49 protein-coding genes, 1 tRNA gene, 1 other RNA gene and 2 riboswitches are annotated in these 48,421 nt (G+C 73.1%); of the genes, 20 read left to right on the forward strand and 31 right to left on the reverse strand.

Features of this window, described 5'->3' with window-relative positions:
• Positions 1–171: 171 nt before the first annotated feature.
• The 6 genes from ACFYE1_RS15140 to ACFYE1_RS15165 all read right to left on the reverse strand — a co-directional run bounded on the left by ACFYE1_RS15140 (position 172) and on the right by ACFYE1_RS15165 (position 6,801).
• The gene (locus ACFYE1_RS15140) at positions 172–894 is read right to left on the reverse strand and encodes a 2Fe-2S iron-sulfur cluster-binding protein (RefSeq protein WP_387744589.1); all 723 of its coding nucleotides are present in this window, start codon (positions 892–894) and stop codon (positions 172–174) included.
• Positions 895–973: 79 nt separating this feature from the next.
• Complete coding sequence (locus tag ACFYE1_RS15145; protein ID WP_387744592.1) at positions 974–1,732, reverse strand: succinate dehydrogenase; 759 nt, start codon at positions 1,730–1,732, stop codon at positions 974–976.
• Between the two features lie 56 nt (positions 1,733–1,788).
• Positions 1,789–3,915: an AMP-binding protein gene (locus ACFYE1_RS15150; protein WP_449274642.1), complete on the reverse strand. Its 2,127-nt coding sequence runs from the start codon at positions 3,913–3,915 to the stop codon at positions 1,789–1,791.
• Positions 3,916–4,016: 101 nt separating this feature from the next.
• Positions 4,017–4,760, reverse strand: a complete 744-nt coding sequence (locus ACFYE1_RS15155) for an ABC transporter permease (RefSeq protein ID WP_387744719.1) — start codon at positions 4,758–4,760, stop codon at positions 4,017–4,019.
• Positions 4,761–4,843: 83 nt separating this feature from the next.
• Positions 4,844–5,887 carry an aliphatic sulfonate ABC transporter substrate-binding protein gene (locus ACFYE1_RS15160; RefSeq protein ID WP_387744598.1) on the reverse strand — a complete coding sequence of 348 codons (1,044 nt, stop codon included), beginning with the start codon at positions 5,885–5,887 and terminating at the stop codon, positions 4,844–4,846.
• 89 nt (positions 5,888–5,976) lie between these two features.
• Positions 5,977–6,801, reverse strand: a complete 825-nt coding sequence (locus ACFYE1_RS15165) for an ABC transporter ATP-binding protein (protein ID WP_387744601.1) — start codon at positions 6,799–6,801, stop codon at positions 5,977–5,979.
• A gap of 5 nt (positions 6,802–6,806) precedes the next feature.
• Positions 6,807–6,911, reverse strand: a riboswitch (SAM riboswitch).
• Positions 6,912–7,017: 106 nt separating this feature from the next.
• Here ACFYE1_RS15165 and ACFYE1_RS15170 point away from each other — a divergent pair.
• From ACFYE1_RS15170 to ACFYE1_RS15180, 3 genes are all read left to right on the forward strand, one after another.
• On the forward strand, positions 7,018–7,695 hold the full coding sequence (locus ACFYE1_RS15170; protein ID WP_387744604.1) for a maleylpyruvate isomerase N-terminal domain-containing protein: 678 nt from the start codon (positions 7,018–7,020) through the stop codon (positions 7,693–7,695).
• A gap of 90 nt (positions 7,696–7,785) precedes the next feature.
• Positions 7,786–8,250 carry a CoA-binding protein gene (locus ACFYE1_RS15175; RefSeq protein WP_387744607.1) on the forward strand — a complete coding sequence of 155 codons (465 nt, stop codon included), beginning with the start codon at positions 7,786–7,788 and terminating at the stop codon, positions 8,248–8,250.
• A gap of 82 nt (positions 8,251–8,332) precedes the next feature.
• Positions 8,333–8,447: riboswitch (SAM riboswitch) on the forward strand.
• Positions 8,448–8,524: 77 nt separating this feature from the next.
• The gene (locus ACFYE1_RS15180) at positions 8,525–9,943 is read left to right on the forward strand and encodes an LLM class flavin-dependent oxidoreductase (RefSeq protein WP_387744609.1); all 1,419 of its coding nucleotides are present in this window, start codon (positions 8,525–8,527) and stop codon (positions 9,941–9,943) included.
• Positions 9,944–10,067: 124 nt separating this feature from the next.
• Here ACFYE1_RS15180 and ACFYE1_RS15185 read toward each other — a convergent pair whose 3' ends face one another.
• Complete coding sequence (locus ACFYE1_RS15185) at positions 10,068–11,198, reverse strand: baeRF2 domain-containing protein (RefSeq protein WP_387744612.1); 1,131 nt, start codon at positions 11,196–11,198, stop codon at positions 10,068–10,070.
• Positions 11,199–11,359: 161 nt separating this feature from the next.
• Between ACFYE1_RS15185 and ACFYE1_RS15190 the strand changes: the two genes are divergently transcribed.
• The gene (locus ACFYE1_RS15190; protein WP_387744615.1) at positions 11,360–11,578 is read left to right on the forward strand and encodes a hypothetical protein; all 219 of its coding nucleotides are present in this window, start codon (positions 11,360–11,362) and stop codon (positions 11,576–11,578) included.
• Between the two features lie 39 nt (positions 11,579–11,617).
• Here the strand turns inward: ACFYE1_RS15190 and ACFYE1_RS15195 are convergent, their stop codons facing one another.
• Entirely contained in the window at positions 11,618–12,364 is a 747-nt protein-coding gene (locus ACFYE1_RS15195) for an SDR family NAD(P)-dependent oxidoreductase (protein WP_387744618.1), read from the reverse strand.
• Between the two features lie 213 nt (positions 12,365–12,577).
• Between ACFYE1_RS15195 and ACFYE1_RS15200 the strand changes: the two genes are divergently transcribed.
• From ACFYE1_RS15200 to ACFYE1_RS15215, 4 genes are all read left to right on the forward strand, one after another.
• Positions 12,578–13,396 (forward strand): DUF4397 domain-containing protein, encoded by an 819-nt coding sequence (locus ACFYE1_RS15200; protein ID WP_387744621.1) that lies wholly within the window; start codon positions 12,578–12,580, stop codon positions 13,394–13,396.
• Between the two features lie 101 nt (positions 13,397–13,497).
• A complete protein-coding gene (locus ACFYE1_RS15205) occupies positions 13,498–14,184 on the forward strand; it encodes a class F sortase (RefSeq protein WP_387744624.1) in 687 nt (228 codons plus the stop codon).
• Positions 14,185–14,313: 129 nt separating this feature from the next.
• Positions 14,314–14,877 (forward strand): RNA polymerase sigma factor, encoded by a 564-nt coding sequence (locus ACFYE1_RS15210; RefSeq protein WP_387744627.1) that lies wholly within the window; start codon positions 14,314–14,316, stop codon positions 14,875–14,877.
• The gene (locus ACFYE1_RS15215; protein ID WP_387744630.1) at positions 14,861–15,667 is read left to right on the forward strand and encodes an anti-sigma factor; all 807 of its coding nucleotides are present in this window, start codon (positions 14,861–14,863) and stop codon (positions 15,665–15,667) included. The genes ACFYE1_RS15210 and ACFYE1_RS15215 overlap by 17 nt, the downstream gene beginning before the upstream one ends.
• A gap of 16 nt (positions 15,668–15,683) precedes the next feature.
• Here ACFYE1_RS15215 and cls read toward each other — a convergent pair whose 3' ends face one another.
• From cls to purS, 5 genes are all read right to left on the reverse strand, one after another.
• A complete protein-coding gene (gene cls, locus ACFYE1_RS15220) occupies positions 15,684–17,177 on the reverse strand; it encodes a cardiolipin synthase (RefSeq protein ID WP_387744633.1) in 1,494 nt (497 codons plus the stop codon).
• Between the two features lie 31 nt (positions 17,178–17,208).
• Complete coding sequence (locus ACFYE1_RS15225; RefSeq protein WP_387744635.1) at positions 17,209–17,727, reverse strand: GNAT family N-acetyltransferase; 519 nt, start codon at positions 17,725–17,727, stop codon at positions 17,209–17,211.
• Between the two features lie 85 nt (positions 17,728–17,812).
• Complete coding sequence (purL, locus tag ACFYE1_RS15230) at positions 17,813–20,110, reverse strand: phosphoribosylformylglycinamidine synthase subunit PurL (protein ID WP_387744638.1); 2,298 nt, start codon at positions 20,108–20,110, stop codon at positions 17,813–17,815.
• A gap of 17 nt (positions 20,111–20,127) precedes the next feature.
• Positions 20,128–20,922 carry a phosphoribosylformylglycinamidine synthase subunit PurQ gene (gene purQ / locus ACFYE1_RS15235; RefSeq protein WP_387744641.1) on the reverse strand — a complete coding sequence of 265 codons (795 nt, stop codon included), beginning with the start codon at positions 20,920–20,922 and terminating at the stop codon, positions 20,128–20,130.
• A 2-nt stretch (positions 20,923–20,924) separates the two neighbouring features.
• Positions 20,925–21,188 (reverse strand): phosphoribosylformylglycinamidine synthase subunit PurS, encoded by a 264-nt coding sequence (gene purS / locus ACFYE1_RS15240; RefSeq protein WP_387744644.1) that lies wholly within the window; start codon positions 21,186–21,188, stop codon positions 20,925–20,927.
• A 169-nt stretch (positions 21,189–21,357) separates the two neighbouring features.
• On the opposite strand from purS, the gene ACFYE1_RS15245 reads away from it, so the two are divergent.
• The 3 genes from ACFYE1_RS15245 to ACFYE1_RS15255 all read left to right on the forward strand — a co-directional run bounded on the left by ACFYE1_RS15245 (position 21,358) and on the right by ACFYE1_RS15255 (position 23,686).
• Positions 21,358–21,849 carry a hypothetical protein gene (locus ACFYE1_RS15245; protein ID WP_387744647.1) on the forward strand — a complete coding sequence of 164 codons (492 nt, stop codon included), beginning with the start codon at positions 21,358–21,360 and terminating at the stop codon, positions 21,847–21,849.
• 215 nt (positions 21,850–22,064) lie between these two features.
• On the forward strand, positions 22,065–22,904 hold the full coding sequence (locus ACFYE1_RS15250) for an SDR family oxidoreductase (RefSeq protein ID WP_387744650.1): 840 nt from the start codon (positions 22,065–22,067) through the stop codon (positions 22,902–22,904).
• 167 nt (positions 22,905–23,071) lie between these two features.
• Positions 23,072–23,686, forward strand: coding sequence for a helix-turn-helix domain-containing protein (locus ACFYE1_RS15255; RefSeq protein WP_387744653.1), 615 nt, complete (start codon positions 23,072–23,074; stop codon positions 23,684–23,686).
• A 7-nt stretch (positions 23,687–23,693) separates the two neighbouring features.
• Here ACFYE1_RS15255 and ACFYE1_RS15260 read toward each other — a convergent pair whose 3' ends face one another.
• The 6 genes from ACFYE1_RS15260 to ffs form a co-directional block, all read right to left on the reverse strand.
• Positions 23,694–24,068 carry a Rieske 2Fe-2S domain-containing protein gene (locus ACFYE1_RS15260; protein ID WP_387744656.1) on the reverse strand — a complete coding sequence of 125 codons (375 nt, stop codon included), beginning with the start codon at positions 24,066–24,068 and terminating at the stop codon, positions 23,694–23,696.
• A complete protein-coding gene (locus ACFYE1_RS15265; RefSeq protein ID WP_387744659.1) occupies positions 24,065–25,000 on the reverse strand; it encodes a 3-methyladenine DNA glycosylase in 936 nt (311 codons plus the stop codon). The genes ACFYE1_RS15260 and ACFYE1_RS15265 overlap by 4 nt, the downstream gene beginning before the upstream one ends.
• A 46-nt stretch (positions 25,001–25,046) precedes the next feature.
• Entirely contained in the window at positions 25,047–26,333 is a 1,287-nt protein-coding gene (locus ACFYE1_RS15270) for an aspartate kinase (RefSeq protein ID WP_387744662.1), read from the reverse strand.
• Positions 26,334–26,434: 101 nt separating this feature from the next.
• Entirely contained in the window at positions 26,435–27,031 is a 597-nt protein-coding gene (gene recR / locus ACFYE1_RS15275) for a recombination mediator RecR (RefSeq protein WP_387744665.1), read from the reverse strand.
• Between the two features lie 90 nt (positions 27,032–27,121).
• The gene (locus ACFYE1_RS15280; protein ID WP_387744668.1) at positions 27,122–30,223 is read right to left on the reverse strand and encodes a DNA polymerase III subunit gamma and tau; all 3,102 of its coding nucleotides are present in this window, start codon (positions 30,221–30,223) and stop codon (positions 27,122–27,124) included.
• Positions 30,224–30,298: 75 nt separating this feature from the next.
• Positions 30,299–30,395: signal recognition particle sRNA small type (gene ffs / locus ACFYE1_RS15285), an RNA gene on the reverse strand.
• Positions 30,396–30,527: 132 nt separating this feature from the next.
• Between ffs and ACFYE1_RS15290 the strand changes: the two genes are divergently transcribed.
• Positions 30,528–30,612 (forward strand) — tRNA-Ser (locus ACFYE1_RS15290).
• A gap of 121 nt (positions 30,613–30,733) precedes the next feature.
• Here ACFYE1_RS15290 and ACFYE1_RS15295 read toward each other — a convergent pair.
• Complete coding sequence (locus ACFYE1_RS15295; RefSeq protein ID WP_387744670.1) at positions 30,734–31,435, reverse strand: hypothetical protein; 702 nt, start codon at positions 31,433–31,435, stop codon at positions 30,734–30,736.
• 180 nt (positions 31,436–31,615) lie between these two features.
• On the opposite strand from ACFYE1_RS15295, the gene ACFYE1_RS15300 reads away from it, so the two are divergent.
• The gene (locus ACFYE1_RS15300; RefSeq protein WP_387744673.1) at positions 31,616–32,989 is read left to right on the forward strand and encodes a hypothetical protein; all 1,374 of its coding nucleotides are present in this window, start codon (positions 31,616–31,618) and stop codon (positions 32,987–32,989) included.
• Between the two features lie 64 nt (positions 32,990–33,053).
• Positions 33,054–33,401, forward strand: coding sequence for a type II toxin-antitoxin system VapB family antitoxin (locus tag ACFYE1_RS15305; protein ID WP_387744676.1), 348 nt, complete (start codon positions 33,054–33,056; stop codon positions 33,399–33,401).
• On the opposite strand, the gene ACFYE1_RS15310 is transcribed toward ACFYE1_RS15305, so the two are convergent.
• A complete protein-coding gene (locus ACFYE1_RS15310; protein WP_387744679.1) occupies positions 33,385–34,053 on the reverse strand; it encodes a TetR/AcrR family transcriptional regulator in 669 nt (222 codons plus the stop codon). The two genes, ACFYE1_RS15305 and ACFYE1_RS15310, sit on opposite strands and share 17 nt — an antisense overlap.
• 205 nt (positions 34,054–34,258) lie before the next feature.
• Entirely contained in the window at positions 34,259–35,116 is an 858-nt protein-coding gene (locus ACFYE1_RS15315) for a hydroxymethylpyrimidine/phosphomethylpyrimidine kinase (protein ID WP_387744682.1), read from the reverse strand.
• Between the two features lie 228 nt (positions 35,117–35,344).
• Here ACFYE1_RS15315 and ACFYE1_RS15320 point away from each other — a divergent pair, with 228 nt between their 5' ends.
• Complete coding sequence (locus ACFYE1_RS15320) at positions 35,345–36,058, forward strand: queuosine precursor transporter (RefSeq protein WP_387744685.1); 714 nt, start codon at positions 35,345–35,347, stop codon at positions 36,056–36,058.
• 161 nt (positions 36,059–36,219) lie between these two features.
• Here ACFYE1_RS15320 and ACFYE1_RS15325 read toward each other — a convergent pair whose 3' ends face one another.
• Together ACFYE1_RS15325 and ACFYE1_RS15330 are read right to left on the reverse strand one after the other, a co-directional pair.
• Positions 36,220–37,023 carry an MBL fold metallo-hydrolase gene (locus ACFYE1_RS15325; RefSeq protein ID WP_387744688.1) on the reverse strand — a complete coding sequence of 268 codons (804 nt, stop codon included), beginning with the start codon at positions 37,021–37,023 and terminating at the stop codon, positions 36,220–36,222.
• A 43-nt stretch (positions 37,024–37,066) separates the two neighbouring features.
• On the reverse strand, positions 37,067–37,540 hold the full coding sequence (locus ACFYE1_RS15330) for an SRPBCC family protein (protein WP_387744690.1): 474 nt from the start codon (positions 37,538–37,540) through the stop codon (positions 37,067–37,069).
• A 61-nt stretch (positions 37,541–37,601) separates the two neighbouring features.
• On the opposite strand from ACFYE1_RS15330, the gene ACFYE1_RS15335 reads away from it, so the two are divergent.
• Positions 37,602–38,324, forward strand: a complete 723-nt coding sequence (locus tag ACFYE1_RS15335; RefSeq protein WP_387744693.1) for a TVP38/TMEM64 family protein — start codon at positions 37,602–37,604, stop codon at positions 38,322–38,324.
• Between the two features lie 101 nt (positions 38,325–38,425).
• Here ACFYE1_RS15335 and ACFYE1_RS15340 read toward each other — a convergent pair whose 3' ends face one another.
• Positions 38,426–39,979 carry an alanine/glycine:cation symporter family protein gene (locus ACFYE1_RS15340; protein WP_387744696.1) on the reverse strand — a complete coding sequence of 518 codons (1,554 nt, stop codon included), beginning with the start codon at positions 39,977–39,979 and terminating at the stop codon, positions 38,426–38,428.
• 205 nt (positions 39,980–40,184) lie between these two features.
• Positions 40,185–40,376, reverse strand: coding sequence for a hypothetical protein (locus ACFYE1_RS15345; RefSeq protein WP_387744699.1), 192 nt, complete (start codon positions 40,374–40,376; stop codon positions 40,185–40,187).
• Between the two features lie 167 nt (positions 40,377–40,543).
• Here ACFYE1_RS15345 and ACFYE1_RS15350 point away from each other — a divergent pair, with 167 nt between their 5' ends.
• The 3 genes from ACFYE1_RS15350 to ACFYE1_RS15360 all read left to right on the forward strand — a co-directional run bounded on the left by ACFYE1_RS15350 (position 40,544) and on the right by ACFYE1_RS15360 (position 42,123).
• Positions 40,544–40,963, forward strand: a complete 420-nt coding sequence (locus ACFYE1_RS15350) for an Lrp/AsnC family transcriptional regulator (protein WP_387744722.1) — start codon at positions 40,544–40,546, stop codon at positions 40,961–40,963.
• Between the two features lie 67 nt (positions 40,964–41,030).
• Positions 41,031–41,522 (forward strand): universal stress protein, encoded by a 492-nt coding sequence (locus ACFYE1_RS15355; RefSeq protein WP_387744702.1) that lies wholly within the window; start codon positions 41,031–41,033, stop codon positions 41,520–41,522.
• Between the two features lie 133 nt (positions 41,523–41,655).
• Positions 41,656–42,123 carry a universal stress protein gene (locus tag ACFYE1_RS15360; protein ID WP_387744704.1) on the forward strand — a complete coding sequence of 156 codons (468 nt, stop codon included), beginning with the start codon at positions 41,656–41,658 and terminating at the stop codon, positions 42,121–42,123.
• Here the strand turns inward: ACFYE1_RS15360 and tgt are convergent.
• The 5 genes from tgt to ACFYE1_RS15385 form a co-directional block, all read right to left on the reverse strand.
• Positions 42,105–43,406, reverse strand: a complete 1,302-nt coding sequence (gene tgt / locus ACFYE1_RS15365) for a tRNA guanosine(34) transglycosylase Tgt (protein ID WP_387744707.1) — start codon at positions 43,404–43,406, stop codon at positions 42,105–42,107. The genes ACFYE1_RS15360 and tgt overlap by 19 nt on opposite strands.
• A gap of 109 nt (positions 43,407–43,515) precedes the next feature.
• The gene (locus tag ACFYE1_RS15370) at positions 43,516–44,058 is read right to left on the reverse strand and encodes an NUDIX hydrolase family protein (protein WP_368809148.1); all 543 of its coding nucleotides are present in this window, start codon (positions 44,056–44,058) and stop codon (positions 43,516–43,518) included.
• A 97-nt stretch (positions 44,059–44,155) separates the two neighbouring features.
• Positions 44,156–45,436 carry a glycoside hydrolase family 76 protein gene (locus tag ACFYE1_RS15375; RefSeq protein WP_387744709.1) on the reverse strand — a complete coding sequence of 427 codons (1,281 nt, stop codon included), beginning with the start codon at positions 45,434–45,436 and terminating at the stop codon, positions 44,156–44,158.
• A gap of 41 nt (positions 45,437–45,477) precedes the next feature.
• Positions 45,478–46,737, reverse strand: a complete 1,260-nt coding sequence (locus ACFYE1_RS15380; RefSeq protein ID WP_387744712.1) for a DUF418 domain-containing protein — start codon at positions 46,735–46,737, stop codon at positions 45,478–45,480.
• Positions 46,734–47,675 (reverse strand): pseudouridine synthase, encoded by a 942-nt coding sequence (locus ACFYE1_RS15385; RefSeq protein ID WP_387744714.1) that lies wholly within the window; start codon positions 47,673–47,675, stop codon positions 46,734–46,736. Before ACFYE1_RS15385 ends, ACFYE1_RS15380 begins: the two co-directional genes overlap by 4 nt.
• A gap of 122 nt (positions 47,676–47,797) precedes the next feature.
• Here ACFYE1_RS15385 and idi point away from each other — a divergent pair, with 122 nt between their 5' ends.
• Entirely contained in the window at positions 47,798–48,349 is a 552-nt protein-coding gene (gene idi, locus ACFYE1_RS15390) for an isopentenyl-diphosphate Delta-isomerase (RefSeq protein ID WP_387744716.1), read from the forward strand.
• Positions 48,350–48,421: the final 72 nt, after the last annotated feature.

Here is a 48,421-nt window from a genome sequence, read left to right on the forward strand (position 1 = left end):
GTCCTCCCCGGAGAACGGTCAGGCCCAGCCTCCTCCGCCGCCTGATCGTACTGGCCCTGCTCGGGGACGATCTTTCCGGAGCGCTCGCTCATGTGATCCACCTCACGATTCTCGGGACGTGCCCGAAAGGTAGCAGTCGCACCCCCGGGCGGCAAGGCACGCCACGCGGAATCACCCGGGGTTCGGCGTGTCCCGGCTCCTGCGCGGGAAACGGTTGCGCAGGAACTCCTGCGCCACCGCGGAGAGGTTCTCGATCGGCAGCCCGGCCGGGCAGACCTCCACGCAGTCGCCGAGCAGGGAGCACGGCCCGAACTGCTCCTCGGACGCGTCGATCACCTTGGCGGAGCGCTCCCGGCGCTCGGCGTCGTCCTTCGCCAGGGGCGGCAGCTCCCGCAGCATCGTGCCCACGAACAGCTGGCCGGACCCGTTCGGGCAGGACGCGACGCACGCCCCGCAGCTGATGCAGCCGCCGTTGGCCAGGGCCTTCATCGCCACCGGGAACTTGCCCGCCTTCGCCACCAGGCGCAGCGCCTTCTTGTCCACGGAGAGGTCCTGCTTCACCGGGAAGGACGACGCCCGCAGCGGCTCGATGCGCACGCGGTCCCCGTCCCGGTACGCCCCCAGGTGCTGCATGCAGCTCGCGGCGTTGCGCTCCGGGCCGTGCGCCACGCCGTCGACCGTCACCCCGCACTTGCCGCAGATCCCCTCGCGGCAGCCGTCGTCGAAGACCACCGGGTCCTCGCCGGCGGCCTCCAGCTGCGCGTTGATCCGGTCGAGCAGCTCGAGCACGGTCATGTCCGGGCTCGCGTCCGGGACGTCGTAGGCCGTGAAGTCCCCCGGCTCCTCCGGGGAGGGCTGGCGCCACACGTCCACGGTCAGGGAGAAGGTGCTCACTCGCTCGGGTCCTTGTCGTCTCGAAGGAGGTGGTCTCGAAGAAGGTCGTCCCGCCGGTGGGGAAGGGCGGTCACGGGGCTCAGCGGACCGCGCGGGCCAGCACGGCCACCGGGATCGTGGTGTTGCCGGCGGCCACCGCGGCGCCGAAGGCGTTCGCGGCGATCCGCAGCCGCCGCTGGGCCTGCCGGTCACCGGTCACGCCGACGTCGTTGGCGATCTCCGGGATGCCGTGCACCAGGTGGGCGGCCAGTGCCGCCATGGACAGGGCGTAGGCGGCGGCCACCGGCGGGCGGGAGAGGCTGGCCACGAGGTTGGCGTGGGCGCTGCCGTGCTCGAAGCCCCTGACCGCGGCGGGCCGGGCGCCCAGGGTCAGGTCGAGGACGTGGAAGACCGTGAACAGCCCGAGCACGCCGCCCGTGCTGCGCATCGAACGCTTCGCCACCGCCCACGGGGTGCGACGGCGACCCCGCGGGCGCCGGCCGGTGCGCGGCAGCAGCGTCCCGTTCGCCGCCCAGGACCGCGCGGTCAGCACCGCGGCGCCGCCCGCGTGGACGACGAGGCCCGCGGCGAGCACGGCGCGGGCCGCCCAGAGCACAGTGCCGCGCGGCAGCACGGGAGCACCGGCCGTGCGGAGGAACTCGGCGTAGGCGTTGTACTTCTCCTCGCCCTGGTAGATCTTCAGGTTGCCCAGCATGTGCACCAGCACGTAGCCCGAGAACAGGGCGCCGGAGGCGGCCATCGCGAGCTTGAGGTCGGCGTTCGGCACCGCGGGCAGCAGCCCGTCCGGCACGGAGCGGGTGGTGCCTGCGGGGCGGGGGGAGTCGTTCACGGCATTCATCCTAGGGGCGGTGCGGGCTGAGGAGTCACAAGTCTCAACGTCCTTGCGGAGGGGGCCTACTGCCGTTCGGCCAGGACACCTGCGATGCGATCGAGCGCCTCCTCATTCTGCAGCGAGGACCGGTCGCCCAGCGGGGCTCCCTCCCACAGCTGCGCGAGCAGTCGCCGGGTGATCTTCCCGGACCGGGTCTTCGGCAGGTCCGGGACCGCCACGACCGCCCGTGGCTTGGCGATCGGCCCGATCTCGTGCGCCACGTGCTCGCGCAGCACCGCGGTCAGTTCGTCAGCGGGGACTCGCCCGGCCTCGGGCGTCAGCACCACGTAGGCGAGCACGGCGTGCCCGGTCAGATCGTCGCGCACCGGCGCGGCGCCGGCCTCGACCACCCACGGGTGGGTGACGAGTGCCGACTCGATCTCGATGGTGGACAGCCGGTGCCCGGAGACGTTGATGACGTCGTCGACCCGCCCGAGGATGTAGATGTCCCCCTCCTCGTCGTAGCGGGCGCCGTCCCCGGCGAGGAACCACCCCTGCTCCGCGTAGGCCTCCCAGTAGGAGGACAGGTAGCGCTGCGGGTCGCCCCACACGGTGCGGGCCATCGACGGACCGGTCCGGTCCACCACCACGAAGCCCTGCACCCCGGGCGGGACGGCCTCCCCGGTCTCGTCGACCACGCGGGTCGAGATCCCGGGGACCGCACGGGTCGCGCAACCGGGCTTGAGCGCGGTGCGTGGCGCCCCGTCGTCGAACGTCCCCGGGGGCGCGAACTGCGGGTCGTGCGGGCGGGGGGACATCACGGCGGCGCCGGTCTCGGACTGCCACCACGTGTCCACGAACGGCACCTCGTCCCGGCCCAGCTGCGCCCGCAGCCAGCGCCAGGCCTCGGGGTTGATCGACTCCCCCACGGAGCCGAGCAGCCGGATCGAGTTGAGGTTGTAGAGCGGCGGGACGCCCCTCGGGAACGCGCCCATGAGCGAGCGGACCAGCGTGGGCGCCGTGTAGTAGGTGGTGACGCCGTAGCGCTCGATCACCTCGAAGTGCCGCCCCCAGTGCGGGGTGCTCGGGGTGCCCTCGTAGATCACCTCGGACACGCCGTTGACCAGGGGACCGTAGATCTCGTAGGTGTGCGCGGTGACCCAGGCGAGGTCGGCGGTGCACCAGTGCACGGCGGCGTCGACCTTCGCGGGGTCGTTGACCGTGGCCAGCTCGTCCGGGCGCAGGTGCCCCTCGTCGTCGGGCACGTCCGGGAGCAGGTCGAAGAGCAGGGCGTGCGTGTACGCGGCCTGGACGAGGTAGCCGCCCATGGTGTGCACCAGGCCCTTGGGCCGCCCGGTGGTCCCCGACGTGTAGATGATGAACAGCGGCGTCTCGGCGTCGAAGGCCTCGGGCACGTGCACGGCGGACTGCTCGGCGATCAGCTCGTGCCACCACACGTCCCGTCCGCGCGTCCACGGGACGGCGTCCTCCTCCTTGGAGTGCGTGCCCCGGGTGCCGCGCGGCAGGTCCGTGCGGCCCGGCCGCGAGGTGCGGCGCACGACGACGACGTGCTCGATCGCGTTGTCGCCGCCGGCGGCCTCGTCGGCGACGGCCTTCACGGGCACCACGGCCCCGCGCCGGTGCTGTCCGTCCGTGGTCACCAGGACCTTGGCGCCGGTGTCCTCGACGCGGAAGCGCAGCGCCTCGGCGGAGAACCCGCCGAAGTCCAGGGAGTGCACCGCGCCGATGCGGGCGCAGGCCAGCGTGATGATGACGGTCTCCGGGATGACGGGGAGGTAGATCACCACGCGGTCGCCCTGCTCCACGCCCAGCGCGAGCAGGGCGTTGGCGGCGCGGGAGACCTCCCGCTGCAGGTCGGCGTAGGTGTAGACCAGCCGGTCCCCGGGCTCGCCCTCGAAGTACAGGGCCACGTGGGCCCCGCGGCCGGCCTCGACGTGGCGGTCCACGCAGTTGTGGGCCACGTTGAGCCTCCCGCCCTCGAACCACGCGATCTCCGGGACCGACCACGCGGGGCGGCCCTGCTCGTCCGTCCCGATGCGCTCGGGACGCACGAACCGGTGGGCGGTGCTCCACGGCTCGGCCCAGTCCAGCCGGGACGCCTGGTCCACCCAGAACGCGATCCGGGCCTCGTCGGATCCGAGCGCGGGGTTCGGGGTGGGGGAGGAGGGGTTGCTCCAGCTCTGGCTCACGGTGCTGCGGTCCTTTCCTGCCTGCGCAGGTCCTGTCCGTCCAGGACCTGTCCGCGCAGGTCGTGCTCGCACGGACGGGTCCACTGTGCCAGGCGCACGTGTCAGGCCCATTTCTTGACGGCCCACTTCTCGAACACGCCCAGCAGCGCGTCCGAGGCCTTGCCGAGCACCGCGAGCAGGACGATCGCCAGCAGCAGGCGGTCGGTCCGGCCGTTGTTCTGCGAGTCGGTGAGCAACCAGCCCAGGCCCATGGACGCCCCCAGCAGCTCGGCGGCCACGAGGAACAGCCACGCCTGGGCCAGGGCGAGGCGCAGCCCCGAGATGACCGACGGCATGACGGCCGGCAGCTGCACCGTGGTGAGCAGGCGCAGCCCGTGGATCCCGAAGGCCCGCGCCGCCTCGATGAGGTTGCGGTCCACGTGCTGCAGGGCGGCGGAGACGGTGGTGTAGACGGGGAAGAACGCGCCGATGGCCACCAGCGTGACCTTGGAGTCCTCGCCGAGGCCGATCCACAGCAGCAGCAGCGGCACCCACGCCAGGGACGGCACCGCGCGGAAGGCCCCGATCGTGGGGCCGACCAGCGTGGACCCCCACCGGGAGAGGCCGATGAAGGACCCGGCCACGAGTCCCAGCCCGGCGCCGATCAGGAAGCCGATCAGCACGCGCTGGGTCGAGATGCCCACGTGGGTCCAGAGGTCCCCGCCGGACAGGAGGCCGATCCCGGCCTCGAGCACCGCGAGCGGTGCCGGCAGCTGCACGGCGCTGAAGACCCCGGCGGTGGACAGGACGTGCCACAGCACCAGCAGCGCCGCGGGCAGCAGCAGGCCCAGTCCGGTGCGCAGCAGCGGCCGCCGCCGGGAAGCCGCCGCCGCGGGGGCGGGTGAGTCGTCGATGTGCTCCGTGTCCTCGGCAGATGGCAGCGACTGCGTCACTCCTGGCCCCCGACCAGCTCCGCCGCGCGGGAGGCGTCGGCGTTCTCTGCGTAGGAGCTCTCCACGATGCTCCCGAGCGCCTCGTCGATCTGCTCCTGGTCGGCCACGTCGTCGGACTCGACGAAGATCGGCCCGACCTTCTCGAGGACCGCCAGCTGCTCGCCGCCGGGCACGTGGTCGATGTCCAGGTTCGTGCGCTCGAGCACCTTCTCGGCCACGGACAGCTCGATCCCGGCCGCCTCGGCGAGCAGCTGCGCGGTCTCCGCGGTGTTCTCCTGCGCCCACTCCCGGGCGTAGGCGTAGACGTCCACCACGGTCTGGGCGGCCTCGGGCTGCTCCTCGAGGAAGGTCTCGTGGGCGTTGAGGAAGCCGTACGTGTTGAAGTCGACGTTGCGGTAGAACAGCTCCGCGCCGTTCTCCTCCGCGGCGGCCATGATCGGGTCGAGCCCGGACCAGGCGTCCACCTGGCCGTTCTCCAGGGCGGCGCGGCCGTCGGCGTGCTGCAGGTTCTGGATCGTGACGTCGCCGGCGTCCACCCCGGCCTCGTCGAGGGCCTGGAGCAGGAAGAAGTACGGATCGGTGCCCTTGGTCGCGGCCACGGTACGGCCCTCGAGGTCCGCGACCTCCTCGATCCCGCTTCCTGCGGTGGTGACCAGGGCGGACCACTCCGGCTGCGAGTAGAGGTCGATCACCTGGATCGGGGTGCCGTTGCTGCGGGCCAGCAGCGCCGCGGAGCCCGCCGTGGAGCCGATGTCCACCGCCTCCGCCCGCAGCGCCTCGTTGGCCTTGTTCGACCCGGCGGACTGCACCCACTCCACCTCGATGCCCTCCTCGGCGAACGCGGTCTCGAGCCAGCCCTTCTCCTTGATCACCACGGACAGCGGGTTGTAGGTGGCCCAGTCCACGCGGACGGTGCCGTTCCCGGCCGCCTCCGACGGCGCCTCGCCGGAGCCCTCACCGGCCATGCACCCGGTCAGGCCCAGGGCCAGGGCGGCGGCGAGCGCGGGGATCGTGCGGACGGAACGCTGGGGCAGGGGCATGGCGGAGCCTTTCGGAGGAGGTGGACGGTGCCGGGCGGCGCGGGTGGGCGCCGGGGCCGGCCCGGGGCGGAGAGACGGAGCGGGCCGCGTCAGCGGGTCGCGGAGTGGTGGGTGTCGACGCCGAGGTGGCCGAGGAGCTGCACGCGCAGCTCCGCCAGGACCTCGGAGGCCCGGTCCCGGGGACGCTCCCCGGGGACGGTGAGGATCGTGCTGATCGAGGCGGGAGCGGTGGGCCCGGTCCGGCCCAGGACCACGATCCGGTCCGCGAGCTGCAGCGCCTCGTCGACGTCGTGGGTGACGAGCAGGACGGTGGTGGGCTGGGCGGCGTGGATCGTGAGCAGGAGGTCCTGCATCTTCAGCCGGGTCAGGGCGTCGAGCGCGCCGAAGGGCTCGTCGAGCAGCAGGACCCCGGGGTTGCGGGCCAGGGCCCGGGCCAGGGACGCGCGCTGGGCCATGCCGCCGGAGATCGCGCGGGGACGGTGACCCGCGTGCGCGGTGAGGCCGACCAGGCGCAGCAGGTCGTCGACGACGGCGTCCCCCTCGCCCCGGGGGAGCCCGCGGGGCAGGCCCAGGCGGACGTTCTCGCGCACGGAGCGCCACGGCAGCAGGCGCGGCTCCTGGAAGGCGACCGCGCAGCGCGGGTCGATCCCGGACACGGGGGTGCCGTCGATGAGCACCCGGCCCGCCGAGGCGGTGTCGAGTCCCGCCGCCGCACGCAGCAGGGTGGACTTGCCGCACCCCGAGGGTCCGAGGATCGCCAGGACCTCGCCGGGCAGGGCCGTCACGTCGACGTCCCGCAGGACGTGGTGCGTCTCGCCGCCGGACGGGAACGCCTTGCCGACGTGCTCGAACACCACGGAGAAGGCGCGCTTCGAGGTGGTGGACGGCACAGGGCTCCGCAGAGAAGTGCTCATGATCAACTCCATCGGTCCTGGCATTAGCACCTCGCACGGAGGATCAGACGGATCCGTGCCGGTTGCTGCGACGTCGACGAGCCAGGTCTCTCAGCCGCTCCGGATGGTTACGGGCCCATTGAACGTCCTCGGCGCGTCCCCTGGCAAATCCGGCGCATCCGTGGTCGCCGTGACAGATCGCTGGCACAGGAGCCCTGCGTGCCCCACCATGGACCCATGACGAGCCGCAGAACCCCGGCCCGGGCGGACCTGGTGCGCGACGCCTGCGTGGCGTTCGGCGCGGTCCTCGACGGGCTCGGCGACGACGACTCCTGGGCCGCCACGGGGTGCACGGGGTGGTCGGTCCGGGACCTCACCCACCACTGCGCGATGGACGCGCTGCGGGGGCTGGTCGCCCTGCACACGCCCACGACCGCCCGCCCCGACCGGGACGCCGCGACCTACTGGACCGACCGGGACGGCGACCCCGCGGGGGCCGCCGAGGACCGGCGCCGCACCCGCGTGGCCGCTTCCATGGTCCTGGACTGGGATCCGGTGCGAGAGCTCCACCGAGAGACCGCCCGGGCGCTCGTGCACGCGGCGGAGCACTGCGGCGGCGGCGCGGTCCGCACCCAAGGGCACGTGCTGCGCGTCGAGGACCTGCTGAGCACCCTCGCGGTGGAGGCCACGGTGCACCACCTGGACCTGATCCAGCACCTGGACGGCTCCCCGGGCCCCGCCGTGGACGGGCTCGCCGAGGTCCGGCGCATCCTCACCGACCTGTGGGAGCGGGAACCGCTCGAGCACTGGAGCGACGAGCACTTCGCCCGCGTGGGCACCGGCCGTGCGGAGCTGACCGCCCAGGAGCGCGCGGAGCTGGGCGCGCACGCGGACCTCCTGCCGCTCTTCTCCTGACCCCTCCCGCCTTCCGTGCGGTGACCGTCACGGTGCCACCGCGCGGAAGAGGGCAGGGGGCGGGTGCGGGTTCCGTGCCAGGCTGGTGCCATGACCCGCAACGACCCCGCCGTCATCGACCGCCTCATGACCCGGCCCGGCCGGTGGGCCGTGGTGGGACTCACCGGCAACACGGCCCGCCCGGCCCACTCGGTCGCCCGGCAGATCCGCGACGACCTCGGCATGACGATCGTCCCGGTGAACCCGAAGGGCGAGCCGGTGCACGGCGAGCCCGGCTACCGCACGCTCGCCGAGGTGCCCCGGCCGATCGACGTGGTGGACTGCTTCGTCAACTCCCGCCGCGTCGGCGCGGTCGTGGACCAGGCCATCGCCGCGGGTGCCGCGGCGGTGTGGCTGCAGCTGGGCGTCGTCGACGAGTCCGCGGCCGCCCGGGCGGAGCGGGCCGGTCTGGACGTGGTCATGGACACCTGCCCCCTGATCGAGCTCCGCTCCATGCTCCGGCGGGGCTGGACCGTGGACCCGGACCGGACCCCGCCGCTCGCCCCACCCGCCTGAGCGGACACCGTCCCGGTGCGGCCGGGGCCGCACGGGGGTTGCACGGGGTCCGGAGCGACCCGCTAAACTGACCTGCGACGACGATGACGAGTCCCGACGCGAAGCTCTGGCTGGTCGGGCGGCAACCCTCTCCCGTAGCGGGGTGCCCCAGATGAACATCGGGCCGCGGTGCACGTGCTCCGTGGCAAGTACGGCGCCCACCAGTGCGTCGGACCCGCGGGCAGGTCTCCACGACGCACGGGCGCGGGTCGGCATCGACCCGGGAGGACCACCCTTGAGCAAGCGCATCGCCCTGAACGCCTTCGACATGACCTGTGTGGGCCACCAGGCCCCCGGCCTGTGGAAGCACCCCCGCTCCCGGGCGGACGAGTACAACACGATCGAGTACTGGACGGACGTCGCCCAGGTCCTGGAGAAGGGGCTCTTCGACGCGCTGTTCCTCGCGGACGTCGTCGGGTACTACGACGTCTATCAGAACTCCGCGGCCCCGGTGATCCGGGACGCCACCCAGATCCCGGTCAACGACCCCTTCATGCAGATCTCCGCGATGGCGGCGGTGACGAAGCACCTCGGTTTCGGCGTGACCAGCGCGATCACCTATGAGCAGCCGTATCCGCTCGCCCGGAAGTTCGCGACCCTCGACCACCTGACGAAGGGCCGGATGGGCTTCAACGTGGTGACGTCCTACCTGAGGTCCGCCGCCGAGAACCACGGGCTGACCGAGCAGATCTCCCACGACGAGCGCTACGAGATCGCCGAGGAGTTCATGGAGGTCTGCTACAAGCTCTGGGAGGGCTCCTGGGAGGACGGCGCGGTCAAACGCGACCGGGCCGGCGGGGTCTTCGCCGACCCGGCGCTCGTCCACCCCATCCAGCACCACGGCAAGTACTTCGACGTCCCCGGCATCGGGCTGACCGAGCCGTCCCCGCAGCGCACGCCGCTGATCTTCCAGGCCGGTGCCTCGTCCCGGGGGCGCGCGTTCGCCGGCCGCCACGCGGAGGCGGTGTTCGTGGGCGGCATCCGCCCGGACCTGACCCGCGTGGTCACCGACAAGCTGCGCGACGAGGCGCAGGCCCAGGGCCGGGACCGGGACGACCTCAAGATCTTCGCGATGCTGCACGTGATCGTCGACGAGACCGACGCGAAGGCCGAGCAGAAGCGCCGCGACTACGAGCGGTACGCGGACGCCGACGGCGCGCTGGGCCTCGTGGGCGGCTGGTCCGGCGTGGACCTGGGCCGGTACGACGAGAACGACGTCCTGGAGTACATCAAGACCGACTCGATCCAGTCCTTCCTGACCCCGTTCACCACGGCCGACCCCCACAAGAAGTGGACGGTCAAGGAGGTCGCGAAGCACATCTCGATGGGCGGCATGGGCGTGCCCGTCGTCGGCTCCCCGCAGACCGTGGCGGACGAGCTGGAGCGGTGGATCGACGACGGCGGGCTGGACGGCATCAACCTGGCCTACCACGTGTCCCCGGGCTCGTTCGAGGACTTCGTGGAGTGGGTCGTGCCGGAGCTGCAGAAGCGCGGCCGCTACCGGACCGGGTACGAGGGCACCACGCTGCGGGAGAACCTCTACGGCGCGGGCCGGGCCAAGGTGCTCGGCACCCACCCCGCCGCCGCGTACCGGGGTGCCTACGAGGGGCGGCCGTCCGCCGCGGACACCCCCGCCCGCGAACCGGTCCTCTGACGCCCGTTCCCTGATCCCGGCGCCTGATCCCCCGGCGCCGCCGGAGGCCCGGGCACCGGCGCGATGGTCCCCGGGCAGGGACCGGAGGAGGCCCCCGCAACGGGGGGGCCTCCTCCGGTCCCGGTCAGGACGCCGGTGCGGCGCTCCAGCGCAGCAGGGCAGCCACGTCCGTGCCGTGGGGCAGCGCCCCCGGTGGCACGAAGACGGGGCGGCCGTCGGTCAGCACCGCGGCGCGCACCAGCGCGGCGTCGGCGGAGACCCGGCCGAGCACGCCGGCGCCCACGGCCTCCGACTCCTGGACGGCGATCCACGGCTCGGCGTCCAGGGCGATGAGCTCCTGCTCCGTGTCGAGGTGGGTGTCGTCGATGAGCAGCGTCTCCGCCTGGGCCTGCTGCAGGGCCGAGACGACAGGCTCCATCCCCGAGACGGCGGTCGGGTCGGCCCGCCCCTGCTGCTCGGCGAGCCGCTCGAGCAGATCCTGCTGACGGTGGGCCACGACCTCCGCCACGCGCTCCTCGACCTGGTGGTCGAAGTCGGCGGACTGGCTGCCCTCCGCGCGGGTGTTGGCGTCGACGACGCTCAGCATCGCCCGGGACGCCTTGGACAGCTGCTCCTCGACCAGGCTGCGGGCCCGCAGGTCCCCGGCCAGGACCACGAGCTGCGCCCCGCTCTCAGCGACGACCTTGTCGATCTGCTCGGCCACCTGCTCGGTGTTGCGCCGCCACACGTCCTCGGTGTGCCGCTGCCAGCGTGCCTGCGACCAGCCGCCCCCGGGGAACTTCTTCAGGTGCTCGGTCTCGCCCTCGATCTGCTGCTCGTCCACGGACCGGACGCTGCTGGCGCGCTGCAGGCAGATCTCGCCCCCGTCCCGGCCCACCTCGGCGACCACGTAGGGGAAGTCGTCCGGCCGGTGCCGGAACAGGGGAGTGAGGTCGGGGACGTCCTCCACCTGGACGACACCGCGGCCGGCCCGGGGACCGGGGAGGACCTCGTCGATCTCCACGGTGCCGCCGCGCACCAGCAGGTAGCGGCACACCGGGTCCGGCACGCCCTCGGCCGGGCGCACGGCGGCCTCCACAGCGGCCAGATCGGCCTTGCTCGCGCCCTGCTGCTCCAGCTCTCGGCAGATGTTCTCGGGAAGGACGTCGATGGCGTGCAGCGAGTCGACGGTGCCGGTGCTGATGTCCGTGTAGACGGTGCACCAGGGGCCGGCGCTCTTGAACAGTTCGGCGTAGCGGTGGAATCGGCTCGTCATGATCGACAACTCCTGCTGTTGAGCGGTGCTTCCTGTGGTGCAGACCACGTTATCCGACCACCAGAGGGGTGGGAACCGACGCCCGGACGAGTAGGGTCGGAGGCACACGACCGGTCGCACGACCGGCCATCCCGCTGGTCCCCACGACGCAGGAGGCATCCATGAGCGACGTACCCGAGTACGACGAGGCCGACCGGCTCGAGCAGTCGATCGACGCCGAGCCGCCGGAGCTGGACGACCAGGACGACGAGGCTCCGGTGCACACGCCCGACCGCTCGGAGGCGTCCTCCCTCGAGGCCAATCCCGACGACCTCGTGGAGCAGGACCAGGAGGTCGTCCTCGACGAGCCGCAGGAGACCTCCACGCTCGAGGAGGAGTGAGCCGCGGGCCGTGCGAGGGCACGAACCCTCGCACGGCCGTCACACGGCGGACCAGCCGCCGTCCGAGGGCATGATCACGCCGTTGACGTTGGAGGCGTCGTCGCTCGCGAGGAAGACGATGACGGCGGCGACCTGTTCGGGCGCGGCCGTGTAGGGGATGTTCTGCAGGAACCCCGCCATCCGCCCGGGGAAGAGGTCGGAGCCCATGGGCGCCCGGTCGCCCGTGTCCGTGGCGCCGGGGGCGACCGCGTTGGTGCGGATGCCGTCCGCCGCGTGCATGAGAGCGGTGCTCTTCGTCAGCCCGGCCAGCGCGTGCTGGGAGGCGGTGTAGGCCGCGCCCGCGGCGGAGCCGCGCAGGGACGCCTCGGACGTCACGTTGACGACCGCTCCTCGTCCGGAGACCCGCAGCAGCGGGATGGCCGCGCGGGTCAGCCGCATGACGGAGCCGACGTTGACGGCGAAGACCCGGTCCCACGTCGCGTCGTCGACCTCCGCGACGGACTCGAAGCGGTCCATGATCCCGCCGTTGTTGACCAGCACGTCGAGCCGGCCCTCGGTGGCCGCCAGCACGCGGCCCGCCGCGTCCTCGTCCGTGAGGTCCGCGAGCACGGGGAAGAGCGGCAGGCGCGGCTCGTCCGCCACCAGGGCCTCCAGCCGGCGCGCCGACCGGTCGACCACCACCACGGTGGCCCCTTCGGCGGCCAGCCGCAGCGCTGTGGCGCGCCCGATGCCCGAACCCGCCCCGGTGACGACGGCGGTCCTGCCGGTGAAGCGGTGGGTGTCCACGGTTCCTCCTGGGAGTGCGATACGTGCTCGGGCGGGTGCTCCCGCGGGCCGCGCGAGCCCTGGCGCAGCCCTCTTCATTGTGGTGCGGAACGGGCGCGGAAAAGTTCTCGGAAAAAATGTGACCTGCTGCATCCACGGAGGGGTCCACGGCAGTAGTACGGGTGCAAGGTCGATTCCGCTTCCGCCAGGGAGCCCGTTCAAGGAGCAGTTACCATGCGCAAGACTCTTTCCGCCGCAGCAGTCCTCGGCCTGGGTGCCGGTGCCCTCAGCATGAGCCCGGCGTTCGCCGCCGAGCACGCGGAGCTGTCCGTGCTCCACGGTGTGCCCGACACCGTCGTGGACGTCTACGTCAACGGGGAGCTCACCCTCGACGACTTCGCGCCGGGCACCCTGGCCGGCCCGCTCGAGCTGCCCGCCGGCAGCTACGACCTGGCCATCACGGCCCCCGACGCCGCCGACGCCTCGGAGCCGATCATCGGGCCCGTCACCGCGGACCTGCAGACCGGCATGAGCTACACGGCCGCGGCCCACCTCGACGCCGAGGGCAGCCCGACGGCCGCCCTGTTCACCAACGACATGTCCGAGATCGAGGCCGGGAAGTCGCACCTGACCGTCCGGCACGTGGCCGCCGCCCCGGCCGTGGACGTCCTCGCGGGCGACCAGGCGATCATCACCGGGCTCGAGAACCCGAACGAGGAGACCCTCCCGGTCGACGCGGGCACGGTCTCGGCGTCCGTGGCCGCCGCGGGCACCACCGAGCCGGTCATCGGCCCGGCCGATCTCCAGCTGGCCGAGGGCACCCACAACATCGTGTACGCGTGGGGCTCCCTCGAGGCCGGGAACCTGGCCCTCGCCGTCCAGACCCTGGAGGGCATGGAGCAGGCGCCCGAGGCGGTGCCCGGCGGCCAGTCCGGGCTCGCGGCCCAGGAGCAGCGCACGATGCTGACCGCGGGTCTCGCGGCCGCCGGTGCGCTCGGACTGATCGGCGCGGCCTTCGGGGCCCGCCGGGTGCTTGCGGGGAACCGCGGGTAGTGAGCCGTCCTGACAGGCACGGTCCGGGTGCGCGGCAGGCTGCGGCCCACCGTGCACCCGGACCGACAACTCCCGGCACCCGTCGTCGTCGTTTGGCGGCGGTGGGTGCCGGGGCGGTCGTCTCGGTGGCCCTGCTCGCGGCGGCGGCCGTCACCGCTCTTCCGGAGAGCGGGGGACCGCCGCCCGCGACCTCCCTGGCGGCGGGACCGTACCAGGGCGAGGACGCGGCGCCGGCGCTCGCCGGCCTCGGCCGTCCGGTCTCCGCGGAGGGCCCGGCGCAGTCCGCCGCGGCATCCGCGGAGATCCCGGTCGCCCCGGCCACCCAGGCGCCCGCCGAGAAGATCCCCGCCCCCGTGCGGGTGGTCGTGGACGGGTCCCCGATCGACATGCCGGTGGTCCCGGTGGGGGTCGAGGACAACGGGGCCATGACGATCCCGGACAACCACGTGGAGCTGGGCTGGTACCGGCACGGTCCGTCCCCCGGGGCGGAGGAGGGCGCCGCGGTCGTCGCCGGCCACGTCGACACCCTCACCGAGGTCACGCCGATGGCGCGGCTGCAGGACGTGCCGGTCGGGGCGGAGGTCCGGGTGGAGCGCGCGGACGGCAGCGTCCAGCGCTACCGCACCGAGTCCGTCGAGCACGTGCACAAGAAGTCCCTCGCGGAGGCGGACCTGTTCCGCCGCACCGGCGAGCCGGCGCTCCACCTCGTGACGTGCGGCGGGGAGTGGCTCGAGGAGATCGGGGACTACGAGGACAACGTGGTGCTGAGGGCCGTCCCGGTGCCCTGAGCGGCTGAGGGAGGCGAGGGGCGCATGACCGGATGGCCGGTGTCCACTAGGCTGGGCACGACGCGGACGCCGGGGCACCCACCGGTCGCCCGCCACCGTGACCTCCGGCCCACGAGGAGCCCTTCCACGATGCCGACGCCGCCCCCGGAATGGGGACCCGAGCTCGACACCGCGTTCGCCGCGGGGGACGAGCAGGCGCTGAGTGCCGCGTACCGGCACTGCGCCGGGGTCGTCCGGGGTCTCGCCGTCCGGGCCCTGCGCGACGACGCGGCGGCGGACGACGTGGTGCAGGAGGTCTTCATCCGGGCGTGGAAGTACCGCTCCGGCTACCGGCCCGAGCACTCCTCGGCCCCCGCCTGGCTCATCGGCATCGCGCGCAACTGCATCGCCGATGCCGCGAGGACCGCAGGCCGCGAGGCGGAGCGGCGCCGGGCGGACGCGGTGCGCACCGACCGGGAGCCGCGGCACGAGGAGTCGGACCTGCTGGTGGACCGGCTCGTGGTGCGGGCGGAGGTCGAGCGGCTCGGGCCGCCCCGGTCGACGATCCTGGCGCTGGCCTTCTACGAGGAACTCACGCACCAGCAGATCGCACGGCAGCTGGACCTGCCCCTTGGCACGGTCAAGAGCCACCTGAGGCGCGGCCTCACGAACCTACGGACACGATTGGGAGACGGTCATGGCACACCTGAGTGAGGAGACGCTGACGCTCCTGGCTCTGGGTGAGGCCGGAGACCCCCGGAGCCAGGAGCACGTCGCCGCCTGCCCCGACTGCGCGGCCGAGCTCGCGTCCCTGCAGCGGGTGGTGCGCGCCGGCCGAGCCGAGGCGCCCGTCCTGACGGCCCCCGGTCCCGGGGTCTGGGCCGCGATCCACGCCGAGCTGGGCCTCTCCGACGCGGTCGCGGCCGACCCGCTCGCCGGCGTCCGCGGCGACGCCGCGGACGCCGCACAGGACGCCACGGGTCCCGCGGACAGCACGACGGCGGGCGACGGCGCGGGGTCCGGCGGGGCGACCGTCGTCGAGCTCGACGCGCGCCGGCGCAGGCCCCGGCGCGGGGTGCCGTACCCGCTGGCCGCCGCGGCGGCCGCCGCGGCGCTGCTCGTGGGCGGGGTCTCGGTCTGGGGCGCGCAGCGGCTGGGCCTGGAGCCGGAGCCCACGGTGCTGGCCACCGCCGAGCTGGAGCCCCTGGCCGGCTACACCGCCCGCGGCTCGGCCGAGGTGGACGAGCGCCCGGACGGGTCCCGTCAGCTGGTGGTGCGGACCGATCCCGCCGACGTGGACGGGTTCAAGGAGGTCTGGCTGCTCGCCCCCGACGCGCAGCGGATGGTGAGCCTGGGCGTGATGGCCGGGGAGGAGGGCGTGTTCGTGCTGCCCGAGAACCTGGACGTCGGGGAGTTCCCGGTCGTGGACGTCTCGAACGAGCCGATCGACGGCGACCCGACGCACTCGGGGGACTCGATCGTGCGCGGGGTCCTGGAGGTCTGAGCGCGGGCCGGCGTCCTCAGAGCAGGGCCGAGGTCAGACGGGCCACGTTGTCGGCGTACTTGTGCCACAGCGGCCGCCGGTTCCAGGCGTCGAAGTCCAGCAGGGTGCTGGCCTCGTGGAACTCGGCGACCACGGCGTCCATCCGCCGCCGGAAGTCGCGGTCCGCGATGAAGACCGAGACCTCGAGGTCCAGGGCGAAGGAGCGTTCGTCCATGTTGGAGGAGCCGATCACGGACACGTAGTCGTCCACGAGCACGAACTTGGCGTGCAGCACGGTGGGGGCGCGGTACCGGTAGATCTTCACGCCGGCCTCGACGAGTTCCTGGTAGTACGAGTTCTGGGCGTGGTAGGCGAGGACGTGGTCCGAGGTCTCGCCCACGAACAGCTGCACGTCCACCCCGGAGTGGGCCTCGGTGGTCAGCGCGTGCATCAGCGACTCGTCCGGCACGAAGTACGGGCTGGCGATGACGATCTGCTCGTTGGCGTTGTAGATCAGGTGGTTGAACAGGCGGAGGTTGTTCTCCGTCTCGAACCCGGGACCGGAGGGCACGACCTGGGCGAAGACCGGTCCCTGGGTGACCGGAAGATCGCGGGCGGCCTCGTCGAGCAGGAGGTCGCCGGTCTCGGAGTACCAGTCGCTCGTGAACAGGGCGTTGAGCTCGGCGACCACGGGACCGGTGCACTCGAGCATCAGGTCCTTCCATTCGAGGCCCTTCCGGCGGTTCCGGCGCTTGTTGTAGGAGCGGTGGATGATGTTCTGCGAACCGGTCCACGCGGAGCTCCCGTCGACCACGAGGATCTTGCGGTGGTTGCGCAGGTCGGGCCGCTGCCACTCGCCCTTCCACGGCCGGACGGGCAGCATGCGCTGCCACGGCAGCCCGGCCTCGTCGAAGCGCCTGATCATCTGCCGGTACCCCGGGTAGCCCACGGAGCCCAGGTGGTCGATGAGCACCCGCACCCGCACTCCCCGCCGGTGGGCGCGCACGAGGGCCTCCAGCAGGGGGCGCGAGGCGTCGTCGATGGCCACGATGTAGAACTCGAAGTGGACGTAGTCCTGCGCCCGGTCCACCGCGTCCGCCATGCTCCGCATGGCCTCGTGGTTGTCGGTGTGGATCTCGAAGGAGTTGCCGCCGACCATGGGCAGGGCGCCGAGCTTGTAGTTCAGGGACGCGGTGGAGCTGACCCACTCGGGCAGCAGCTCGTCGGTGTTGCCCATGATGTGGAAGTCCGGGGTGTTCTCGCGGATGACGTCGTTCATCTTCGCCTGCATGGCCATCCGCTTCTTCGGCAGCTTGGCGGAGCCGATGGCCAGGAACAGCAGGATCCCCAGATACGGCAGCAGGAAGATCGCGAGCAGCCAGGCCAGGGCCACGGAGGGCCTCCGGTTGTGGGGGATCCAGCCCAGGGCCACCAGGTTGATCACCAGACCGAGCACCAGCACGACGAGCGTCGCGGCCTCCGGGAGGAAGTGCGCGGGGATGCCGCTGAAGGGGAACAGGGCCTGGGTCACCTCGCCAGTCTAGGTTCCGCGGTGGCGCGGGCTACGCGGGGCGCGGCAGGACGTAGTCGGTCTCCGGGCCGGTGGTCTCGCGGTGGACGAAGCCCGCGGCGATGAGCACCTGCTCGGCCGGGGCGTTGCCCCCGGGCACGCTGGCGCGCACCCCCGTGACGGCGGGGTCCACGAACGCCACACCCAGCAGCGCGGCCATGCCCTCCTGCGCGTAGCCCCGGTTCCGGCGGTTCGCGGACAGGGACCCCACGATCTCGAGCTCGTCGTCGATCGGGGGACCCACGAAGCCGGCCGTGCCGACGATCTCTCCGCTCGACTTCTCCACGATGGCCAGGCGCGCGTACGCGGACTCCGTGAAGAAGTAGCCCCCGGCCAGGAGGGACTCGCGGGCGAAGTCCATGTCCTCGGCGGTCGGGAAGCCGTGGGCGAAGTGGGCCGCGTGCTCGCCGGCCGCCACGGCGTCGAGCTCCTCGGCGGTGAAGGGCCGGAGCAGGAGGCGTTCCGTCTCCAGGACGGGTGCGGGGCGCTGGGCCTCGAGTTCCTCGGTCATGCTGGTGCTGCTTTCTGCGGGCGGGAGTGCCGACGGTAGAGGGATGGATCCGGGGGCGGGTGTCGGGGACCCGCCCCCGGGGGGATCAGCCGAAGTGCTTCGGCAGCGTGCCCTCGTGCGCGGTGCGCAGCTCGTCCAGGTCGATGCCGAACTCGCTCTGCACGTCGAGCGCGCGGTTCTCGGTGTCCACCACGCCGATCCGCGTGTGCGGATAGGCGCGCATGGTGCACATGTCCTTGAAGCGGACCTCCTCGCTGCGCGGCACGGCCACCACGGCCCGTCCCTGGGTCTCGGAGAAGAGCATGGTGAACAGATCCACGCCGTCCCGCTCGCACACCTCGCCCAGCCCGATCCGCGCACCGGTGTCGAAGCGCAGCGCCATCTCGGCAAGGGTGGCCGCGAGGCCGCCCTCGGCGACGTCGTGCGCGGCGTCGATCATGCCGTCCCGGGACATGTTGATCAGCAGGTCGCCGAGCAGCTTCTCCTGGGCGAGGTCCACGGCCGGGGGGAGCCCGCCGAGGTGCCCGCGCAGGTTCGCCCACTCGGAGCCGTCCAGCTCGTCCTGGGTGGTCCCGAGAAGGTAGATCGCCTGGCCGTCCTCGCGCCAGCCCGACGGCGTGCGCCGCCGGACGTCGTCGAGCACGCCCAGCATCGCCACCACGGGCGTCGGGTGGATCGCCACACCGCCGGTCTGGTTGTAGAGGGACACGTTGCCGCCCGTCACGGGCACCCCCAGCTGCCGGCAGCCGTCGGCGAGCCCGCGCACGGCCTCGGCGAACTGCCACATGGTCTCGGGGTCCTCGGGGGAGCCGAAGTTCAGGCAGTCGGAGACGGCCGCGGGGCGGGCGCCGGAGGTCGCCACGTTGCGGTAGGCCTCGGCCAGGGCCAGCTGCGCGCCGGCGTACGGGTCCAGGTAGGCGTAGCGGCCGTTGCAGTCGGTGGACAGGGCCACGCCGAGGCCGGTCTCCTCGTCCACGCGGACCACCCCGGCGTCGTCGGGCATGGCCATGGCGGTGTTGCCCTGCACGTAGCGGTCGTACTGGTCGGTGACCCAGTCCTTGGCGCACAGGTTGGGCGAGGCCATGAGCTCCAGGACGGCGTTGCGCAGCTCGGCGCCGGAGGGCCGGCCGGCATCGGCGGGCGAGCCGGAGAAGTGGTCCGCCTGCAGCCGGTCCTGGTCCGCGGGGCGGGTGTAGGGCCGGTCGTAGACGGGGCCCTCGTGGGCGACCGTGCGGGGGTCGACGTCGACGATGACCTCGTCGTCCCACTCGATCACGAGCCGGCCGGTGCCGGTGACCTCGCCGATCCAGGAGTGCTCGACGTCCCACTTGTCCATCACGGCCTCGAAGGCGGTGGCCTTCTCGGGGGTCACGACCGCCATCATGCGCTCCTGGGACTCCGACATGAGGATCTCGCCCGGGGTGAGGGTGGGGTCGCGCAGGAGCACCTGGGTCAGGTCCACGTGCATGCCGCCCTCGCCGTTGGAGGCCAGCTCCGAGGTGGCGCACGAGATGCCCGCGGCCCCGAGGTCCTGGATGCCCTCCACGAGGGAGCCCTTGAACAGCTCCAGGCAGCACTCGATGAGCACCTTCTCCGCGAACGGGTCGCCCACCTGGACGGCCGGCCGCTTCGACGGCTTGGCGTCGTCGAAGGACTCCGAGGCGAGCACGGAGGCGCCCCCGATGCCGTCGCCGCCGGTGCGGGCACCGAACAGCACCACCTTGTTGCCCACGCCGGAGGCGTTGGCGAGGCGGATGTCCTCGTGGCGCATCACGCCCACGGCGAGCGCGTTGACGAGCGGGTTGCCCTGGTAGCAGGAGTCGAACACGACCTCCCCGCCCACGTTGGGCAGACCCAGGGAGTTGCCGTAGCCGCCCACGCCCGCCACCACGCCGTGGACCACGCGCGCCGTGTCCGGGTGGTCGATCGCCCCGAAGCGCAGCGGGTCCATGACGGCCACGGGCCGGGCGCCCATCGAGATGATGTCGCGCACGATCCCGCCGACGCCCGTGGCGGCGCCCTGGTAGGGCTCCACGTAGGACGGGTGGTTGTGGGACTCGATCTTGAAGGTCACGGCCCAGCCGTCCCCGAGGTCGGTGACTCCGGCGTTCTCGCCGATGCCGACCAGCAGGTCCTTCTTCATCTCCTCGGTAACCTTCTCGCCGAACTGGCGCAGGTGGACCTTGGAGGACTTGTAGGAGCAGTGCTCGGACCACATGACCGAGTACATCGCCAGCTCCGCCGCGGTGGGCCGGCGGCCGAGAATCTTCTTGATCTCCTCGAACTCGTTGTCCTTGAGGCCCAGTTCGGCCCAGGGCAGCCCGGTGTCGGGGGTGGCCGTCGCGTGCTCGACGGTGTCCAGGTTGAAGTGCTTGTCGCTCATGGAGTGCTCGGTGTCCCTTACTTGACCAGTGTCTTGAGGGCGGAGACGAACAGGCCCAGCCCGTCCGTGCCGTCGCGCATGCCGACCTCGCCGGAGGCCGAGGAGTCCGCGCCGAAGCCCGGCTCGACCGCGTGCTCCGGGTGCGGCATGAGGCCCACCACGTTGCCGCCGGCGTTGCAGATCCCGGCGATGTCCCGGCGGGAGCCGTTGGGGTTGCCCCCGACGTAGCGGAACACCACACGGCCCTCCGCCTCGAGGGCGTCGAGGGTCCGCTCGTCGGCCACGTACTGGCCGTCCTGGTTCTTGAGCGGGACCACGATCTCCTGGCCCTGCCCGAACTCCGTGGTCCACACGGTCGTGGCGTTCTCCACGCGCAGGCGCTGGTCCTGGCACAGGAACTTCAGGCGCTCGTTCTTGATCATCGAGCCCGGCAGCAGGTGCGACTCGGTGAGCATCTGGAAGCCGTTGCAGATCCCGAGGACCGGCAGCGGGGCCGACCCCGAGGTGCCCGCGGCGTTCGCGCCCTCGATGATCCGGTCCATGATCGGCGCGAACCGGGCGATGGCCCCGGCGCGCAGGTAGTCGCCGTAGGAGAAGCCGCCGGGCAGGATCACGGCGTCGACGTCCTGCAGGTCCTCGTCGGCGTACCAGAGGGGGACCGGGCTGCCGCCGGCGAGCACGACGGCCCGCGCCGCGTCGCGGTCGTCGAGGGTGCCGGGGAAGGTCACGACGCCGACGCGCGCGCCGGCGAGCTCGGTGTCCGGCGCGGGAGCGGAGAGGTCCGCGATCAGAGGGGTCTCGAGGCCGGGCATGCTCAGTTCACCTCGGTCTCGTCGAGCACGGCCACGCGCACGACGTCCTCGATGACGGGGTTGGAGAGCAGCTTCACGGCGGCCTCGCGGGCCTGGGCCAGCGCGTCCTCCGTGGCCTCGCCGTCGACGGTCAGCTCGAAGCGCTTGCCCTGCCGGACACCGGTGAAGCCGTCCAGGCCGATGCGGGGCAGTTCGTTGGCGATCGCCTTGCCCTGCGGGTCAAGGATCTCGGGCTTGGGCATGACGTCGACAACAATGCGGGCCATCGAAGAACTCCTGAGGGTCGAGCAGCGGGCCGGGATCCGGCGAACGACAGCCATTCTATCGGTCCGGGCACACCGGTCGTGCCGCGCCCGGACCGCCCGGCAGGTGTGGTACGGGTCACCGGCCGGTCTCCCGGAGTTCTCCAAGGCGCGTCCGGTAGACCGAGGTGCCATGAGCACCGCACCGGGGCCCGCAGCGGTGGACGCCGACGACGCGCGGCTCGTCCCCGTCTACCGCCGGGTCCTGACGCTCGTGGGGATCGGCACCGTCCTCGGTGCGCTGACCGAGCTGGCGATGCTGCGGCACTGGCAGGGGCCCGCCCAGCTGGTGCCCTGGGCGGTCCTGGCCGTGCTGCTGCTCGGCGCCGTGGCGTGGCTGGTGCGGCGCACCACCGGGACGGCCCGCAGTGTGCGGGTCGCCGCGGCCGTCTCCGTGCTCGGAAGTGCCTACGGCGTCTACGAGCACGTCCTGGCCAACCTGCGGGCCGGTCCGCTGGACCCGCGGTACGCCGAGGTCTGGGACTCGATGTCGGGCGCGGCCCAGCTGTGGGCGGCGACCAGCGGGGCCGTCGGGCCGTCTCCCGTGCTCGTCCCCGGGACGATGGGCCTGGCCGGGGTGCTGCTGTGGCTCGCCGTCCTCGGCTGGCGGCACGGGACGACCTGAGCCCGGGCCGCCGTCCGCCGCGCCGAACGCACCGGTCTTTCCGAGAGCGGCGCATTCGTGCCGCCGTGGAGGGGCGTCGCGGTGGCTTCGGCGAGGGAACGGGGCGCGACAACCCTGATCCGAGCACCTAAAGTGAACAGCGTGCTGATCATCGGGTGAGTTCGGTGAGCGGCGCGTGCACCGACCGGAACCCCGCCCACGGAAGGACCCACGCCATGAGCCAGCCAGAACAGCAGCAGGAGGTCCCCGGCGTCCAGGCCGAGATGACCCCCGTCCCGGACTGCGGCGAGCAGAGCTACCGCGGCTCCGGCAAGCTCGAGGGCAAGGCCGCGATCGTCACCGGCGGGGACAGCGGCATCGGCCGCGCCGCCGCGATCGCCTACGCCCGGGAGGGCGCCGACGTCCTGATCGCCTACCTCGAGGAGGACGACGACGCCCAGGACACCGCCCGCTGGATCGAGGAGGCCGGGCGCAGGGCCGTCCTGGTCCGCGGAGACCTCTCGGACCCGGCCCACTGCCGGGCCGTCGTCGAGAAGGCCGTGCAGGAGTTCGGCCGGCTCGACGTGCTCGTCTCCAACGCCGCCTACCAGATGAGCCACGACAGCCTCGACGAGATCAGCGACGAGGAGTGGGACTACACGTTCCGGCTCAACGTCGGCGCCATGTTCCACCTCACCAAGGCCGCGGTGCCGCACATGGCCCCGGGGTCCTCGATCATCGGCAGCTCCTCGGTGCAGTCGGACCAGCCGTCCCCGCAGCTGGCGCCTTACGCGGCCACGAAGGCCGCGGTCGCGAACTTCTCCGCCGGGCTCGCGCAGATGCTGGGGGAGAAGGGCATCCGGGTCAACAGCGTGGCGCCGGGCCCGATCTGGACGCCGCTGATCCCCGCCACCATGCCCCCGGAGAAGGTGGGGTCCTTCGGCGACGACGTCCCCCTGGGCCGCGCCGGCCGGCCCGCCGAGCTCGCACCCGTCTACGTGCTGCTGGCCTCGGACGACGGCAGCTACATCTCCGGGTCGCGGGTCGCCGTGACCGGGGGCAAGCCGATCCTCTGACCCCGAGTCCCCGTCCCGGGCCCCCGCCGAACCCACCGCTTCCGCCCGAGAACAGTGCCCGAGTGCCACAGTGCCCGGCGCAGCGGTGAGTTCGGCGCGAAGAGTGCGGCGGAGGGAGCGAGGAGGGACGGCAGGAGGACGTCGGGCGGTGCTGGAACAATGAGCCCATGACCCAGCACCCTGCGACGACCACCCCCGGACTCAGCGGCCGGGAGGCCGAGCGGCTGGCGGACGCCCTCGAGGCCCGGGACGTGACGGTCTTCGTGGACGGCACCTCGCTGCGCCTGCCGGAGGGGGCGCGCGACGCCGTCCTTGACCTCCTGTCCCGGCTGACCCGCGGGGAGACCGTCACGGTGACGTCCGCCGCGGTGACGTCCGGCGCGGAGCCGCCGACGGACTCCGAGGATCTGCTCACCACGTCGCAGGCGGCCGCGCTCGCCGGGATCTCGGCCACGTACCTGCGCAACCTCACCACCGAGGGCGTCCTCCCCGTGCAGTACCGGGGCAGCCACCGCCGGGTCCGGCGCTCGGACGTCCAGGCCTGGCTCGCGCGCCACGGGGAGGACGGGGCTGCCTCCACCTCCCCGGAGGACCTGCTGACCACCTCTCAGGCGGCCGCGCTCGCCGGGATCTCGGCCACGTACCTGCGCAACCTCACCACAGAGGGCGTCCTACCCGTGCAGTACCGGGGCAGCCACCGCCGGGTCCGGCGGTCCGACGTCCAGGCCTGGCTCGCGGGGCGGCGGCGTTCCGACGACGACGGCGCCCCTGCTCCGGGCTGATCCCGGCTCAGACGAAGCGGGCCACGACCCAGCCGTCGACCACGTCGACCGCCGCCGCCCGGAGGTCCTTGGCCGGATCCGGCGGTGCCTCCCGGCCGGCGGCCAGGGCCAGACGGGATCCCACGAAGCGTCCGTCGGGGGCGAAGACCCAGAAGTGGTTGGGGCACTCGAACGTCTCGGCGCGCCCGGTCGCCTCCCGGCACACGGTGGCCTGCTGGTGCGTGCAGGTGTTGCGCAGCACGTGCAGGGCACCCCCGGCATCGCGGGTGACGACCACCTGTCCCGTGCTGGAGGGAGCGGTCACGAAGTCGAGCGGGTCCGGCACGGCGGAGACCGCCACGATCCGTTCCCAGCCTCCGGCGGACTCGCCGGGATCGGTCACGCCGCCGCCCCGTCGGTGGCGTGGGACGGGTCGAGGACCTCGAGCGCCGCGCCGAGCCGGTGGCGCAGCGGCTCTGCGCGGCGGGCGAACTCCCGCTGCCGGCGCACGTACTCGGCCTTGCCCTCGGGGGTCTCGATCCGCACGGGCTCGTAGCCCCAGCCGGCGAGGTCGTAGGGCGCCGCCTGCATGTCCGTCTCCCGCACGTCCCACGCCAGCACGAAGCAGTCCATTAGCAGCTCGGACGGGATCGCCGGGACGAGCTTGTACGCCCACTTGTAGAGGTCCATGGTGGCGTGCAGGCAGCCCGGCTGCTCCATCCGGCGCTGGGACTCCCGGGTGGGCTGCAGCTCGTTCAGCGGCACGGCCTGCGGCTGGAAGAACCGGTACGCGTCGAAGTGGGTGCACCGGATCCTGGCGGACTCCACGACGGCGTCCGTGCCCGCCGCCCCGAGCCGCAGCTCGAGCTGCTCGTGGCGGAGGTCGTTGGCCTCCGAGCGGTAGGCCATCGCCCACTCGTGGAGGCCGAAGCAGCCGAAGAAGCCCGGGTTGCCCGCGTGCGCGCCCAGCACCGCCCGGGCGAAATCGATCGCGGGCGCCCGCCGGTCCCGGACGGCGCCGTCGTCGACGGCCACGGCCCCGTCCCGGGCGGAGAGGCCGAGGGCTGCGAGCTCGGGGCCGGTGAGCGGGCGGTAGGACTTCTCCCGGACCCGCTCGGCGGCGTCCAGCAGCACGGTGCCCGCCCCGGGGTGCCAGCGCTTCAGCTGCGCCGGCTTGAGCGTGTAGTAGGTGAACAGGAAGTCCTCGACCGGGTGCTTCTGCCCGCGATGGCGGCGGGCCACGAACGGGTCCGCGTAGCGCGCCGCGCGCTGCTCGTGGGCGTGCGCCCGCGGCGCCCACTCGTCGTGGGACAGGACGACGACGGGGCGGGTCACCGGACCCGCCCCGTCGTCGACGGACCGGTGGAGCGCGGCACGGTGGTCAGCGGCCGGTCCCCGCGTAGACCGTGGCCTCCTCCTCGGAGTCCAGGCCGAAGGCGTGGTGCACCACCCGCACGGCCTCGTCGAGCCGGTCGGCGGCCGTGACCACCGAGATCCGCACCTCGGAGGTGGAGATCATGTCGATGTTGATGTTCGCGCCGGCGAGCGCCTCGAAGAACGTGAACGTCACCCCGGGGTTCGACTTCATGCCCGCGCCCACGAGGGAGAGCTTGCCGACCTCGTCGTCGTACTCCAGGCCCGCGTAGCCGATCTTTTCCTCGGCGGCGCGCAGCAGGCTCATGGCCAGGTCCCCCTGGGACTCGTCCACCGTGAAGGAGAGGTCCGTCAGGGGGTTGTCGCCGGTGGAGATGTTCTGGACGATCATGTCCACGTTGACCTTCGCCTCGGCGAGCAGCCGGAAGATCCGGGCGGCGATGCCGGGCCGGTCGGGAACCCCGACGACGGTGACCTTCGCCTGCGTGCGGTCGTGGGCGATGCCGGCGATGAGCGGCTGTTCCAACGGGATCTCCTTCGGGGAGGTGGCGGCGTCTTCGGGGCCCGGGATGACCCAGGTGCCCTCGTTGTGGGTGAAGGACGAGCGGACGTGCAGCTTCACGCCGAAGCGGCGGGCGTACTCGACGCAGCGCAGGTGCAGGATCTTCGCACCGTTGGCGGCGAGCTCGAGCATCTCCTCGCTGCTGACCACGTCCAGCTTGCGCGCCTTGGGCGCGATGCGGGGGTCGGCGGTGAACACCCCGTCGACGTCGGAGTAGATCTCGCAGACGTCGGCGTCCAGGGCGGCGGCCAACGCCACGGCAGTGGTGTCCGAGCCGCCGCGGCCCAGGGTGGTGATGTCCTTGGTGGAGCGGTGCACGCCCTGGAACCCGGCGATGATCGCGATGTTGCCCTGGTCCAGGGACTCGCGCACGCGCTGCGGGTTCACCTCCACGAGCAGGGCGGCGCCGTGGGCGCCGTCGGTGACCATCCCGGCCTGGGACCCGGTGAAGGACTGGGCCGGGGCGCCCATCCCGGACACCGCCATGGCCAGCAGCGCCATCGACATGCGCTCACCGGCGGTGAGCAGCATGTCGAGCTCGCGAGCCGGCGGCTTGCGGGTGACCTCGTGGGCGAGGTCCAGGAGCTCGTCCGTGGTGTCGCCCATCGCGGAGACGACGACGACGACGTCGTGGCCCCGGTTGCGCGTCTCGACGATCCGCCGTGCAACGCGGCGGATGCCGTCGGCGTCCGCGACGGAGGATCCACCGAACTTCTGCACGATCAGGCTCATGGGTTCAACTCCTGTGGTCGAGGTGGCCGGGCTCCGGCGGTCGGCCCGGTCCGTGCCCCTGCTCCCCGCGGCAGGGCACCAGGACATCGTAGCGCGGCCGGTCAGGCCACGACCGTCCGGCCCTCGAACGCCCGGCCGAGGGTCACCTCGTCGGCGTACTCGAGGTCGCCGCCCACGGGAAGCCCGGAGGCCAGGCGGGTCACGCGGATCCCGAGGGTCTTGAGCATGCGCGAGAGGTAGGTGGCGGTGGCCTCGCCCTCCAGGTTCGGGTCCGTGGCGAGCACGACCTCCTGCACGGTGTCGCCGGAGAGCCGGGTCATGAGCTCCCGGATGCGCAGCTGGTCGGGGCCGATGCCCTGGATCGGGCTGATGGCCCCGCCCAGGACGTGGTACCGGCCGCGGAAGCTGCGGGTGCGCTCGATGGCCATGACGTCCTTCGACTCCTCGACCACGCAGATGACGCTGTCGTCCCGGCGGGCATCGCGGCAGATGGCGCACTCGTCGAGCTCGGACACGTTGCCGCAGATCCGGCAGAACTTCACCTTGTCCTTGACCGCCGTCATGGCGTCGGCCAGGCGCCGGACGTCATCCTTGTCCGCGTCGAGGAGGTGGAACGCGATCCGCTGCGCGGACTTCGGCCCGACGCCGGGCAACCGGCCCAGCTCGTCGATCAGATCCTGAACAGCGCCTTCGTACACGTTTCCCTCGATTTCCGGGCCGGTGCACGGCCCTCCTGCTCGTCCTCGGCCACGGCGTCACCGGGGTGCCGGTGCGTGGGGCGCCCCGGCTCACTCCCCGGTCTGGAGGTCCCGCTCCTCGATCAGCATGCCCCCGAGGATCCGCTCGATCGCGGCGCGGCCGTAGAGGGTGGAGTCCTCGAGCGCCTCGTCGTCCGAGCCGGGCACGAAGGAGTCGTCCCATTCTACGCCCGTGTCCTGCGGCGCCGCGGCGGAGGCGGGTGCCTGCCGCCCCGCGGCGATGGCCGCGGCGTGGCGCTCCCGGAAGCTCAGCCGTGCGTTCCGGTCGGCGTCGGCCGGAGCCGCTGCCGGAGGCTCCGGATGCGGGGTGGCCGGGACAGCGGCCGGGGACGCCGTCGGAGCCGGGTTCGTGGCGCCCGTCGCGGTCCGGGAATCTTCGGGGCGTGCGGCCGGGCGTGCGCTGGTCGTCGTGGCGCTGCCTGCCGGTCCGCTCCCGGTGCCGCGTCCGGCCGCGGGCGCTGGGGTCTGTCGGGCGGAGGCCGCGGGCCGCCACTGCTCCGGGGGCGCCTCGTCCGGATCGTCGAAGCCGTCGGGGTAGGGGGGCTCGTCCGGATACGGGGGCTCCTGGGGCGGCGGTACGTCGTCGTCCAAGGGGTGGACGTCCCGGTCCCGTGCTCCCGGGGCCTCGCCGGGGAGCGCGCGGGCCGGGCGCCCGGCCGTCCCGTGGTCGGGGCGGGGTCCGCGCTGCGGCGCGGCCGCCGGTTCGGCCGGACGCGCCGGTCGGTGGGCGGGCTGCGCGCCGACGGGGTGCTCCGTGGTCCGCGCCGGTCCCGGCGGCCGGGTCTCGGGCTGCACCGGAACCCGGGGCACGGCCCCAGCCGGGGCCTCCCCAGGGGGCTCGGGCGGGGTTCCGCCCTGGGGGATCGCGGCCACGGACCAGCTGTCCACGGGCTCCTGGGCCCAGGCCGGGTCGGTCCACTCCGGGGGCGTGTCCGTGGCGGGCCTGCCGTGCGCGTCCCACGGGTCCGGTCCGCCGCGGTCCCCGTCCCGGGGGGCCGCGTCCTGGGGTGCCGCGTCCGCGGCCGACTCCGGCGCGGATGCCGGCACGGGTGCCGGCACGGGTGCCGGCACGGGTGCCGGTGTGTCGCCCGGGGGCGTGCCCGCGGCCCGGGGCGGGGTCGCCTGCTCGTCCTGGCCGCGCGGGCCGCCCGGCCGGTCCTGGCCCGTGGGGCGCCGGTCCTGGTCTGCCGGGGCCCGGTCCTCGGGAGCGCGCCGCCCGGGGCGGTCCCCGTCGGTCTCGGGCCCCGGTTCGTTCCGGCGCCCGGGCGGGCGCGTCGACGGTTCCGGGCCGCGCGGCGTTCCGCCGCCACCTCCCCGGCCGTGTCCACCGCCGCCCGGGGGGACGGCCTCCGCGCGGCAGTCGATGCCGAGGATCTGCTGCACCGCCTGCCGGAGGTCGTCCTCGAAGCGCGGGAAGTTCATGAGGTCGCCCTCGGCGTCGAACATGATGCGCAGCACCCTGCCGTCGAAGGACTGCGGGGTGCCGCGCTGGACCGTGAACCACGCGACCCGGCGGATGTCCGCCAGGGCATTGACGATCTCCGGCCAGGAGGCGCGCAGCAGGTCGATCTCGTTGCCGCCCGGCTCCCCGGCCCGGGGTGTGTCCTGGCGGGGCGCCTCCTCCGCGGCGGCGGGCTGCCGCGGCTCGGCAGGGCGCTCCCGTTCGCTGGACGGCTCCCGTTCTCCGGGCCGCTCCGGTCCGCCGTCCTCCCGGGCGAACGGCCGCTCGGGGGCTGCTGCGGCCGGTCCCGCACCCTGCCGCCCCCGCGGAGCCGGCGCCCGCAGGGCCGTCTCCTGCGCGTCCGTGCCCGGCGTGTCCGTACCCGGCCGCTGCGGCGCGGGGGCTGCCGCGGGCTGCGAGGAGGTCCTGCTCTCGGACGCAGCATCCGGAGCGGCCGCGGAGGTGTCGGGGGACCGGGCGGGCGCAGGGGCGGACTCGTCATGGGCGGTGGCCGGGGCGGCGCCCCGGCCGATGCTCAGGCGCCGTTCCAGCCGGTCGACGCGGGCCGTGACGCCGCGCGTGGTGTCCTCCGAGGACGGCAGGAGGATGCGCGCGCACAGCAGCTCGAGGTGCAGCTGGGGCGAGGTGGCCCCCGTCATCTCGGTGAGGGCCGTGTTCGTGATGTCGGCGGCACGGGACAGCTCCGCCGCCCCGAGCTGGGACGCCTGGTTGCGCAGCCGCGCGATCTGGTCCTGGGGCATGCCGTGCAGGATGTTGCCCGCGGACTCCGGCACCGCGTTGACGATGATGAGGTCCCGGAACCGCTCGAGGAGGTCCTCCACGAAGCGGCGCGGGTCCTGGCCCGTCTGCACCACCCGGTCCACCGCGCGGAAGACCGTGGCGCCGTCCCCGGACGCGAAGGCGTCCACCACGTCGTCGAGCAGGGCACCGTGCGTGTAGCCCAGCAGCGCCACGGCGAGGTCGTAGCCGATGCCCTGCTCGTCGGAGCCGGCCATGAGCTGGTCGAGGACGGAGAGGGTGTCGCGCACGGATCCGGCGCCGGCGCGGACCACGAGGGAGAGCACCCCCGGGGCCACCTGCACGTGCTCCTCGGCGCAGAGCTGCTCCAGGTAGTGCATGAGCGGCTCGGTGGGGACCAGGCGGAAGGGGTAGTGGTGGGTGCGGGACCGGATGGTCGTGAGGACCTTGCTCGGCTCGGTCGTCGCGAAGATGAACTTGATGTGCTCGGGCGGCTCCTCGACGATCTTGAGCAGGGCGTTGAAGCCCTCGCGCGTCACCATGTGCGCCTCGTCGATGATGAAGATCTTGTACCGGTCCCGGACGGGCGCGAACGTGGCGCGCTCGCGCAGGTCGCGGGCGTGGTCCACGCCGCCGTGGCTGGCCGCGTCCATCTCGATCACGTCGAGGGACCCGGCGCCGTCCCGGGCCAGGTCGCGGCAGCTGTCGCAGCGGCCGCACGGGGTGGCGGTGGGGCCCTCCGCGCAGTTGAGGCAGCGGGCCAGGATGCGGGCGGACGTGGTCTTGCCGCAGCCGCGCGGACCGGAGAAGAGGTAGGCGTGGCTGACCCTGTCCTTGCGCAGCGCCGTCATCAGGGGTTCGGTCACGTGCTCCTGACCGATGACGTCCTCGAAGGTCTCCGGGCGGTAGCGGCGGTACAGGGCGGTAGTCACAGACGACACCTTAGCGACGGAATCCGACGGGCGGGCCGGGCGGATCGGCGCTGGGGGCGCGGGCCGCCGCGGGGACGAGAAGACCCCTCGCGCACCCGCCAGAGCCCATTTACCCTTGCTACCTTCCGGTCCTGGGGGAGTTCAACAGGATGACGCCACGCGAGGGGCTGTCAGAGAGTCTAGCGGATGCGGCGGGGCGGGTCGAAACCCGGGGCGGAGCCGTGGATTCGGCATTGCCCGGCGGTTCGGTTATGCTGGACCCCGCATGTTCCGGCGCCGTCAGGCCGCCGTGACGTGCATGCCTGGAGGATTCGCCTAGCGGCCTATGGCGCACGCCTGGAACGCGTGTTGGGTTCACGCCCTCGGGGGTTCAAATCCCCCATCCTCCGCACTCGCAGCAAGAGCCCCGCACCGGGAAGAACGTCCCTGGTGCGGGGCTCTTTCTCGTGGTCCCGCCGGCTCGTGGTCCTCTCGACTCGTGGTCCCGCCGCGGAGGCCCCCCGCGGACGTTCAGGAGTCGACGCGGCGTGCCCGGGACCGGCGGGCGACGACGGCGGCCGCCGCGGCGCCCAGTGCCGAGAGCCCCGCGACCCACCCCGTGGTGGTGGAGTCCCCGGCCGCGTCCTGCGCGGGAACCCGGGTCACGGTCCCCAGCGAGATGCGCGTGAGCGTCCCGGGAGTCGCCTGCTGCCGCCCGGTCAGGACCTGGGCTCCGAGTGCGGACTCGTGCCGGACCAGCGCTCCGGAGCCGGGGCGGTGGGCCACGGCGGTGCCGGACCCGACGAAGGAGGCACGCTCCAGGGCGGGAAGCTCCGCAGCGTCCGCATCCGCGTCTGCGTCCTCGGCCGGGTCCGGCGGCGTACCGGTGACCGCCTCCGCACGGTCATCTCCTGCACGGGCCTCCTCGGCGCGGACTCCGCCCGGCTCCGGGGCCACGTGCCCGTCGGGGGCGGGCCGTGCGCCGGGCGTCGTGCTGCCGGCCTCGGGCGCAGGGGCGCCACCGGGCCCGGGTGCGGCGGTGGGGTTTTCTTCGGGGCCGGTCCCCGGCCGGGGGTCGGCCGGATCGTCGACGGCCGGAGGCGCGGGCGACGGCGCTCCGGCGGGGGAGTCCACGGCCGGCGCGGGAGGGGGCTCGGTCTCGGCGGCGTGGGCGGCTCCCGGGACGGGAGCGAGGAGGAGCAGGACGGACAGGGCGAGGGGGCGAAAGGGCATGGGGGCGGGCTCTCCGGGGGGAAGACGAGGGAACAGGAGCACATCGTAACGTTACGTCGTCCCACCCCGTGCGTTCACTAATGCAATACCCTGCTGGTGTGGCGGAACGGGCTGTTTCGCCGCGCTCGCAACTGCCCCCCGGTTGCGCTCCCCCGTCCTCTCTCCCCCCAAGAGGTCCTCATGAAGCTGCCCTCATTCCCCATGCCCTCGACCGCCCTCCCCGCCGCTCTCCTGGCCGGCGCGCTGCTGACCGGGACGGTGGCCGGCACGGCCGCACCGGCCCATGCCTCGACGACCAACACGGTCTACACCGCCGCCGGGATCTCCTCCCAGTACCACCTCTACGACGCCGGTGTGGACCGCTCGAAGACCGTCGGCGTGGTCTTCTACTTCGACGGCGACGGACAGTACTACGCCCAGCGCCCCAGTACCTCGATGCTCAAGGCCATGGCCGACCGGGCCGCGGCCAGGAACATGATCCTCGTCGTGCCGATCGCCCCGGCCAACCGGTCCTGGACCTCCAACAGCGAAGCGGTCGGGGACTGGTTCCGCGCCCTGGCGGCCAAGATCGTCGCCGAGCAGCGTGTCGACGCGACCCGCATCCACCTGGCCGGATACTCCGGCGGCGCCGAGTTCATCTCCACCGAGGTGCTCTCCGACCGCGCCGGCTGGATCCGCGGCGGCGGATCGACCCTGATCGGCGGCGGCGGCGTCTACAACGGAAGGCTCGAGAGCACCCCCGACGCCGCGCTCAGGGCCACGGACCCGACCTGGTACGTGGGCTCCCTCGACAGCTACGGCGCCACCCAGCCGTCCACCTGGTCCGCGCTGGAGGCGGCCGGCAAGGGCGCGGCCGCCTACCAGAAGGCCGGCTTCCCGCAGGCGGACCGCGTGGTGATGCCCGGGCTGCACCACACCAACTACGACCTGGCGGACCTGGTCGGCGACGACGTCGACCGTCTCTACTCGGGCGCCGGCACGGCACCGAAGCCCGAGACCGTCTCGCCGACCGGCAACGACGTCGTCAACGGCTACCAGCTCACCGGTGCGATCGGGCGCACGTGGGCGGCGCTGGGCGGCACCTCGTGGGCCACCCCGGTCAGCGCGGAGTACGCCTCCGGGCACGGCTCCGTCTACCAGCGCTTCGCCGGCGCCGACGGCCGGGACAAGGCCCTTTACTGGTCCAGGACCACCGGGACCCGGGTGGTCGACTACGGCGGGTCCATCGGCAGGAAGTTCGCGGCCGGCGGCTACGCGAGCAGCTACGGGCCGCCGCTGACGGACGAGCGGCGGGCCGCCGACGGCGGCGCCTACCAGCTCTTCGACGCGTCCGGGAAACGGACCAAGATCCTGTGGTCGGCAGGCACCGGCTCGAACGCGATCAAGGAGTACGGGGCCATCGGCCGGAAGTGGGCGGCGCTGGGTCACGAGCGGGGCCTGGGCTACCCGACCACCGACGAGTACAGCACCCCGGGCGGTGTGGCCCAGGACTACACCGGAGGCCGGATCGAGTGGAACGCCACCACCCGGGCCGTCACCGTGACCCGGAACTGACCTCCGGCACGCGCCGGCGGGCCCCGCAGGGGCTCCCTGCGGGACCCGCCACTAGGATGAACGCATGATCTTCAAGGCCGTGGGCGACTCCCGTCCGTACCCGGACCACGGCCTCGTCACGCCGACCGACTGGTCCGGCATCGCGCCGCGTCAGGTCCGGCTGGACGAGCTGATCACCACGAAGACCACCTTGGACCTGGCGACCCTGCTGGACGCCGATTCCACCTTCTACGGCGACCTCTTCCCGCACGTGGTGCGGTGGGACGGCCACCTCTACTTGGAGGACGGGCTCCACCGGGCGCTGCGTGCCGCGCTGCACCACCGCACCGTTCTGTACGCGCGCGTGCTGGAGCTCTCCCCCGTGCGGGGCGCGCGGGGGGCCGAGCCGGAGTCGGTCAGGACGCCGCGCTGAGGGGCGGGCGCTCGGGCGCGAGCGGCACGGGGTGGCCCTCGGCGTCGAACTGCGCCCCCAGGCCCAGCTGGATGAAGCGGACGGTGGAGCGGATGTGCTGCTCCCGTGCCGCCCGGTCCTGGTCGGAGTTCTGGCCGCGGTCCGCGGCGGCGGTCAGGGACCCGTGCACCAGGGCGGCCAGCTCCGAGATGTCGCCCGCCGGCAGATAGGCCTGGCCGATCGCGTCCCGCAGGATCGCGGCCAGCAGGCCCTGCAGCTCGCCCACGTGCTCGCCCAGCTTCTGGTAGTCCTCGGGGGAGAGGACGGTGCGCATGGTGGGGCCCGGGGGCAGGTGGCGCCGGGTGAGGTCCTCGATCTGGGCACGAATGTAGACGGCGAGCCGGTCGACCGGGTTGGCGACGCCCTGCAGGTCGCGGCGCAGGTCGGTCATGAACCGCCCGGTCTCGTCCAGGGCGTAGGCCACCAGGAGCTCACCCATGTCCGCGAAGTAGTTGTAGACCGCGGTGCGGCCCACGCCGGCGTTCTTGGCCACGTGCGTCATGGTCAGTCCGGTGAGGCCCTGCTGGTAGAGCAGCTGGCCGAAGGAGTCGAGGATCGCTCGTTTGGTGTTCTCCCGCTGCGCGGCGTTGGTGGCCGCAGAAATACGAGGCATGATGACACCTTATCTATGCGTGTCACCAAATTATGCACACTCTGCTGCGCCTTGGTGACGATGTGTCTGACTATGACACCACCCTTTCCAGGGATTGGCCTCCTCCGCGCAGACAGTCTGGGGAAACGTTCAGGAAACACCCAGAAGGAGCCGCGCCGGGCGAGCCCGGCCGGGGCACCGATCCCGGGGCCGGGTCGTCGCCTGCTCACCGCTCGGCGGCCGAGCCACCCTGCCAGAGGGAGTCGAACGGGGCGCGCGAGGTGATGCGGCGCCGGATGCCGGCGGAGACGAAGGCCTTCGCGGTGCGGGCCGCCTCGAGGGGCTCGGCCCCCTTCGCCAGCTCCGCGGCGACCGCGGCGGCGAGCGTGCAGCCCGCCCCGGCCACGGGGACCTCGCCGACCTTGGGCTCGGAGAGCACCTCGAGGGTGGTCCCGTCGTAGAAGACGTCGACGGCGTCGGAGCCGGCGAGCCGGACACCGCCCTTGGCGAGGACCACGGCACCGGACGTCTTGTGGATCCGCCGGGCGGCCTCCTCGAGGTGCTCGACCGTGCTGATCTCGTCCATGCCGGACAGCGAGAGGGACTCGAAGTGGTTCGGGGTCACGAACGTGGCCAGGGGCAGGATCTTCGTCTTCAGCGCCTCGTCCGTGTCCAGGGCCGCGCCGGGCTCCTGGCCCTTGCAGATGAGGACCGGGTCGAGGACGAGGTGGCGCGGCGCCAGCGCGGTGAGCACCTCGGCCGTGGTGGCGATGGTCTCGGGGCTGCCCAGCATGCCGATCTTCACGGCGTCGAGCGCGTGGGCGGCCGTGATCGCCTCGAGCTGCTGCCGCAGGACGTCCTGCGGCACGGGGAACAGGCGGTGGCCCCAGTCCGCGGACGGGTCGAAGGACACGATGCAGGTCAGCGCGAGGGAACCGAAGACCCCGAGCTCCTGGAAGGTCTTGAGGTCCGCCTGCGCGCCGGCGCCACCGGTGGCCTCGGAGCCGGCGATCGTCAGGGCGACGGACGGCTGGTCGTCGGGGCCCGCGGCGGTGGGCGTGGGAACGGTGCTGGTGTCGGTCATGGGAGCCATTCTGCGCCCTCGCGCGGTGCCGGGGCCAACCGACGGGGCTAGACTGTCGGACGGTCTCCGGCCGGCACGCGCTCCCCGCACGGGACGCGCGGCGGCGGGACAGGGGTTCCCGGGTGGCAGGCGGGCGCCTCCGCGGCCGCCCAGCACACCTCACAGATCGAACCACGGCGCCCGCCCCGAGCGGGCCGGCGCCGCGTCAATACAGATTGGTGACCGACCGTGTCCTCTTCCGCCGGCCCTGCCCCCACCGGGTTCGCCCGCCGTCCCCGCACCTACTTCGACCTCGTCGTGGCGGCGTACTGCGTGATCCTGGTGCTCTCCAACGTCGCCGCGACCAAGGGAGTCGCGTTCGGTCCCGTCATCACCGACGGAGGCTTCTTCCTCTTCCCCCTCGCCTATGTCCTGGGCGACGTCGTGGCGGAGGTCTACGGCTTCCGGGCCGCACGCCGGGCCATCGTCACGTCCTTCGGCGCGGGACTGTTCTCCTCTGTCGTGTTCTGGCTCGTCATCGCCCTGCCGCCCGCGGAGTTCTACGAGGGCCAGGCGGCCTTCGAGTCCGTCCTCGGCCCCGTCCCGCTCATCGTGGCCGGCTCCCTGCTGGGCTATCTCGCGGGGCAGCTGCTCAACGCGTTCGTGATGGTCCGGATCAAGGCTCGCACGCGGGAGCGGCACCTGTGGGCACGGCTCATCGGCTCGACTTTGGTGGGCGAGCTGGTGGACACCGTGATCTTCTGCACCGTGGCGGCCCCGGTCATCGGCATCACCACGACGGGCGACTTCCTCAACTACGTGCTGGTGGGCTACGTGTACAAGGTCCTGGTCGAGGTGCTGGTCATGCCGGTGACCTACGCCGTGATCGGGTGGCTCAAGCGCAGGGAGCCGACCTACCGCGAGACCGCCGTCGCGGAGGAGTCCCTCGCACCCCTGCGCTGACGGGGACGGGCGGACGGCCGCCGGGTGCGGGGCGCGGCCCGACGACGGGCGCATGGACCTCCGCACGGCCACCGGGGTGGTGATCGCCCTGGTCGTGCGCGTGACCAGAGCGGTCTCGCGGCCGACCGCCGGCACCGTGAGCGACGGAGCCGCCGCGCGGCTCAGAAGCCGAGATAGGCCAGCTGCGCGCCCACCGAGCTCCGGGCGGCGGGCAGCACGTGGGCCGGGACGTCGACGTAGATCCGCGCCGTGATGGCCTCGAGCGTCGCGGCACGGCCTAGGACCCGCAGGGCCTCCCGGACCTCGGCGAGGCGCTGCATCCGGTGCTCGAGGAGTTCCTCGCACACCGCCTCCACGTCCTCCCGCACGTCCGCGTGCGCCGGCAGCACCAGGGCCTCGCCCAGCACCGCCAGTCGCTGCAGCGAGCGCAGGTAGTCGCCCAGGCTCCCGTCCGGGTGGTCGAGCATCGTGGTCCCCCGCCCCAGGACCGTGTCCCCCGTGAGCACCGAGCCCGCGGCGCGCACCGCGGCGCCCCCGTCCGCGGCCGGGGCGTCGTCGGGCAGGTGGAAGCTCACGGAGTCGGAGGTGTGCCCGGGCGTGTGCAGCACCCGGATCCGGCACCCGGCGGCCTCGATCGTCTCGCGGTCGACCAGCGGGTCGGCGTCGCGGCAGAACTCCGCCAGGAAGGCGCGCACGGGCGCGCCGGTGAGCGCGTGGAAGTCGTCGACGGCCTCGGTGTGGTCGGCGTGGCGGTGCGTGATCAGCGTCAGCACGGTCCGCCCCGCGGCGGCCAGGGCGGCCAGGTGGCCGCGGTCGGCCGGGCCCGGGTCCACCACGACGACGTCCTGCTGCCCCGGCGCCCCGATCAGCCACGAGTTGGTGCCGTCCAGGGTCATGGGGCCCGGGTTGGGGGCGGTCAGCCGCCGGGCCAGTGCGGTGGTGCGGATGCCGGCGTCCTGGGTCATGCGGGCAGACTATCCGAGCCCGGCGGGGGACCGGCAGCCCGGCTCAGTCCTCGGCCAGCAGGGCCTCGAGCCTCGTGAAAGAGCCGCGCCACGCCGCGGCCGCTCCCGGATGCACCGCGGCGGGCAGCGGCCCCTGCGTGAGCACCAGCAGGGTGCCGCCCTCCCCGGCGGCGACGAACTCGGTGCGCGTCAGCACGTGACTCGAGGTGGGCTCGCCGTCCGGTCCGGGCAGCGCCTCGCGGCCCTCGAGCAGGGCGTCCCGCTCGACGCGCAGATAGGTGCCGTGCACCGGGGCGACCTGGGCGGGGTCGGCGTCATGGAGCATGCGGAAGCGCTGCCGGCCCCCGGGCCTGACCTCGAGCAGCACCGACTCCCGGGACACGCTCCAGCCCGGCGGGCCGAACCAGGCGGCGAGCCGGTCCGGTTCGGTGAAGGCGGCGAAGACCGCGGCCGGGGGATGCGGGAAGGCGTGGGAGACGGAGAAGACCTCCGCGGGGTCCAGATCGGTGACGTCCATGCCTCCCATTGTCCCCCGGTCCCGCTCGGCCCCCGCGGCGGCGGTCGGTACAGTGGCGCACGTGAGCACCGAACCTGCGCGGGACCCGGGGTCCCGTGAGCCCGGCACGCGGCCGGCCTGGGTCACCGCGCTCAAGGGCGGTGCGCTCCTGCTGCTGCTGGCCGTGGCCGTCTGGTACCTCATCGGCCACGAGCTGCCCACCGTGGAGCAGGTCCGTGCCTTCGTCGAGGGCTTCGGCGCGTGGGGCCCCCTCGTCTTCGCGGCGGTGTTCGTCCTCGTGGCGGCCACGCCGGTCCCGGTGACGATCATGGCCGTGTCGGGGGGATTCCTCTTCGGCATGGCGCAGGGCAGCGTGGTCGGGGTCGTCGCCACCACGCTCGGAGCCTGGCTGGGGTACTGGCTGGCCCGGTACCTCGGCCGCGACGCCCTGTACCGGCTCGTGGGCAGCCGTCTCGAGGTGGTGGAGCGCAAGCTCGTCGGCAAGGGCTTCCTCACGGTGCTCGTGCTCCGTCCCGTCGTGCCCAACTGGACCCTCAGCTACGGCGCGGGGCTCGTGCGCATCCCGCAGCGCGACTACCTCGGCGCCACCCTGCTGGGCGGGATGCCGGGTCAGGTGAGCTTCGCCGCCGTCGGGGCGTTCACGTCCCGGCCGTCGTGGCAGGCCCTGGCGGTGGTCGCCGCCTCCTGGGCGGTCGTGGTGGTCGTGGGCGTGCTCGCCTGGCGGCGGTCCCGGCGCGAGTCCCAGCGCGCGCCCGATGCCGACGGCGTCGGGACCGCCGAGTAGGCGCATCCGCTCCGCGGGTCCTGGGCACGGCGACGCCCGGCCCTCGGGACGAGGACCGGGCGGGAGCCGCTCGGTGTGGCCGCCTGGCCACGACCGTCCGGCTAGGCCTTGTCGCGGACCGCGGTGGATCCGTCCGTCGGCTCCTTGCCGAGGAGGTGGAGCTTGCCGCTCTTGCGGTCGGCGAGGTACTCCTTCATCTCCTTCTTGATGACGGGCAGGAGCAGGTAGACGCCCAGCAGGTTGACGAAGCCGCAGACGAACAGCGCCGCGTCGGCGAAGGCGATGACCTCGCTGAAGGTCAGGACGGAGCCGGCCACGGTGAAGAACAGGTAGATGAAGCGGAAGATGTTGTCGCTGGTGCGGCTGCGCCCGAACAGGAACTCCCACGCCTTGAGCCCGTAGTAGAACCAGGTGATCAGGGTCGAGAAGGCGAACAGGATCACCGCGATGGCCAGGATGATCGGGAACCAGGGAATGACCGTGGCGAACGCGTCCGAGGTGAGGATGACGCCGTCGGGAGCGCCTCCACCGGCCTGCACCTGGTCCATGCCGGCCTGCAGGCTGGGGGCGCTGGCGATGACGATGGCCAGGGCCGTCATGGTGCAGATCACCACGGTGTCCACGAAGGGCTCGAACATCGCCACGAACCCCTCGCTCACGGGGCGGCGGGTCTTGACCGCCGAGTGGGCGATCGGGGCGGAGCCGAGACCAGCCTCGTTGGAGAAGGCCGCGCGCTGGAAGCCCACGATCATGACGCCCAGGACGCCACCGGCCATGCCCTCCGGTGAGAAGGCGCCGTCGATGATCGCAGCGATAGCGGCCGGGACCTGACCGATGTTGACGAGGATGACGATCAGGCACGCGGTGACGTAGACGGCGGCCATGGCCGGCACGAGCCGGCTGGTGGTGGCGCCGATGGACTTGATGCCGCCGATGATGACCAGTCCCACGAAGCCCGCGAGGATCAGCCCGAAGATGAGGGCCGCCCCGGCGCTGCCGAGGAAGCCGTCGGGGCCGCCCGTCACGTTGCGGGCCTGCGCGAACGTCTGGTTGGCCTGGAACATGTTGCCGCCGGCCGCGCCGAAGAGGAGGATCGCGACGGCGAAGATGCCGGTGAAGATCTTGGCGACGACGCTGCCGAACCTGCCGTACGCGACGAGCAGGTACCTGAACGGACCACCGCTGACGGTGCCGTCCTCGTGGACCTCGCGGTACTTCACGCCCAGGGTGCACTCCGCGAACTTCGTGGCCATGCCGAGCAGGCCGGCGCAGATCATCCAGAAGGTCGCGCCGGGCCCGCCGAGCGCCATCGCCGCGCCCACACCGGCGATGTTGCCCAGCCCCACGGTTCCGGACAGCGCAGAGGTCAGCGCCTGGAAGTGGGGGACCTCACCGGGGTCGTCCTTGGACGAGAACTTGCCCCGCACCACGTCCCAGGACACCTTGAGACCGCGGAACTGGATGAAGCCGAGGTAGAGGGTGAAGATCACGCCGGCCGCGATGAGCCAGGCTACGACGAACGGGAAGCTGACGCCCGCGATGGTGATCGGGACGAAGACGATGGTCGAGAAGACCTCGGTGATGGGAGCGAACGCCGAGTTGATGGCTTCGTCGATGGCAGCCAGCCACTCGACGTCCTCGGCCACCGTGGTCATGGGTAACGCTTGAAGAATCTCCATTCGCTAACTACACCCTGTGGACAGCCGCTTGGCAACAGACACGCTTGTCGACGAAAGAGCGATCTTGCCGTGGCAACGAAGTGTTGAAACGAAACGGCCCGGCCTCTTCGCAGCCCTGACTTTCGCTGGGAGGAGGCCGTGCCGCCGGTGGTGCCGGGGCGGCGTCAGCGGTGGGACCGGCTCAACGGCCGGTGCGGGAGCCGCCGGCCAGGTGCTGAGGGGCGGTCATGGCGCAGACGCGCAGGCCGCGTGCCAGGTCCTGGCCGGCGTTGCGCAGGACGTTGCCCGCGGAGGAGCCGCGGGAGGGGGCGGCGGCCCGGCCGATGGCGGTGAAGAGCAGGGCGGGGAGACCGAAGACGAGGAGGAGAGCCATGGGGGCATCAAGCTTTCTGTGGGCGGTGCGGGAGGGTTCGTGGGGCCGAGGCAGGAAGAGCTGGTGGTCCGCAGGAGAGCGGCGCCTCGGTTGACATCTAAAGTCTATCGGGCGGATAGTGATCAATCTAGCCGTATCTCCGTCTTCAAAGGGGCGAAACGTTGCGTTTGGACGAGATCGACCGACAAATCATTGCGTCATTGATGCAGGACAGCCGCCGCAGCTACGCCGCGGTCGGGAGCAAGGTGGGTCTGTCGGCCCCTGCGGTCAAGCGGCGGGTGGACGTCCTGCAGCAGACGGGTGCCATCAAGCGCTTCACCGCGGAGATCGACGAGTCGGTCCTGGGGTGGAACATCCAGGCCTTCGTGGAGCTGCACTGCGACGGCGGCCTGTCGCCGTCGATGATGCGCACGATGGTCGCCGGCATCCCCGAGGTGACCGCTGCGTACACGGTCACCGGCGAGGCGGACGGGATCTTCCTCATCCGTGCGGAGAACACCACCCACCTCGAGGACGTCATGGTCCGGATCAGGGAGTGGAAGGGCGTCAACCACACGAGGAGCTCGGTCATCCTCTCGCATCTCTGAGCGCGGCGCCCCGGGCTCTGGAATACTGGCCGCACAGCACCGTCGTCAGCACAGTGGAGGACCGGCCATGGAGAATCCAGCGGAAGCAGTCGTCGTCGTCGGGGTGGACGGGTCCCCCCAGTCCGTGGAGGCGCTGCGCTGGGGCGCACGCCTCGCGCCCGCGTACGGGGCGACCGTCAAGGTGGTGGGGGCGTGGGAGAACCCGCCCGAGTACGTCAACTTCGTGCACTTCAAGGACGACCACTTCGACGAACTGGCCCGGAAGCGGGTGGACCGGGCGGTCCGGGAGGCGTTCGGTGAGGACCTGCCGGCCGGGCTCAGCACCGTGGTGGAGTTCGGTCACCCGTCCAAGGTTCTGATCCACCACGGCGAGGGGGCCGAGATGCTCGTCGTGGGGCGCCGGGGCCACGGCGGCTTCAAGGGGCTGCTGATGGGGTCCACGAGCTCCGCGTGCGTCGCCCACGCCCCGTGCCCGGTGCTCGTCCTCCCCGAGGGGGCGGCCGGCATCGGGCCGGCGGAGGACTCCGGGCAGGCGCAGGGCGCCGGGCCCGCCGGCTGAGACCCCGGTCCGTGCCGGCCGGAGGAGCGGGTCGCCCGGGCCGTCAGGACATCCTGTCGCCACCGTGCGCGTGGCACCTCCTGTTCTGTGATACTGATCACGTCGGCGTGATCACGAGAGCGAAGGACCTGGCATGAGCAACGGAACCGCAGCAGCGATCGTCGTCGGGGTCGACGGCTCCCCGCAGTCCGTGGAGGCGCTGCGCTTGGCGGCGCGGATGGCGCCGACTCTCGGCGCGGACATCCGGGCGGTCGCGGCCTGGGACTACCCGCCCGAGTACGCCGGGTACGTCCCGCTGGGCAGCGACAACTTCGACGAGATCACCCGCAAGCGGGTGGACGAGGCGGTCCGGGCGGCGTTCGGCGACGACGTGCCGGCCGGGCTCAGCACCACCGTGGTGTTCGGCCACCCGTCGAAGGTCCTGGTGCACGAGAGCGAGGACGCCACGATGCTCGTCGTCGGGCGCCGGGGCCACGGCGGGTTCCGCGGGATGCTGCTGGGCTCGGTCAGTGCCGCGTGCGTCTCCCACGCCAAGTGCCCGGTGCTTGTGATCCACGAGCACCCCGGGACGCACGGGACGGCTCAGGACCGGCACGCGTAGTAGCGGCCCAGGACCTCGTCCCGGTACTCGAAGTAGGTCCCGTCCGCCATGGCCTCGCGGGCGCCGTCCACCAGGCGCACGACGAACCGCTCGTTGTGGATCGACGTGAGCGTCGCGGACAAGCGCTCCTTGGCCTTGAACAGGTGGTGCAGGTACGCCCGGGTGTAGTGGGCGCACGTGTAGCAGTCGCAGCCGTCGTCGATCGGGGTGAAGTCCGTGCGGAAGCGGGCGTTGCTGACGGTGAAGCGGCCGTCCGGGGCGTAGACGGCGCCGCCGCGGGCCACCCGGGTGGGGGAGACGCAGTCGAAGGTGTCCGCACCGTTCTCGAGGGCCGGGAAGATGTCGTCCGGCTCCGAGATCCCCAGCAGGTGCCGGGGCCGGTCCTCGGGCAGCTCCTCGTTGCACCAGCGCACGATCGTGCCGAGGTTCTCCTTCTCGAGGGCCCCGCCGATCCCGTACCCGTCGAAGTCCATCGCGCCCAGGTCCCGGCACGCCGTGCGGCGCAGGTCCTCGTACTGGGCGCCCTGGATCACGCCGAACAGGGCCTGGTACGGCCGGTCGGCGCGCTCCTCGGTCAGCCGGGCGTGCTCGGCGACGCACCGCCGCGCCCACCGGCCGGTCCGCTCGAGGGACGTCTCCTGGTAGCCGCGGGAGTTGTGCAGCGTGGTCAGCTCGTCGAACGCGAACATGATGTCCGCGCCCAGCCGGTGCTGCACCTGCATCGAGATCTCCGGGGTGAAACGGTGGACGTCCCCGTTGATGTGGGACGTGAACGTGACCCCGTCGTCGTCGACCCGCGCCATGCGCTCCTTGCCGGTCGCGACGTCGTCGTCCCCCGCCGCCGAGGCCGCGACCGTGGACATGTCGATGACCTTCCGGAACCCCGAGCCCAGGGACATGACCTGGAAGCCCCCGGAGTCCGTGAACGTGGGACCCGGCCAGTTCATGAACGTGCCGAGCCCGCCCGCGGCGTCCAGGACGTCCGCACCGGGCTGGAGGTAGAGGTGGTAGGCGTTGGCGAGCAGGGCCTGCGCGCCGAGCTCCGCCATGGACTCGGGCAGCACGGCCTTGACGGTGGCGGCGGTGCCGACGGGCACGAAGGCGGGGGTCCGGATCGTCCCGTGCGGGGTGGTGATGGTCCCGGTGCGGCCCAGGAACGGGCCGCCGTTGGCCTCGACGCGCCCGCCGGGGATCGTGGCGGTCTCGGCGAGTCGGTGCTCCACCTCGAAGCCGAAGTCGGAGCGGGCGGCGGAGGGACGCAGGGTCTCGTCTGGTGCGGGCACCCGTCCATTGTGCGCCACCTCCCGGGGGCGGATGCCCGCGTGCACCCGCCGGACGCCGCGTCACCGCGCGCCGCGGGGCCGGACGGGTCCGGTGCGCCGGTGGCGCCGCTCAGCGGCCCCAGCCGGCGTGGGCCACTGCCTGGCGCACCAGGTCTCCGCGGCCGCCCGCGAACTCCGCCTGCACCTCGGGGCTGAGCGCCTCCTCGGGGCTCATCCAGGACAGCTGCAGGGCGTCCTGGCGCGGGCTGCACTCCCCGCGCACCGGCACGATGTAGCTCAGCGCCACGGCGTGCTGGCGGTCGTCGGTCAGCCCGGTCTCGGACGGCGAGGGGAAGAACTCGGCCACGGCGAAGGGCGTCGTGGACACCGGCAGCTGCGGGAACGCCATGGCGCCCAGGTCCTTCTCCAGGTGGCGCAGCAGCGCCGCCCGGATGGTCTCCCGGTACAGGACCCGCCCGGACACGAACGTGTACATCATCTCTCCCTCGGGGGTCGCCTGCAGCAGCAGCCCGATCTCGGAGAGGTAGCCCAGCGGGTCGAGCCGGACCGGCAGGGCCTGCACGTAGACCATCGGCAGGCGGCGGCGTGCCTCCTGCAGATCGTCCTCGTTGAGCCAACCGGGGTTCGGATCGGGGGTGCGGAGGAAGTTCATACTGCTGTTCTATCCCAAGACCCCGGGCGGGGCCACGGCCGCCACCGCCCCGGGCGGCCGGTTCAGCGCTCAGCGGAGCCGGGGACCCCGGACCCGCTCAGTGGCGGGCCAGGCGGGCGGCCGCCTCCAGGACCGTCCAGGCCTGCACCTGGGTGGACAGCTCGACCGGCACGCCGGGGCGCTGCGACTCGTTGGCGTGCCGCGCCGGGTCCGGGGAGAAGATCGCCACCGTCTCGCCGGCGGTCGTCAGGGCCGTGCTGCCGGGCGCGCTGAAGTCCACCGCCGGGTCGAACTCCCGCCGGCCCGCCCACAGGGCGTCGGCGGTGCCCGTCACGAGCGCGGCCGCGGTGCGTCGCGCCGCGGCGGGCAGGGCCGGGTGCAGGGCGGCATCGGCGAGGTACCGGGCCAGGATCCCGCTGAACAGGCCGCCGTCCCCGCCGCCGTGGGTGCGCAGGACACGGCGTCCGTCCAGCTCGCGGCCGTACCCCTCCGCGGCGCCGGCCACCACGTCGGCGGCCGTGCGCAGCAGGTCCGCCCGCTCCTGCTCGCCCCGGTCCGGGGCGTCCGCAAGCTCGAGGAGCACGCCGAGCACGGGCCCGGAGTTGTAGCTGAACAGCCTCTCGTCCCGGCGCGCGACCTCGGTGCCGGATCCGGCGGCGACCAGGCGCAGACCGTCGTGGAAGACCTTCCGCTCCGGGTTCCAGAGGGTGGCCCGCAGCCAGTCGAGCACCGCGCCGGCCTGCTCCCGGCGGTGCGTGCGCGCGAAACCGAGGGCCGTGGGCGCGGAGGACGCCGTGTTCTTGACGTCGTGGCGGGTGTTCCAGAAGACGCCGCCGCCGAGGTCCCCGGTGTGGCCCCGCTCGAGCCGTGCCAGCAGGGCGCTGCCCGCGTCGAGGCACGCAAGGTCCGGGCGGCCGGTCAGGGCACGGTCCAGTGCGGCGAGGCGGCCCACGGCCAGCAGCAGCCACGCCATGTCGTCGTAGTAGGAGTTGTGGGTCACCCGGCCGCCGCTGCGCAGGGTGATGCCCCGCAGCAGGCGGTGTCCATCGCGGCGGTACTGCCCGGCCCGCGCGGGATCGTCCCGGTGCCGGAGCCCGGCGTCCACCAGCGCGTCGAGCAGGTGCGCCTGCCACCAGTAGTGCCACGGGGCCTTCGGGGACGTGGGACGCGGGTGCGCCGGGGCGCCGAGCAGTGTCCCGGGCACCCCCAGCGCCCGCCCGCCGAACAGCTCCCGGACCGAGTGGGCGGCCTTGTCGGCGCGCTCCGCGGCCGTGGCGGCGGGGCTTGCGGGACCGGTGTGCTCGGTGCGCGCAGGGCGTCCGGTGGGCTCGGCGGCCGCAGCGCGGTGCGCGGCGTTGGCATCGGTCGTCGGGGACATGGGGGCTCCTGTGCTGGCGGGGAGAAGTGCTGGCTCCGAGCCTAGGCGCTCGCCGGGGGCGGCGGTCCGCTGCGGTCCCGTGCGGGACCGAGGTAGAGCCGCCGGTGCAGGGCCTCGGCCGGTCCGGGCAGGCCGCGCCGCTCCAGCATGGCCGCGCCGAGCAGCGTGGCCAGCCACACGGCGGAACCGAGCAGCAGCGCGGCGGTGGGCGTCAGGGAGCGGCCGAGGCCCAGCGCGAACGGGGGCAGCAGCACGGTGAACAGCACGGACTGCGCGAGATAGCCGCTCATCGACCGGCGGCCGAGCGCCTGCAACGACCACAGCGCGGGATGCTCCCGCGCCCGGAGGGTGCCTGCCTCGGTCCGAGGGCCTGGGGTGCGGCGCAGCACCCGGTCGCAGACCAGTGCCACCACGAGCGCGTAGCCGATCCCCTGCGCGGCCCCGGTCACCGCGTCCATGCCGGTGATCACGGACCCGCCGGTCGGGGAGGGCTCGAGCCGGTCCGTGGTCAGGAGCCCGGTGCCGGTGCCCGTGGCCAGCCCCAGCGCGATGCAGACCACAGCGGTGCCCAGCAGCCGGCCGCGGCGGGGCCCGGGGTCCTCGAGCACGCGGTACCGGCTCAGGGCCAGCCCGAGCAGCATCATGGGCAGCAGTCCCAGCAGCTGGATCGGGGCGAGGGTGACCACCGCGATCCCCTCGGCCACGCCCAGGGTCAGCGATTCCTGCGGGGACTCCGCCACGAGGCTCGGGAAGCGCACGGTGCCGGGGTTCCGGGCGGCCCAGCCGGCCGCGCCGTAGAGAACCATCAGGGCCGCACCCAGGCCCGTGAGGACGACGAGGACGCGTGTGGACGCGGTGATCAGCAGGGCCAGGAAAAGTCCCCCGAACGCGTAGGCCGTGATGATGTCCCCGGGGAAGAGCAGGCACGCGTGCAGCGCCCCCACGAGCAGCAGCCAGCCGTAGCGGCGCAGCAGCAGCTGCTGCGCGAGGGGCAGAGGAGTCCTCCGGGCGGCCTCCCGCGCGGCGATCTGGCCCGCACCGTAGCCGACCAGGAACGAGAACAGGGGGAAGCCGCGACCGTCCACGAGCATCGACATGGCCATGTTGACGACGTCATCGGCCGTCCATCCCGCCGTGTCCGCACCGGTCCCCAGCGTCCGGTCCCGGGGGCCGTCGGTGGGTCCGGCCGCCCAGATCCACACGGTGACGTTGGCGACCGCGATGACCCAGAGCATCAGCCCCCGGGCCACGTCCGGCGCCGGGACGCGGACCGTCGCCCGGGGAGAGTGCGGCGCGTTCACGCGGCGTCCCCGGGCATCAGGGCACGGCGGCTCTCGAGCACGAGCGGCTCGCCGGTCACCGGGTGGACGAGGGCGATCCTGCGGGCCAGCAGCTGCAGCGGCCGGCCGGGGTCCTCGGCGCCGGCCGGGCGCACCTCCGGGTACAGGGGGTCGTGGCGCACGGGGATGCCCAGTCCGGCCAGGTGCACCCGGATCTGGTGGGTGCGCCCGGTCTCGGGCCGGACGGCATAGCGGGCCCACGTCCCCTCCGGGTCCGCGAACGGCGGGCCGGCTCCCTCGACCGCGGTGCGGGCGTTGACGGGACCCGGCACCTCCCGCGCCTGGAGGGACGTGCCGTCCTTGACGATGCGGGACTCGACGAGGCGCGGGAGGCGCAGCCCCGGCCGGTGCCCGGCCACGGCCTCGTACTCCTTGGCCACCGCCCGCTCCTGGAAAAGGGTCTGGAACCGGCCCCGGGTGGCGGGGTCCCGCGAGAGCAGCAGGACCCCGGCGGTGCCGCGGTCGAGCCGGTGCAGCGGCGAGAGCCGGTCCTCGCGGCGGGAGCGGCGCAGCTTCACGAGCGCGCTCTGCGCCACGAACCCGCCGCGCGGCGTGGTGGGCAGCCCGTGCGGCTTGTCGACCGCCAGCAGCCACTCGTCCTCGAACAGCACCGGCAGGTCCCCGGGCAGCTCCGGTTCCTGGGGCAGGGCGCGGTGGTACCAGACCGAGCCACCGGGGCGGAAGGGGGCGTCGTGGGCGAGGGGCTGCCCGTCGTCGTCGACGATCCCGCCGGCCGCGAAGAGGTCGTCGAGCTCGGCCGCGGACGCGGGGAACCTGCGCAGCAGGTAGCCGCGGACGGTTCCGGGCGCTCCGGGCTCCGCGGCCGGCAGCCGCACCCGGACCGGGTCCACCCCGTCCCGCAGCGGCAGGGGGGCGGGGGCTGGCCGACGTCGTCGCATGGTTCCCGATCGTGCTCCGACCGTGCCCCGTTGTCCACTCGGTGGGCCCGCGTACCACCGGCCCGCCGATCCTGCGAGAATGGGCGCGCACCGTCACCCGCCCGCCGACCGGAACGAGGCCCATGTCAGTCGAAGAAGTCGTCCTCCTGGACGACGCGCACCGTCCCGTCGGGACCGCGCCCAAGGCCGGGGTGCACACCACGGACACCCCTCTTCACCTCGCGGTCTCGTGCTACGTCCTCGACGACGACGGGCGGCTGCTGCTGACCCGACGGGCGCTCGCGAAGAAGACCTGGCCCGGGGTGTGGACCAACAGCTTCTGCGGCCACCCCGGCCCCGGCGAGGGGTTCGTCGAGGCCCTCGCGCGCAGGGCCGGCCAGGAGCTGGGCTTCGAGGTGACGGCGATGACGGAGGTGCTGCCCGACTTCCGCTATCGGGCCGTGGACGCCTCCGGGATCGTGGAGAACGAGTTCTGCCCCGTCTACGTGGCGCGGGCCACCGGGAAGCCGCGCCCGCTGGCAGAGGAGGTCGCGGAGGTCGCCTGGATCGCCCCGGAGGAGCTGTTCGCCGCGGCGGAGGCCGCGCCGTTCCTGCTCAGCCCCTGGCTGCTCGAGCAGATCGCGGACGACCGGCTGCGCGGGGCGCTCACGGGACGGGCCGCGGTCGGCCCCTAGCTGTTGTGGGGCATGAGGTTCTTGGCGCGGGTGCGTCGCTGAGATGAGGAACGGGCTCCTCGTCACAGGATG

Origin of the sequence: Kocuria nitroreducens (genome assembly GCF_042879195.1) — a bacterium.
Taxonomy (GTDB): domain Bacteria; phylum Actinomycetota; class Actinomycetes; order Actinomycetales; family Micrococcaceae; genus Kocuria; species Kocuria nitroreducens.

What these genes read in the sequence shown, in the direction of transcription:
- ACFYE1_RS15145 (WP_387744592.1), bottom strand. Translation starts at nt 1,732, where the DNA reads ATGAATGCCGTGAACGACTCCCCCCGCCCCGCAGGCACCACCCGCTCC.
- ACFYE1_RS15160 (WP_387744598.1), bottom strand. Translation starts at nt 5,887, where the DNA reads ATGCCCCTGCCCCAGCGTTCCGTCCGCACGATCCCCGCGCTCGCCGCC.
- ACFYE1_RS15165 (WP_387744601.1), bottom strand. Translation starts at nt 6,801, where the DNA reads ATGAGCACTTCTCTGCGGAGCCCTGTGCCGTCCACCACCTCGAAGCGC.
- ACFYE1_RS15170 (WP_387744604.1), top strand. Translation starts at nt 7,018, where the DNA reads ATGACGAGCCGCAGAACCCCGGCCCGGGCGGACCTGGTGCGCGACGCC.
- ACFYE1_RS15175 (WP_387744607.1), top strand. Translation starts at nt 7,786, where the DNA reads ATGACCCGCAACGACCCCGCCGTCATCGACCGCCTCATGACCCGGCCC.
- ACFYE1_RS15185 (WP_387744612.1), bottom strand. Translation starts at nt 11,198, where the DNA reads ATGACGAGCCGATTCCACCGCTACGCCGAACTGTTCAAGAGCGCCGGC.
- ACFYE1_RS15190 (WP_387744615.1), top strand. Translation starts at nt 11,360, where the DNA reads ATGAGCGACGTACCCGAGTACGACGAGGCCGACCGGCTCGAGCAGTCG.
- ACFYE1_RS15200 (WP_387744621.1), top strand. Translation starts at nt 12,578, where the DNA reads ATGCGCAAGACTCTTTCCGCCGCAGCAGTCCTCGGCCTGGGTGCCGGT.
- ACFYE1_RS15210 (WP_387744627.1), top strand. Translation starts at nt 14,314, where the DNA reads ATGCCGACGCCGCCCCCGGAATGGGGACCCGAGCTCGACACCGCGTTC.
- ACFYE1_RS15215 (WP_387744630.1), top strand. Translation starts at nt 14,861, where the DNA reads ATGGCACACCTGAGTGAGGAGACGCTGACGCTCCTGGCTCTGGGTGAG.
- ACFYE1_RS15225 (WP_387744635.1), bottom strand. Translation starts at nt 17,727, where the DNA reads ATGACCGAGGAACTCGAGGCCCAGCGCCCCGCACCCGTCCTGGAGACG.
- purL (WP_387744638.1), bottom strand. Translation starts at nt 20,110, where the DNA reads ATGAGCGACAAGCACTTCAACCTGGACACCGTCGAGCACGCGACGGCC.
- purQ (WP_387744641.1), bottom strand. Translation starts at nt 20,922, where the DNA reads ATGCCCGGCCTCGAGACCCCTCTGATCGCGGACCTCTCCGCTCCCGCG.
- purS (WP_387744644.1), bottom strand. Translation starts at nt 21,188, where the DNA reads ATGGCCCGCATTGTTGTCGACGTCATGCCCAAGCCCGAGATCCTTGAC.
- ACFYE1_RS15245 (WP_387744647.1), top strand. Translation starts at nt 21,358, where the DNA reads ATGAGCACCGCACCGGGGCCCGCAGCGGTGGACGCCGACGACGCGCGG.
- ACFYE1_RS15250 (WP_387744650.1), top strand. Translation starts at nt 22,065, where the DNA reads ATGAGCCAGCCAGAACAGCAGCAGGAGGTCCCCGGCGTCCAGGCCGAG.
- ACFYE1_RS15255 (WP_387744653.1), top strand. Translation starts at nt 23,072, where the DNA reads ATGACCCAGCACCCTGCGACGACCACCCCCGGACTCAGCGGCCGGGAG.
- ACFYE1_RS15270 (WP_387744662.1), bottom strand. Translation starts at nt 26,333, where the DNA reads ATGAGCCTGATCGTGCAGAAGTTCGGTGGATCCTCCGTCGCGGACGCC.
- ACFYE1_RS15295 (WP_387744670.1), bottom strand. Translation starts at nt 31,435, where the DNA reads ATGCCCTTTCGCCCCCTCGCCCTGTCCGTCCTGCTCCTCCTCGCTCCC.
- ACFYE1_RS15300 (WP_387744673.1), top strand. Translation starts at nt 31,616, where the DNA reads ATGAAGCTGCCCTCATTCCCCATGCCCTCGACCGCCCTCCCCGCCGCT.
- ACFYE1_RS15305 (WP_387744676.1), top strand. Translation starts at nt 33,054, where the DNA reads ATGATCTTCAAGGCCGTGGGCGACTCCCGTCCGTACCCGGACCACGGC.
- ACFYE1_RS15310 (WP_387744679.1), bottom strand. Translation starts at nt 34,053, where the DNA reads ATGCCTCGTATTTCTGCGGCCACCAACGCCGCGCAGCGGGAGAACACC.
- ACFYE1_RS15315 (WP_387744682.1), bottom strand. Translation starts at nt 35,116, where the DNA reads ATGACCGACACCAGCACCGTTCCCACGCCCACCGCCGCGGGCCCCGAC.
- ACFYE1_RS15325 (WP_387744688.1), bottom strand. Translation starts at nt 37,023, where the DNA reads ATGACCCAGGACGCCGGCATCCGCACCACCGCACTGGCCCGGCGGCTG.
- ACFYE1_RS15330 (WP_387744690.1), bottom strand. Translation starts at nt 37,540, where the DNA reads ATGGACGTCACCGATCTGGACCCCGCGGAGGTCTTCTCCGTCTCCCAC.
- ACFYE1_RS15340 (WP_387744696.1), bottom strand. Translation starts at nt 39,979, where the DNA reads ATGACCACGGTGGCCGAGGACGTCGAGTGGCTGGCTGCCATCGACGAA.
- ACFYE1_RS15345 (WP_387744699.1), bottom strand. Translation starts at nt 40,376, where the DNA reads ATGGCTCTCCTCCTCGTCTTCGGTCTCCCCGCCCTGCTCTTCACCGCC.
- ACFYE1_RS15355 (WP_387744702.1), top strand. Translation starts at nt 41,031, where the DNA reads ATGGAGAATCCAGCGGAAGCAGTCGTCGTCGTCGGGGTGGACGGGTCC.
- ACFYE1_RS15360 (WP_387744704.1), top strand. Translation starts at nt 41,656, where the DNA reads ATGAGCAACGGAACCGCAGCAGCGATCGTCGTCGGGGTCGACGGCTCC.
- ACFYE1_RS15370 (WP_368809148.1), bottom strand. Translation starts at nt 44,058, where the DNA reads ATGAACTTCCTCCGCACCCCCGATCCGAACCCCGGTTGGCTCAACGAG.
- ACFYE1_RS15375 (WP_387744709.1), bottom strand. Translation starts at nt 45,436, where the DNA reads ATGTCCCCGACGACCGATGCCAACGCCGCGCACCGCGCTGCGGCCGCC.
- ACFYE1_RS15385 (WP_387744714.1), bottom strand. Translation starts at nt 47,675, where the DNA reads ATGCGACGACGTCGGCCAGCCCCCGCCCCCCTGCCGCTGCGGGACGGG.
- idi (WP_387744716.1), top strand. Translation starts at nt 47,798, where the DNA reads ATGTCAGTCGAAGAAGTCGTCCTCCTGGACGACGCGCACCGTCCCGTC.